At 73.0% G+C, this 42,339-nt stretch carries 45 protein-coding genes, 1 pseudogene and 1 riboswitch (1 of these 47 cut by a window edge); of the genes and pseudogenes, 22 read left to right on the forward strand and 24 right to left on the reverse strand.

The genetic code is table 11. The features are described from left to right. The 5 genes from AB0J72_RS40475 to AB0J72_RS40495 form a co-directional block, all read left to right on the forward strand. Positions 1 to 1,299: the 3' portion of a HAMP domain-containing protein gene (locus AB0J72_RS40475; RefSeq protein WP_363409151.1), read on the forward strand. The gene continues 588 nt to the left of window position 1, outside the view; 1,299 of the gene's 1,887 nt are visible here — the last part of the coding sequence; its start codon lies beyond the left edge, outside the window; its stop codon occupies positions 1,297 to 1,299. 148 nt (positions 1,300 to 1,447) lie between these two features. Then, positions 1,448 to 2,128: a hypothetical protein gene (locus AB0J72_RS40480; protein ID WP_363409154.1), complete on the forward strand. Its 681-nt coding sequence runs from the start codon at positions 1,448 to 1,450 to the stop codon at positions 2,126 to 2,128. An 11-nt stretch (positions 2,129 to 2,139) separates the two neighbouring features. Next, on the forward strand, positions 2,140 to 3,156 hold the full coding sequence (locus tag AB0J72_RS40485) for an NAD-dependent epimerase/dehydratase family protein (RefSeq protein ID WP_363409157.1): 1,017 nt from the start codon (positions 2,140 to 2,142) through the stop codon (positions 3,154 to 3,156). A gap of 31 nt (positions 3,157 to 3,187) precedes the next feature. Continuing rightward, positions 3,188 to 4,198: a glycosyltransferase family 2 protein gene (locus AB0J72_RS40490; RefSeq protein WP_363409160.1), complete on the forward strand. Its 1,011-nt coding sequence runs from the start codon at positions 3,188 to 3,190 to the stop codon at positions 4,196 to 4,198. Beyond that, entirely contained in the window at positions 4,195 to 5,448 is a 1,254-nt protein-coding gene (locus AB0J72_RS40495) for an ATP-grasp domain-containing protein (RefSeq protein ID WP_363409163.1), read from the forward strand. Before AB0J72_RS40490 ends, AB0J72_RS40495 begins: the two co-directional genes overlap by 4 nt. Here AB0J72_RS40495 and AB0J72_RS40500 read toward each other — a convergent pair. From AB0J72_RS40500 to AB0J72_RS40525, 6 genes are all read right to left on the reverse strand, one after another. Next, complete coding sequence (locus tag AB0J72_RS40500) at positions 5,409 to 6,302, reverse strand: hypothetical protein (protein WP_363409166.1); 894 nt, start codon at positions 6,300 to 6,302, stop codon at positions 5,409 to 5,411. The genes AB0J72_RS40495 and AB0J72_RS40500 overlap by 40 nt on opposite strands. Further along, entirely contained in the window at positions 6,299 to 6,886 is a 588-nt protein-coding gene (locus tag AB0J72_RS40505) for an RNA polymerase sigma factor (RefSeq protein WP_363409169.1), read from the reverse strand. Before AB0J72_RS40505 ends, AB0J72_RS40500 begins: the two co-directional genes overlap by 4 nt. Positions 6,887 to 6,936: 50 nt before the next feature. After that, positions 6,937 to 8,226, reverse strand: a complete 1,290-nt coding sequence (locus AB0J72_RS40510) for a hypothetical protein (RefSeq protein ID WP_363409172.1) — start codon at positions 8,224 to 8,226, stop codon at positions 6,937 to 6,939. Next, a complete protein-coding gene (locus tag AB0J72_RS40515; RefSeq protein ID WP_363409175.1) occupies positions 8,213 to 9,457 on the reverse strand; it encodes a hypothetical protein in 1,245 nt (414 codons plus the stop codon). The genes AB0J72_RS40510 and AB0J72_RS40515 overlap by 14 nt, the downstream gene beginning before the upstream one ends. A gap of 227 nt (positions 9,458 to 9,684) precedes the next feature. Next, positions 9,685 to 13,350: a BTAD domain-containing putative transcriptional regulator gene (locus AB0J72_RS40520; protein ID WP_363409177.1), complete on the reverse strand. Its 3,666-nt coding sequence runs from the start codon at positions 13,348 to 13,350 to the stop codon at positions 9,685 to 9,687. 159 nt (positions 13,351 to 13,509) lie between these two features. Next, a complete protein-coding gene (locus tag AB0J72_RS40525) occupies positions 13,510 to 14,115 on the reverse strand; it encodes a VOC family protein (protein ID WP_363409180.1) in 606 nt (201 codons plus the stop codon). A gap of 224 nt (positions 14,116 to 14,339) precedes the next feature. Between AB0J72_RS40525 and AB0J72_RS40530 the strand changes: the two genes are divergently transcribed. From AB0J72_RS40530 to AB0J72_RS40540, 3 genes are all read left to right on the forward strand, one after another. Then, positions 14,340 to 15,059 (forward strand): response regulator transcription factor, encoded by a 720-nt coding sequence (locus AB0J72_RS40530; RefSeq protein WP_363409183.1) that lies wholly within the window; start codon positions 14,340 to 14,342, stop codon positions 15,057 to 15,059. A 72-nt stretch (positions 15,060 to 15,131) separates the two neighbouring features. Further along, positions 15,132 to 15,482 carry a DoxX family protein gene (locus AB0J72_RS40535; protein WP_363409186.1) on the forward strand — a complete coding sequence of 117 codons (351 nt, stop codon included), beginning with the start codon at positions 15,132 to 15,134 and terminating at the stop codon, positions 15,480 to 15,482. A 129-nt stretch (positions 15,483 to 15,611) separates the two neighbouring features. Next, positions 15,612 to 16,085 carry a hypothetical protein gene (locus tag AB0J72_RS40540; RefSeq protein WP_363409189.1) on the forward strand — a complete coding sequence of 158 codons (474 nt, stop codon included), beginning with the start codon at positions 15,612 to 15,614 and terminating at the stop codon, positions 16,083 to 16,085. 20 nt (positions 16,086 to 16,105) lie between these two features. On the opposite strand, the gene AB0J72_RS40545 is transcribed toward AB0J72_RS40540, so the two are convergent. Together AB0J72_RS40545 and AB0J72_RS40550 are read right to left on the reverse strand one after the other, a co-directional pair. Further along, positions 16,106 to 16,582 carry a hypothetical protein gene (locus tag AB0J72_RS40545; protein WP_363409192.1) on the reverse strand — a complete coding sequence of 159 codons (477 nt, stop codon included), beginning with the start codon at positions 16,580 to 16,582 and terminating at the stop codon, positions 16,106 to 16,108. A gap of 119 nt (positions 16,583 to 16,701) precedes the next feature. Continuing rightward, positions 16,702 to 17,880: a cellulose binding domain-containing protein gene (locus tag AB0J72_RS40550; protein WP_363409195.1), complete on the reverse strand. Its 1,179-nt coding sequence runs from the start codon at positions 17,878 to 17,880 to the stop codon at positions 16,702 to 16,704. Positions 17,881 to 18,009: 129 nt separating this feature from the next. Here AB0J72_RS40550 and AB0J72_RS40555 point away from each other — a divergent pair, with 129 nt between their 5' ends. The 3 genes from AB0J72_RS40555 (at position 18,010) to AB0J72_RS40565 (ending at position 20,490) form a co-directional block, all read left to right on the forward strand. Then, complete coding sequence (locus tag AB0J72_RS40555; protein WP_363409198.1) at positions 18,010 to 18,663, forward strand: hypothetical protein; 654 nt, start codon at positions 18,010 to 18,012, stop codon at positions 18,661 to 18,663. Positions 18,664 to 18,745: 82 nt separating this feature from the next. Continuing rightward, positions 18,746 to 19,105, forward strand: coding sequence for a PadR family transcriptional regulator (locus tag AB0J72_RS40560; protein WP_344505121.1), 360 nt, complete (start codon positions 18,746 to 18,748; stop codon positions 19,103 to 19,105). Continuing rightward, positions 19,102 to 20,490: a permease prefix domain 1-containing protein gene (locus AB0J72_RS40565; protein ID WP_363409201.1), complete on the forward strand. Its 1,389-nt coding sequence runs from the start codon at positions 19,102 to 19,104 to the stop codon at positions 20,488 to 20,490. The genes AB0J72_RS40560 and AB0J72_RS40565 overlap by 4 nt, the downstream gene beginning before the upstream one ends. Here AB0J72_RS40565 and AB0J72_RS40570 read toward each other — a convergent pair. After that, positions 20,483 to 21,958 (reverse strand): HAMP domain-containing sensor histidine kinase, encoded by a 1,476-nt coding sequence (locus AB0J72_RS40570; protein WP_363409204.1) that lies wholly within the window; start codon positions 21,956 to 21,958, stop codon positions 20,483 to 20,485. The two genes, AB0J72_RS40565 and AB0J72_RS40570, sit on opposite strands and share 8 nt — an antisense overlap. Before the next feature lies 1 nt (position 21,959). Beyond that, positions 21,960 to 22,637 (reverse strand): response regulator transcription factor, encoded by a 678-nt coding sequence (locus AB0J72_RS40575; protein WP_363409207.1) that lies wholly within the window; start codon positions 22,635 to 22,637, stop codon positions 21,960 to 21,962. A gap of 154 nt (positions 22,638 to 22,791) precedes the next feature. On the opposite strand from AB0J72_RS40575, the gene AB0J72_RS40580 reads away from it, so the two are divergent. The 4 genes from AB0J72_RS40580 (at position 22,792) to AB0J72_RS40595 (ending at position 26,811) form a co-directional block, all read left to right on the forward strand. Beyond that, a complete protein-coding gene (locus AB0J72_RS40580) occupies positions 22,792 to 23,793 on the forward strand; it encodes an ABC transporter ATP-binding protein (protein ID WP_363409210.1) in 1,002 nt (333 codons plus the stop codon). After that, positions 23,790 to 24,767 carry an ABC transporter permease gene (locus AB0J72_RS40585; protein ID WP_363409213.1) on the forward strand — a complete coding sequence of 326 codons (978 nt, stop codon included), beginning with the start codon at positions 23,790 to 23,792 and terminating at the stop codon, positions 24,765 to 24,767. Before AB0J72_RS40580 ends, AB0J72_RS40585 begins: the two co-directional genes overlap by 4 nt. A gap of 5 nt (positions 24,768 to 24,772) precedes the next feature. Beyond that, positions 24,773 to 25,246, forward strand: a complete 474-nt coding sequence (locus tag AB0J72_RS40590; RefSeq protein ID WP_363409216.1) for a hypothetical protein — start codon at positions 24,773 to 24,775, stop codon at positions 25,244 to 25,246. A gap of 110 nt (positions 25,247 to 25,356) precedes the next feature. Next, entirely contained in the window at positions 25,357 to 26,811 is a 1,455-nt protein-coding gene (locus AB0J72_RS40595; RefSeq protein ID WP_363409219.1) for an SMI1/KNR4 family protein, read from the forward strand. Positions 26,812 to 27,645: 834 nt separating this feature from the next. On the opposite strand, the gene AB0J72_RS40600 is transcribed toward AB0J72_RS40595, so the two are convergent. From AB0J72_RS40600 to AB0J72_RS40625, 6 genes are all read right to left on the reverse strand, one after another. Then, the gene (locus AB0J72_RS40600) at positions 27,646 to 28,341 is read right to left on the reverse strand and encodes a hypothetical protein (protein WP_363409222.1); all 696 of its coding nucleotides are present in this window, start codon (positions 28,339 to 28,341) and stop codon (positions 27,646 to 27,648) included. A gap of 72 nt (positions 28,342 to 28,413) precedes the next feature. Beyond that, the gene (locus AB0J72_RS40605; protein WP_363409225.1) at positions 28,414 to 29,136 is read right to left on the reverse strand and encodes a nucleotidyltransferase domain-containing protein; all 723 of its coding nucleotides are present in this window, start codon (positions 29,134 to 29,136) and stop codon (positions 28,414 to 28,416) included. A 185-nt stretch (positions 29,137 to 29,321) separates the two neighbouring features. Further along, positions 29,322 to 29,537 (reverse strand): zinc-ribbon domain-containing protein, encoded by a 216-nt coding sequence (locus AB0J72_RS40610; RefSeq protein WP_344505105.1) that lies wholly within the window; start codon positions 29,535 to 29,537, stop codon positions 29,322 to 29,324. Continuing rightward, a complete protein-coding gene (locus AB0J72_RS40615; protein ID WP_363409228.1) occupies positions 29,531 to 30,472 on the reverse strand; it encodes a hypothetical protein in 942 nt (313 codons plus the stop codon). Before AB0J72_RS40615 ends, AB0J72_RS40610 begins: the two co-directional genes overlap by 7 nt. Next, positions 30,469 to 30,792 (reverse strand): helix-turn-helix transcriptional regulator, encoded by a 324-nt coding sequence (locus AB0J72_RS40620; RefSeq protein WP_363409231.1) that lies wholly within the window; start codon positions 30,790 to 30,792, stop codon positions 30,469 to 30,471. Before AB0J72_RS40620 ends, AB0J72_RS40615 begins: the two co-directional genes overlap by 4 nt. A 21-nt stretch (positions 30,793 to 30,813) precedes the next feature. Continuing rightward, complete coding sequence (locus AB0J72_RS40625; protein ID WP_363409234.1) at positions 30,814 to 31,671, reverse strand: hypothetical protein; 858 nt, start codon at positions 31,669 to 31,671, stop codon at positions 30,814 to 30,816. A gap of 64 nt (positions 31,672 to 31,735) precedes the next feature. On the opposite strand from AB0J72_RS40625, the gene AB0J72_RS40630 reads away from it, so the two are divergent. Beyond that, complete coding sequence (locus AB0J72_RS40630; protein ID WP_363409237.1) at positions 31,736 to 32,680, forward strand: WYL domain-containing protein; 945 nt, start codon at positions 31,736 to 31,738, stop codon at positions 32,678 to 32,680. On the opposite strand, the gene AB0J72_RS40635 is transcribed toward AB0J72_RS40630, so the two are convergent. Next, positions 32,677 to 32,982, reverse strand: a complete 306-nt coding sequence (locus tag AB0J72_RS40635; protein WP_363409240.1) for a hypothetical protein — start codon at positions 32,980 to 32,982, stop codon at positions 32,677 to 32,679. The two genes, AB0J72_RS40630 and AB0J72_RS40635, sit on opposite strands and share 4 nt — an antisense overlap. Positions 32,983 to 33,093: 111 nt before the next feature. Here AB0J72_RS40635 and AB0J72_RS40640 point away from each other — a divergent pair, with 111 nt between their 5' ends. The 3 genes and pseudogenes from AB0J72_RS40640 to AB0J72_RS40650 all read left to right on the forward strand — a co-directional run bounded on the left by AB0J72_RS40640 (position 33,094) and on the right by AB0J72_RS40650 (position 35,202). After that, on the forward strand, positions 33,094 to 33,612 hold the full coding sequence (locus tag AB0J72_RS40640) for a hypothetical protein (protein WP_363409243.1): 519 nt from the start codon (positions 33,094 to 33,096) through the stop codon (positions 33,610 to 33,612). A 771-nt stretch (positions 33,613 to 34,383) separates the two neighbouring features. Then, a pseudogene (locus AB0J72_RS40645) lies at positions 34,384 to 34,882 on the forward strand (transposase); the annotation flags it as partial. Next, positions 34,879 to 35,202, forward strand: coding sequence for a hypothetical protein (locus AB0J72_RS40650; protein ID WP_363409246.1), 324 nt, complete (start codon positions 34,879 to 34,881; stop codon positions 35,200 to 35,202). The pseudogene AB0J72_RS40645 and the gene AB0J72_RS40650, both read left to right, overlap by 4 nt. Positions 35,203 to 35,301: 99 nt before the next feature. Here AB0J72_RS40650 and AB0J72_RS40655 read toward each other — a convergent pair whose 3' ends face one another. Next, positions 35,302 to 36,702 (reverse strand): MFS transporter, encoded by a 1,401-nt coding sequence (locus AB0J72_RS40655; protein ID WP_363409249.1) that lies wholly within the window; start codon positions 36,700 to 36,702, stop codon positions 35,302 to 35,304. Positions 36,703 to 36,761: 59 nt separating this feature from the next. Here AB0J72_RS40655 and AB0J72_RS40660 point away from each other — a divergent pair, with 59 nt between their 5' ends. After that, complete coding sequence (locus tag AB0J72_RS40660) at positions 36,762 to 37,343, forward strand: XRE family transcriptional regulator (RefSeq protein WP_363409252.1); 582 nt, start codon at positions 36,762 to 36,764, stop codon at positions 37,341 to 37,343. 42 nt (positions 37,344 to 37,385) lie between these two features. On the opposite strand, the gene AB0J72_RS40665 is transcribed toward AB0J72_RS40660, so the two are convergent. The 3 genes from AB0J72_RS40665 to AB0J72_RS40675 form a co-directional block, all read right to left on the reverse strand. Beyond that, positions 37,386 to 38,117: a CbtA family protein gene (locus AB0J72_RS40665; RefSeq protein WP_363409255.1), complete on the reverse strand. Its 732-nt coding sequence runs from the start codon at positions 38,115 to 38,117 to the stop codon at positions 37,386 to 37,388. A 14-nt stretch (positions 38,118 to 38,131) separates the two neighbouring features. Continuing rightward, entirely contained in the window at positions 38,132 to 38,347 is a 216-nt protein-coding gene (locus tag AB0J72_RS40670) for a CbtB domain-containing protein (RefSeq protein ID WP_363409258.1), read from the reverse strand. Positions 38,348 to 38,383: 36 nt separating this feature from the next. Next, positions 38,384 to 38,515: riboswitch (cobalamin riboswitch) on the reverse strand. An 80-nt stretch (positions 38,516 to 38,595) separates the two neighbouring features. Next, on the reverse strand, positions 38,596 to 39,642 hold the full coding sequence (locus AB0J72_RS40675; protein WP_363409261.1) for a hypothetical protein: 1,047 nt from the start codon (positions 39,640 to 39,642) through the stop codon (positions 38,596 to 38,598). A 102-nt stretch (positions 39,643 to 39,744) separates the two neighbouring features. Between AB0J72_RS40675 and AB0J72_RS40680 the strand changes: the two genes are divergently transcribed. Next, positions 39,745 to 40,149: a hypothetical protein gene (locus tag AB0J72_RS40680; RefSeq protein ID WP_363409264.1), complete on the forward strand. Its 405-nt coding sequence runs from the start codon at positions 39,745 to 39,747 to the stop codon at positions 40,147 to 40,149. On the opposite strand, the gene AB0J72_RS40685 is transcribed toward AB0J72_RS40680, so the two are convergent. The 3 genes from AB0J72_RS40685 to AB0J72_RS40695 form a co-directional block, all read right to left on the reverse strand. After that, positions 40,128 to 40,898 (reverse strand): hypothetical protein, encoded by a 771-nt coding sequence (locus AB0J72_RS40685; RefSeq protein WP_363409267.1) that lies wholly within the window; start codon positions 40,896 to 40,898, stop codon positions 40,128 to 40,130. The genes AB0J72_RS40680 and AB0J72_RS40685 overlap by 22 nt on opposite strands. Positions 40,899 to 40,992: 94 nt before the next feature. Beyond that, positions 40,993 to 41,325, reverse strand: a complete 333-nt coding sequence (locus AB0J72_RS40690; protein ID WP_354897357.1) for a helix-turn-helix domain-containing protein — start codon at positions 41,323 to 41,325, stop codon at positions 40,993 to 40,995. Then, entirely contained in the window at positions 41,312 to 41,749 is a 438-nt protein-coding gene (locus AB0J72_RS40695) for an SRPBCC domain-containing protein (protein ID WP_363409270.1), read from the reverse strand. The genes AB0J72_RS40690 and AB0J72_RS40695 overlap by 14 nt, the downstream gene beginning before the upstream one ends. An 85-nt stretch (positions 41,750 to 41,834) precedes the next feature. Between AB0J72_RS40695 and AB0J72_RS40700 the strand changes: the two genes are divergently transcribed. After that, the coding region (locus tag AB0J72_RS40700) for a YfbM family protein (RefSeq protein WP_363409273.1) at positions 41,835 to 42,339 on the forward strand (505 nt) is incomplete at its 3' end.

Genomic DNA, 42,339 nt, shown 5'->3' on the forward strand with positions numbered 1-42,339 from the left:
CTCGCCATCGCGCTCGTCGGCGGCTACCAGACCCGCCTGCTGGTGCAGCCGATCCGCCGGGCCGCCGCGATGGCCGACCGGCTCGCCGGCGGCGCCCTGGGCACCCGCATGCCGGAGACCGGCAAGGCGGAGATCGGCCGGCTGGAGCGGTCGTTCAACGTGATGGCGGCGGCGCTGCAGCACAGCGTCGGGACGCAGTCTGCGCTGCGGCGGGTCGCCACCCTCGTCGCCCACGGCGGCACCCCGGGTGAGGTGCTGGCGGCGGTCGTGGAGGAGCTGGGGCGGCTCGTCGGCACGGGTGCGGCGCGGATCGTGCGGTTCGAGGCCGACGGCACCGCGACCGTCGTCGCGGCCTGGGGGGCTCCGGACCCGGAGATGCCGGTCGGCGCGCGCGTGTCCCTGGGCGATGACACCGCCACCGGCATCGTCCAACGCACCGGGCAGACCGCCCGGATGGGCAACTTCGACGGGGCGACAGCGCTGGTCGCCATCCACGCGCGGGAGCTCGGCGCGCACGCGTCCGTCAGCGCCCCTATCAGCGTGGCCGGCCGCCTCTGGGGCGCGGTGACGGTGTTCGCGATGGGGGATCAGCCGATGCCGCCGGACGCCGAGGAACGCCTCACGGCGGCCACCGACCTCATCGGCACCGCCGTCGCCAACGCCCAGGCCCACGACGACCTCGCCGCGTCGCGGACCCGGGTGGTGCTCGCCACCGACGAGGCCCGCCGGCGCATCGAACGCGACCTGCACGACGGTGTCCAGCAGCGGCTGCTGTCGCTCGGCCTCGACGTCCGCCGGATCCAGCACACCGTGTCGGCGCGGCAGCCGGAGCTGCGCGCGGAGCTGTCGGAGGTGGTGGACGGGATCAACGGCACCGTCGACGACGTGCGGGAGATCTCGCGGGGCGTGCACCCGGCGATCCTGACCGAGGGCGGCCTGAAGCCGGCGCTGAAGGTGCTCGCCCGGCGGTCGGCGGTCTCCGTGGACGTCCACTTCGACCTGGCGGACCGGCTGCCCGGGCCGGTCGAGGTCGCGGCGTACTACGTGGTCGCCGAGGCCCTCGCCAACGCCGCGAAGCACGCGCGCGCCACCCGTATCGAGGTGCGCGGGGCGGTGCGGGACGGCCGGCTCGACGTGTCCGTCCACGACGACGGCGTCGGCGGCGCGGACCCGGGCCGCGGATCGGGGCTCGTCGGGCTCGCCGACCGGGTCGAGGCGCTCGGCGGCACGATCCGGGTCGACAGCCCCGCGGGCCGCGGCACCCATTTGCGGGTACAGCTGCCGCTTTTGCACACCTGAACGCTTCTTAACCCCTTTCGTGCACCCCTTTCCCGCTCCCTCGATCATTGCCGACTGTCAATATCAACGCCGTGACGGCAATGACGCTCACGTATGCTTCGGGCTGTTCGGGCCACGCGTCCCTCACCCGACCGGGGAGCAACAGCCGATGAGTCAGGTCCTCCGCCGTAACGCGGCGTTTCTCGTCCTGGTGGCGCTCGCCGCCGCCAGCGCCGCCGTGGTGTGGTTCGTCCTGCCGCACGACCGCGAGGTCAAGTCCCTCGGGATCTTCCTGTTCAAGCTGCTGCCGTTCGTGTTCGCCGCGGAGGCGATCGCCCGCCTCGACGTCGAGCTGGCCCGGCGGCTGCACCTGGTGCGGATCCTGATCCCGGCCGCGTTCTGCGTGTTCTTCCTGTACTTCGTGCCGAAGATCTTCTTCTACCTGGACGATTTCCCGACCGTCTATTACCACATTCTCGTGCTGACCCCGATCGTCATCATGTCGCTCACCCTCGCGTACCGGCTCGGCGGCGGCACACCCGGCAACGTCCGCCGGATCGCCTACGCGATGCTGCTCATCATGGTCTCCGGCCTGGAGGACCTGGCGTTCCTGACGGTCAACGACCACACCGACCCGCAGTGGGCGACCATCCCCGACGTGTGGACCTGGGCGTCGCACATGACGGTGTTCCTCGGCCACCCGCCGACCAAGTACGAGGCGTACGCCTTCATCGCCGTCCACGTCGTCCTCGTCATCTTCGTGCTGACCGCGCCCGACCGGTGGTTCCGCCTCGGCCGGGCGAAGGGCGACGCGCAGGCGCCGGCGGCGACGCAGTCCACCAGCGTGTGAGGAGACGGGCCATGCCGACAGCGACGTCGCTGGTCACCGGGGGCGCCGGGTTCATCGGCGCGAACGTGGCCCGTTGCCTGCTCGCCGGTGGTCACCGCGTCGTCGTCCTCGACGACCTCAGCGGCGGATCGCCGTACAACGTCCCCGACGGCGCCGTGTTCCGGCGCGGCAGCGTCTGCGACCCGGCCGTCGTCGACGCGCTCTTCGCCGAGTTCGGGTTCGACTACGTGTTCCACTTCGCCGCGTACGCCGCCGAAGGGCTCAGCCACTTCATCAAACGGTTCAACTACACCAACAACGTCCTCGGCAGCGTCACCCTCATCAACGCCGCCGTCAACGCGGGCACCGTCCGCTGCTTCGTGTTCACCTCGTCGATCGCCGTCTACGGCAGCAACCAGGTGCCGATGAGCGAGGAGCTGGTGCCGGCGCCGGAGGACCCGTACGGCATCGCGAAGCTCGCCGTCGAGCAGGAGCTGCGGGTCACCCACGACATGTTCGGGCTGCCGTACGTCATCTTCCGGCCGCACAACGTCTACGGCGAACACCAGAACATCGGCGACCGGTACCGCAACGTCATCGGCATCTTCATGAACCAGGCGCTGCGGGGCGAGCCGTTCACCGTGTTCGGCGACGGCGAGCAGGTCCGCGCCTTCACCCATATCAGCGACGTCGCGCCGGTCGTCGCCCGGTCCGTGACCACCCCGGCCGCCTACAACGAGACGTTCAACATCGGCGGCGACAGCGTGTACTCGCTCAACGCGCTCGCCCGCGCCACCGCCGCCGCGATGGGGGTGCCGCTGCGGGTCACGCACCTGCCCGCCCGCAACGAGGTCCGGCACGCGTACGCCGACCACACCAAGGTGCGCAAGTGCTTCGGCCTGGACGAGGGTGAGGTGCCCCTCGAGGCCGGACTCGCGACCATGGCGGCCTGGGTGCGCGGGCAGGGGCCGCGCGAGCCGTCGGTGTTCGACGCGATCGAGGTGCGGCGCAACCTGCCGCCGTCATGGCGGGCCGTGCTGCGCGACTGAGGTCATTGTCCGAGGTGTACGGGGAGGTCGCATGCGTGAGATCCCACGGCAACGGGCCGGCGAGCCGGCGCCCGCTTCGCTGACCGCGTTCATCCCGTGCTTCAACGAGGAGGGGCAGGTCGACGAGGTCCACGCGACCATCGACGCCGAACTGTCCGGCTACCCCGGGCTGGAGATCCTGTTCGTCGACGACGGCTCCACCGACGGCACCCTCGCCAAGGTGAAGGCCCTCGCCGCCCGGGACCCGAGGGTGCGGTACGTGTCGTTCTCCCGCAACTTCGGCCTGGAGGCCGCGCACGGCGCCGGGTTCCGCTACGCCGGCGGTGAATGGGTCGTGCAGCTCGACGCCGACCTGCAGTCACCGCCGGCCGAGGCGCCGAAGCTCATCGCGAAGGCCCTCGAAGGCTACGACGTGGTGTACGGGATCCGCCGCGAACGCCACGACCCGCTCTTCCGCCGCCTCGGGTCCGCGGCGCAGCAGCGCCTCGCGCAGCGGCTCTTCGGCGTCGACCTCGTCTACGGCTCGTCGGTGTTCCGGGTCGTGCGCGCCGCCGTCGCCCGCCGCGCCGTCGACCTGCGGCTCGCCACCCCGTACTTCGTCGCGACGATGCCGCTGCTCGGGGCCCGCTGGGCGACCGTCGACGTCGCGCACCGGCAGCGGCAGGACGGCGGGTCGCGGTGGGCGGTGTGGCGGTTGTTCTCGCACAGCGCCGAGCTGTTCTTCGGCTTCTCGCTGCGGCCCCTGGTCTGGCTGTACGCGGCGGTCGCCTGCGCGGTGCCGGTCGTGATCGCCGCGGGGCGGCCGGGCGTGGTGGCCGGGGAGGTGGTGCTGCTCGCCGCCGTCGGGATCCTCGCCGCCTACGTGCACCGTCTCGTGCGCGGCTCGGTGCGGCCCAGGCTGTACTACGTGCGGGAGGCCAACGTTCCCATCGATCCGGGGGACATGCTGTACGCGGCACCCCCGGCGGCTGCCGTCTCCGGCCGCTTCATCGAGAGGGAGGCCGCCTCCGGCCGTCTCGCGGAGACGGAGGCCGCGCGATGATGCTCATCCTGGGGGCGAGCGAGGACCAGCTGCCCGTCTACCTCGAGGCCCGCCGCCGCGGCATCCCCACCATCGGTGTCGACATGCGCACCGACCGGCCCGCGTACCCGTACGCCGACGTGTGGCTGCCGGTCAGCATCAAGGACCACGAGGGGATCGTCGCCGCGCTCGACGGGCGCCGCCCGACCGCCGTGGTCGCCGCGGCGAGCGAGGCCGGCCTGTGGACCTGGCACGAGCTCAGCCACCGCTACCGCCTGCCGTTCCGGTTCCCCGCCGCCGCGGCCCGCGCGTCGCTGGACAAGGCCGCCTTCCATGACGTCGTGCGGGCGACCGGCGTCCCCGGGTACCACTGGCGGCGCAGCGCCGACCGGGCCGTCCTGGCCGCCGCCGCGCACGACATCGGCTTCCCTGTTGTCGTCAAGCCGCCGGACACGTCCGGCAGCAAGGGCATCACCCTCGTCTCGCAGGCTTCGGAGCTGCCCGGCGCGTTCGACTACGCCGCCCGCTTCACCACGCCCGGCGGGCCGCTGCTCGTCGAGGAGTTCGTGTCGGGCCGCAACCTCACCGTCGACGTGTTCATGCGGGCCGGACGGGTCGCGTTCGCCGGCATCACCGAGAAGCGGATGGTGCCCGGCCCGCGCTTCGTCATCGGCGGGCACGCCGCCCCCGCCACCATCGGCCTGGCCGTCCGCGGCCGGCTCGTCACCGCGGCCGGCCGGCTGTGCCGCGCGATCGACCTGTTCGACGGCCCCGCCAACTTCGATGTCATCCTCCGCGCCGACGGCTCGTTCGCCGTCCTGGAAGCCAACGCCCGCCTGTGCGGCAACGCCTTCCCGTTGCTGATGCGGCACATGTACGGCGTGGACACCGTCGCCGCTCTCGTCTCGATGGTCCTCGGCGAGCCGTTCAACCTCACCCCGACCCAGGAGCACGCGGGCATCATCCACGTGCTGGCCTCGCCGCTGCCCGGCGACGCGATCCTCACCGCGGTCGGCGGCGTCACGGAGGCCCGGCAGCTGCCCGGTGTCGTGTGCTGCGAGGTGTACGCGGAGCCGGGCGCGACCGTCCACCCGTTCGACCAGGCCGCGAACAAGATCGGCTACCTCGTCGTCACCGGCCCCGATCCGGCCACCGCCCAGGTCCGCCTGGACGCCGCCCTCGCCGTGCTCCGGCTGGAGTTCACGGCGAGGGTCCCGATCGGCCAACTGGGTCAGTCGACGAGCGTGGTCGTCCACAGCGACAGCGAGTAGGAGCTGCCGGCCACGGTCATCGCGCCGACGATCCGGGCGTACTCGCCGAGAACCAGCCGGTGCGTCTGGTCGCCCTTGACGGTGATGGAGAGGGCGCTGTGCCCGACGTCGTCGATGGTCTCCCGGCCGAGGGTGACGCCCGGCAGGCCGGTCAGGATGCGCAGCAGCGCCGACCGCAGCACCGGCGGGACGATCACGTCGGCGGTGCGGGCGAGGTCACTCACCAGGTTCCAGGCGAACCAGGCCCGCACCTCGTCGGTGCAGCCACCGGGCGGGCACGGCGCGTCCAGCAGCATCGTGCGCAGCCGGCCGGGGTCGGCGGCCAGGCCCGCCAGGTACTCGGGTGTCGGCTGGCGCAGCGACGGGCCGTCCTTGGCGAACGTGGTCCGTTGCTGCTGCACGTACTCGGCGGCGGTGGTGGTCAGGATCAGCCCCTCGGGTTCGTACAGCGACGTCTCGGTCCGGCGGATCCCGTTGTCGAACAGCCGCACCTCCGACCTGATGTGCTGCCCCGCACGGACCTCGGCCGCCGCCGGGCCGGCCATCGCCAGCCGGACCAGCGCGTCGACCGGGCGCGCCCACTCCTCGGCCGAGGCCGGCAGGCTCGGCGTGCCCGCGCCCCCGGGCCGCAGCGGAGCCGTGTCGGTGCCGCGGGCGACGAGCGCGACGGCGACGACCAGGCCCACCACGACGACGCCGGCGAGCGCGGGCGCCCACGACCGGATGGGTGAGCGTCGTGCGGCTCGTTCGCCGGTGCCGGCGAGCACCCGTGCCCGGGCGCGGGCCAGGTTGGCCGGCTGGTCGAACCGGGCCCGGAGCGCGCGGATCGCATCGATGTCACGAACGTCGTTCACGATGTGCTCCCAGAGTCAGCGTCAGAGTCGGAGTCGGGCGGTAGGTCGATCGCGGCGCGGACGCTCGCCCGGGCCCGGCTGAGCGCGGACCGCACCGAGCCGATCGGGATGTCGAGCGCCACGGCGATCTCGGCATAGGACAGCTCGGCGATCGCGAACAGCAGCAGGACGTCACGCTGGCGGCGCGGCAGCGCGGCGAGGGCGCCGGCGAGCCGGCGGCCGGTCCTGGTCGCGTCGACCCGTTCCGCGCTGCGGGTGTCGTGCGAGTCGACCACCCCCGTCGCACCGCCGAACGGGTCGACGCCGGCCCTGGCGAGGGCGCGGTAGGCCCGCACCTCGTCCCGCCGGTGCCGGCGCAGCAGGTTGGTCGCGATGCCGTACAGCCAGGCGAGGGGCTCGCCGGGCCCGGCGATACGGTCCCGGTGCCGGTGCGCGACCAGGAACACCTCGGCGACGAGGTCCTCGGCGGCGACCGGGCCGACGCGGTGGGCGCAGTACCGGTAGACACGCTCGCTGTATGCGTCGAACAAGGCCGCCACATCCGGTGGCGAGACGTCACGCGCCCCGGTCGTCAGTGCGTTCATGCCCTGTTTCTGCCCGGAGGGTCCCTGGAGGTTCCCCGGCCGCTGATCCGTCAGGCCGCGGCCGACCGGTTGACGGCGACCGCGGGCGCGTATTCGCTCTGCACGAGCTGGCCCTTGCCGCCGGCGGTGAGCGGGATCCGGTCGCTGAGCCGCATCTCCAGCGGCAGGTCGCCGCCGGCCCGTTCCCGCAGCGTCCGCTCGGTGCCGGCCAGCACGGTCTCGGCGGGCCGCGTGCCGTCCGGCACCACATGGACGCGGATCGTCCCGGCCGCGTCCTGCCGCACGAACATCTCCGCGACGCCCGGCTCGTACATCGCGACCCCCAGGAACACGTCGCCGAAAACCTTCCGGCCGTTCGGCAGGACCACGGCGTCGTTCATCCGTCCGCTGGTCAGCTTCAAGGTGCGGAACCGGCGGCCGCACGCGCACGGGTCCGGCTGGATCGCGCCGATGTCGCCGAGCGCGTAGCGGACCAGCGGCATCGCGCGCTCGCCGAACGCGGTCACCACCACCTGCCCCTCCTCGCCGTCGGGCAGCACGGTCCCGTCCTCGCCGACGATCTCGACGAGCACGCGGTCCTCGGCCAGGTGCGCCCCGCCGCGGTGGCACTCGAAGGAGATGTTCAGCGTCTCGTACGCGGAGTACTCGTCGCGGACCGGCACCCCGAGGCGCTCCTCCAGCATGGCCCGGCACGCCGGCACCAGCAGCTCCGACTCCGTCAGCACCAGCCGCAGGTCCTTGCGCAGCGCGGCCCGCTGCTCGTCGGTCATCGTCCGTACCAGCTCGCGCAGGTGCACCGGGTAGCCGATCAGCACCTTCGGGCGGTACGCCAGCAGCCCTGCGACCCAGTCGGCCGGCGGCGTCGTGGTCAGGATGACGTGCCGGCGGAACAGGCCCACCTTCTCCACCAGGCGGCCCGGCATCGGGAACGGCTTGAGGTGCGCGAGCCGGTCCCAGGGCAGATAGCGGCGGGTCGCGAAGAACCGGCGCACGCACGCGGCCATGTGGTAGTCGTGCGCGTTCATGTCGTGCCAGCCGGTGACCCGGTGCCCGGTGGTGCCGCTGCTGGAGAACTCGACGCATCCGCCCGTGTCGACGCCGTCCGCGACGAACTCCCGGTTGGGTGTGGCGCGCATGACCGCCTTGGTCAGCAGCGGCAACCGGGCCAGGTCCTCGATACCGGCAAGCCGCGGCAGCCTGCCACGGTAGTACGGCACGTGCGCGTTCGCGTGGGCGAGGAACCGGTTCAGCCGGTGCAGCTGGAACCGCCGCAGCCCCGACCGGGTGCCGTACTGCCGCAGCAGCGTCACCGGCACGTACGCCATCTCACGCAGCAACATGGACGTCCTCCTCGACGAGGGTGCGGCGGGCCGGCCGGGCGCGCTTCCCCAGCCGGACGTGGAGCGTGGCGGCCTGCGCGATCTCCGCGGCGGCGAGCGCGATCAGCAGCCCGACGCCGCCGCTGTACGGGACGGCGACGAGCCCGGTGACCGCCGCGGCGGCCAGGCCCATGGCGGCGGCCAGGCCGGTGATCCGGGGTGACCGGGCGTCGGAGTTCTCCACCAGGTAGCCGGCGAAGATGGTCGCCACCAGCATCGGGGTCCGGGCGGCGAACAGCACCGCCCACAGCACCACGCCCTGGCGGGCGTCGGTGGCGGACACCAGTACACCTGCGGCGGCGACATACGCGAGGTCCGCGGCGATCACCCAGCGCGTGATCCGCCGGGCCGCGTCCCTGCCCGCCGCGCCGTGGGCGCCGAGCAGCCGCACCGACGCCCACGGGGTGTAGACGCGCAGCAGGTACAGCAGGAAGTTGATCCCGGCGGACCAGACGACGTCGACGGCGACGAACGGTCCGACCTGGTCCTTCCACGCCGACACCGTCAGCAGCGCCACGAGAACGCCGGTGCACAGGTACATGCACACCTCGGGGCCGCCCATCAGCGCCACCGTGCACCAGATCCGCCGCAGGAACGCCGGCCGGTGCCTGATGGCGAGCGACGGCCGGCCGAGCCGCACCAGCAGCAGCAGGCACAGCACGGTCTCGGTGCCGACGAGCGCGGCGACGTACCCGAGCGGGCCGAGCCCGAGCGCGACCAGGCCGAGCAGCACCCCCTGCACGACGGTCAGCAGGAAGAACGCCCGGGCGTCGTACCACGGCCGGCCCACCGCCCGATGCAGCCCGACCAGCAGCAGCAACGTCCCGGTCATCGTGCACAGCGCCGCGACACCCAGGAACACCGCGACCGGCCCGCCCGGCGCGACCAGCGCGGCGACCACGAACGCGACGAGCGGCGGCACCGGCAGCACCCACAGCAGCGCGGCGGCGGCACGGAGGATGAGCGGCCCGGTCCGCGGCGCCCGCGGCAGCAGCTTCAGGACCGTCTTCTCCGGTCCGGAGACGAGCAACGCGACGACCCACGAACAGATGGCGACGGCGCCCGCGTAGGTCGCATACCGCTCGGTGCCCCACAGCGGCAGCAGCGCGATGGTCGCCACCAGCTGCGCGGCCCGGTACGCCCCACGGCCCGCGAGCAACGAGACGACGGTCCGCACCCCGATCCGCTCCATCCCGTCCAGTCTCCACACCCCATGGGCATCCGTCTATGCGTGCCGGGTGTCCACTCTCTCGGCGCTCGTCCCGTTGCCGCTCGTCCCGTTGCCGCTCGTCGCGCCGTGGTACGTCGGGCTCCGGTTCGTCGCGGTGTGGTCCGTCGAGCTGTGGTCCGTCGGATTCAGGTTTGTCGGTTCTGGTTTGTCGGGCCCTGGTTCTTCGGGCTCTGGTTCCTCGGGCCGCTCTATACGGCGCGCGCGGTGTTCGCCGTGCGCCTGCCGCCCTCGGCAATTTCCGGATTGTCATTACCGGCAATCGCGGTCTTCGCGTGGGCGACCCGGGCGTCGGGGTGGCCGAGCGCGTCGAGCAGCGCGGCGGCGCGCAGCCAGGCGGTGCGGGCCTCGACGGTCCGGCCGAGCGCGGCGTACGTGTCGCCCAGGTGGCCCGTCACGACCGCCTCCTGGTAGCGGTCGCCGTGCTCACGCAGCAGCGCCGCGGCGCGCCGGTAGCATTCGACCGCCTCGTCGGGCATGCCGCTGCGGTGCCGGGAGTACGCCAGAGTATCCCACGTGATGCCCTCGCCGTGCCGGTCGCCGAGCCGGCGGTGCAGCTCGATCGCCTGGGCGCAGCAGGCGAGCGCCTGCTCGTGCTCGCCGAGGTGCGCGAGGTGCCAGCCGAGCGCGTTGAGGGTCTGCGCGCGCCCGTGGTCGTGGCCTGCCGCCTCGAACATCGCCAGCGCCCGCCGGTCGTCCGCCAGCGCCCGGCCCGGCTCGCCCTGCCACGCCGACACCCGGGCCAGCCCCCGGAACGCGAACCCCTGCCCGGCCAGGTCTCCGAGCCGCCGCGACGCCTCGAGCGCCGCACGCAGCTGGTCCCGCGCCTGATCGAAGCAGCGCAGCCAGGTGTACGCCCGGGCCAGCCCTCGCAGCGAGTGCGCGATCGCGGCGTCGTCGCCGAGCCGCTGCGCCGACCGCAGCGCGGTGCGGTGCACGTCGGCCTGGGCGTGCCAGTCGCCGCGCTGGTCGAGCACGTACACCAGCGCCCACGCGAGCTGCCACGCGTGCCGGTCGAACCCGGCGCCGGCCGCGTACCGAATCGCGGATGCCAGCACCTGGTCCTCCGCCGCGAACCACGCCAGCGCGGCCCGCCGGTCCGGACACGCCTGCGCCCCGACGCCCGGCAGCGGGTCCCGCAACGGCTCCAGCCGCAGCGCCGCCGCACAGGCCTGCCGCACGTAATGGTCGAGCAGCCGCTCCACCGCCGGCCGCGCGCCGTCGGTCCCGGCGGCGAGCTCCATCCCGTACAGGCGGACCAGGTCATGCATCCGGAATCGCCCCGGCGTCTCCTCGGCCAGGAGGTTCGCGTCGAGCAGCTCCCGGACCGCGGGCCGCAGCGCCGCCGGCCCGCACCCGCTCATGCCGGCGGCCGCCTCCGCGCCGATGTCAGGCCCGGGCGCGAGGCTCAGCCGCCCGAACAGCGCGCCCGCCGCGGCCGACAGGTGCCGCACCGAACCGGCGATGGCCGCGCGCAGGCTGACGGCAAGGTCCCCGGCGTCGAGCGCGTCGAGCCGGGTCCGCCGGGCACGCAGCTCGTTCACGAGCGTGGCGAGCCGGCAGTGCGGGTCGGTGGCAGCCCGCGCCGCGACAATTCCCAATGCCAGGGGTAGCCCGCCGCACAGCGGCAGCAACGCCAGGACAGACTCCGGCTCGGCCTCCGCCCGCGCCGCCCCGAGCCGCGCCCGTAAGAGTTCGGCCGCGTCCGGATCGGTCATGCACTCGAGCGTGACCGGATGCGCGCCGTGCGCGGCGACGAGCCCGGTCAGCCGCCGCCTGCTGGTCACCAGCACCGCGACCGTCGGCGTCCCCGGCAGCAGCGGCACCACCTGCGCGCTGTCGTGAGCGTTGTCCAGCAGCACCAGCATCCGCCGGTGCGCCACCAGCCTCCGGAACAGCATCGCCTGCTCCTCCGGCCCCGCCGGCAGCGCATCCGCGGCAACCCCGAGCGCGGTCAGGAACATCCGGGTCGCGACCGACGGGCACAGCGGCTCCCCGGCCGGATCGAACCCGCGCAGGTTCACGTACAACTGCCCGTCGGGAAACATCCGCCGGTGCTCATGCGCCCACCGCAACGCCAACCACGTCTTGCCGATCCCGCCGGCCCCACCGATGACGACAATCCCGCTGGTCGCGTTCGCCGCGTCGGTACCGTCAGCGCCCGCCTCACCACCGAGGCCACCCTCTCCGCTGGCGCCCCGCAACGCCATCGTCAGCTCCGCAAGCTGCGCCTGCCGCCCACTGAACACCCCCGGCGACCCCAACACCCCCGGCACGCTCGCAACCCCGAGCCCCGCAGGCAAAACCTGAATTCCGCGCCCATCCTGCACGCTGACCGCGACCCGCGTGCTCAACGTCCCGCGACCATCGAGCTGCTCAACCGCCGCAGGCGGGTTCGACGCCCCGCGCCCACCGAGCTGCTCGACCGCCGCGGGCGGGTTCGACGCCCCGCGCCGATCGTGCGGCTCGAAGGCTGCGGGCCTGCCCGGCGCGCCAGGCACGTCCTGCGCGCCAGGCACGTCCTGCGCGCCAGGCACGTCCTGCGCGCCAGGCACGTCCTGCGCGCCAGGCACGTCCTGCACGCCGGGTTCGCCGGACGTGTTCGGTTCGCCGGACGCTCGCTGCCCACCAGCCGTGACGGACACATCCGGCAAGGCTCGCGCGCCGTGCACGGCAGCTGCGGGAAACGCATTCGCCCCACTGGCAGCGCTCGACCCGCCACCTGTGGTCGACCGGTTCGCTGCGCCCGGCCCGTCGGCGGTGGTTGATCCGTCGGCTTCGCTCGATTCGCCTGCTACCACCGACACGTTCGAGGGTTCCTGCCGGCTGGGGGTGCCGTCCACGTCCATCGGACCCTGTGCCGTCGGGCGGTCCGGCGTGTTGTCGACCGGCCGCGCCGCCGGTGTGCATGGGTTGGGCTCGTCCACCTGTATGGTCGGGGTGCCGGGTGTCTCCGTTGCGAGCGGTGTGCTCCGGGAGCTCCGCCTGACCGGCAGGTGGGCGGTGGGTCGCTGATCGCTGGTTGTGGCAATGCCGTTGGTGGCGGGTGTCTGCGGGTCATTACCGATTAGTGGATTGTCGGTAATGGCAATGCTGGAAAGCGGTGGGGACAGGGCCGGGTCGGCCTGCAGGATCTGGCGGTGCAGGCGGCGCAGCTGCTCGCCGGGCTCGATGCCGAGCTGGCCGGCCAGCTGCCGGCGCAGCCCATCGTAGCGGCCGAGCGCCTCGCCCCGGCGGCCGCAGCGGTACAGCGCCAGCATCGCCGACGCCGTGATCGCTTCGTCGAGCGGGTCGGCGTCCGCGCGGTCGAGCAGGCCGTCGACGACCGACGCGTGCCGTCCGAGCCGCAGCGCGAGATCGTCGCGGCGCTGTTCGGCGGTCCGTCGGCGCCGGTGGAGGTCGCGGCGGACCGTGTTCAGCCAGGGGGTGTCGAGGCAGCCGAAGGCGTCGCCGGTCCACAGGCGCAGCGCCTCGTCGAGCAGCGAGGCCGCCGCCGGGACGTCGCCGGTGCCTGCCGCGCGGCGGACGAGATCGTCGAACAGGTGCAGGTCCACGGCGAGCGGCTCGATCTGCACCACGTACCCGGACGGCCGGCGCACGACCGTCCACCCACCGGGCGCCAGGCTCTGCCGCAGCCGAGACACGTAGCTATACAGCGCCTCCCGCGGGTGGCGGGGGAGCCGGTCGCCCCACGCCCGGTCCAGCAGCACATCGGCGGGGACCGGGCGCCCGGGCTCGACCAGCAGCGCCGCCAGCACGCACCGCTGCCGCTCGTGCCCGATGTCGACGTCCACAGTCCCGCCGCGATCGCCCTCGGTCCACGCCCCCACGTCGCCCAGCAACCGGATTCGTATCACCGTCATTCACCTCCCGTCGCCATGACGCACGTGCATCCCGGCATTGCGGGAGCCCTGTGTCGAGAAGCCGACGGGTACATTCGGCCGCGGCCGGCGCGGCGGCGATCTCACCGCCGCGCGCCGGCGCCGCCCACGATCGCGGCGAACGCCCGGTTGCGGTCAGGCGCCGAGACCCGCGGAACGGGCCATGTGGGCGGCGTACCAGGTCGGCCAGTCGTCGTCGTGGTGGCCGAGCTCCTTCTCGTACTCGCCGTGCGCGGTGGCCGCGTCCCGCAGCGCCCGCTCGACCTCGGCGACCGACTCGTACACGACCTGGCTGACCCGCCCGGGCTGCCGGGAGGTGACCTCCTGCAGCACGAACGTGTTGCCGTCGGGGTCCTCGAAGGACAGGAACGAGCCGTACGACTGCCGCTGCGGATGCGGTCCCGCGACCCGGGCCGTCGTGCCCGCGTGATGGAACACCCCACCCGCGTCGTGGAACACCTCGCTCACCGCGACCCCGCGCGCCGCCAGGTCGTCGTGCGCGGCCACGATGTCGTCGACGACCAGGTGCACGCCCTTCGCCGACCCGGGCGCCGCGTCCGTCACGCCGGACCCGACGATGATCGACGCCGCCGAGCCGGGCGGGGTGAAGTGCACGACCCGGAACCCTTCCGGCCCGCTGAAGTCGACGTCCTCCCGGAACCCGATCCGCGTGTAGAACTCCTTCGCCCGGTCCACGTCCGAAACCGGCAGCACCACGATTTCGAGCTTGTAGTCGACCATCTGTCCGCTCCTTCTTGCCGTACCCCCGCGATGCCCCACGGCATCTGCTGAAGACTGTCGCGCGGAAGCACCCGGGGTCGCCCCAGTGGAGGCCCTGGCGGGCACCCGGGTCGGGCCCCGGTGCACACCGGCGGCGCGGGGCGGGCGGAAGTCCGGAAACGGAACTGCGACATGTCGGGCGTTCGGAGACAGGCCCGAAACAATGATGGGGGACGCTGCATGGCGTGGAGATCCTGGTGGTGACGGGTATGCAGCCGGTGGGGCGGGTGTTGCCGGCGTTGGACCTGCTGACGCACGGTCGGCGGGTCGCGGGATACGACGTGCAGGCGTGCCTCACCGGGACAGAGCCGGACGTGGTGCTGGTCGACGCGCGCCGGCAGCTGGCGGAGGCGCGGGCCTTCTGCCGGGCGGTGCGCGGTTCGGCGGTGCGGACGCCGGTCGTCGTGGTGGTCGAGGAGGCGGGGCTGGTCGCCGTCGCCGCCGACTGGGGCTTCGACGACGTGGTGCTGGCCGGCGCCGGCCCGGCCGAGATCGACGCGCGGCTGCGGCTCGTGACGCAGGCGGCGGCGGTCGCGGCGAAGGCGGCCACGAGCGTGATCACGGCGGGTGCGCTGCACATCGACCCCGACACGTACGCGGCGAAGCTGAAGGGCCGGGCGCTGGACCTCACCTACAAGGAGTTCGAGCTGCTGCGGTTCCTGGCGCGGCACCCCGGCCGGGTCTACACCCGTGACCAGTTGCTGCGGGAGGTTTGGGGGTTCGACTATTTCGGTGGCCACCGGACCGTCGACGTCCACGTGCGGCGACTGCGGGCGAAGCTCGGCAGCGAGTACGAGTCGATGATCGGGACCGTGCGCCAGGTCGGCTACACCCTGGTCCTGCCGCCCCGCCCCGAGCTCGAGCCGCTGGCCGAGGCGACGGAGCCGGTGTTACAGCGGGCGTGACCCGGTAGGAGCTGTGCGGCGGGTCACATCGGGGCGTGTCACGTTCCGCTGGAGCGGCACGTCTGACAGCGCATGTTCGCAACCTATGTCACGCTCACGATCGTCGCCGCGTTCTTCGCCGGGAGCGCCGCCGTCACGTACCTCATCGGCCACGACTACCCGAAGGCCCAGGCGGAGATGAAGCGCCTGCCGCAGTCGTGGGTGCCGCGGCTGGGAGCGACCCTCGCCGCCGGGTCGCTGGGGCTGCTCGCCGGGTTCGCGGTGCCGATCGTCGGGACTCTGGCCGCGGCCGGCCTGGTGCTGTACTTCACCGGGGCGCTGATCGCGCACCTGCGGGTAGGGTCGCGGCAGCTCGTCGGGTGGGCGGTGTTCTTCGTGACGATGGTGGCCACGCTCGTCGTGAACGTGGCCTACCACTGGTGACCGGCGGCGCCATGGTCCGCACACCATGAGCGCGCCACCCACTCTCACCACCTCCAGCGTATGGCGGCCGGCGACCACCCGGCGACCGAACGCGATACACCTTTGTCGCGGCCGGGTACGGTGCCCCGCATGGGGATGTACCTCGTCGACGTCCGGCCCGGGAACTGGGAGCACGCGACGCAGCTCGACCGGGCCCTCGCGGAGCGGGGGCTCGGTGCGTACCCGGGTCCCCGCCAGGAGACAGCGGACCGCTTCGAGGAGAAGCTGTCGCCGCCGATGGACGGCTTCGCCGAGCTGTGCGAGCGGCACGGCGCCACGGACGTGCTGGAGGCCGCCCTGTTCGTGCCGGTGCCGTTCGACGGGCTGATCACCCTGCCGGTCGGCAACGCGTACGACGACGAGCGCACGGTGGTGCTCAGCTCGCACCGGCTCCGGGACCTGGTGGCACCGCTCGTCGCCGACGTCCGGCTGCCGTCGCCCCTGCCGCGCGGCCCGCTCGCGCTCGTTACCGGCATCGACGATCCGGTTGCGTTCTATGTGGCGATGTACCGGCAGGCGGCGGAGCACTCGCTGCGGCACGGCTGCCCGCTCACCTACATCTGAGGTTCCCCGACCGGCCCAGGTCATGGGCGGGCGGCCCCGGCGGCGGGCCGTCCGTCCTGGTTGCGGGCCTCGATCGCGGCGACGGTGCTGCGCAGCGCCTTGCGCAGCTGCCCCTTGGCGACGCTGCCGAGCAGGACGCCGATGATCCGGCCCTTGAGGTTCCTGCCCTCGCGGACCACGACCGCGTCGACGGCGGTGGTGCCGTCAGGGCGCCTGGTCAGCGTGTACGTGTGGCCAGACGCGCCTCCCCACACGTTGGAGTCGGTGGTCCGCATCGTCACGCGGTGCGGGTCGGACCAGTCGTAGCGCAGGCGCTCCCACACGCCGCCCGAGCCCTCGGTGACGTCGGCGTGGTCGGGGCCCAGCTCGTGCACCTTGAGGTACTCGTCGGAGCTGGCGGGGAACAGCCGCTGGCGGGCCGGGCCGAAGTCGGTGAGCCCGGCGACGAACTGCTCCGGCGTCGCGGTGGTGGTCTCGCTGAGGTGGATGGTGGACATGTCGCGCTCCTGTTCATCGGCTGCCGACAACTGCATCGGCCACCGACAGCGTGCCCGGCCCGGGTGGTCCTTCGGACCCGTGGAACACCCGGGCCGGCACACTGGTGACACCGGACCGCTCAGGCGAACGCGCAGGTGACCGCCGGGGCGGGGTTCGTGGTGGCCCAGCTCGCGATGAACCCGAACGACGTGGACCCGCCGGCCGGCAGCGCACCGTTGTAGGCGGCGTTGCGCGCCGTGGCGACCGCGCCGGCCTGCGTGACGGTGGCGTTCCAGGCCTGGCTGACCTGCTGCCCGCCGCTGAACGTGAGCGTCGCCGTCCACGCCGAGGACGCCGCCGCCGACGCGTTCCGGACGGTGACCTCACCCTGGAACGCGCCGCTCCACTGCGAGACCAGCTTGTACTCGGCGACGCACTTCGCGCCGCCGGCGGACGGCGACCCGGACGGCGACGCGGACGGCGACCGGGACGCGGAGGCCGACGCCGAGGGCGACCGGGACGCGGAGGCGGACGCCGACGGTGACACCGACCGGGACGGTGACGGCGAGACCGAACGGGAACCGGACGGTGACGGCGTGACGCCCGAGAGGACCTGCGTCACGGCCGGGAACCAGCGGTCGGCCATCTTCTGGAAGCCGGCGTCGTTGGGGTGCACGCCGTCGCCGGTGTCCGTGGCCGCGTCGAACCCGGTCCACAGGTCCGCGACGACGATCGGCGACTGCGCGGTCGTCAGCCCCGCCGCCCACCCGGGGATCGCCGCGTTCAGCGCGACCACGTCCGCCGGGCAGGTCGCGCACGCCGACGCGCTCATCGGGATGATCTGCGCGACCACGATCCGCACCGCCGGGTTCTGCGCTCGCATCTGGCCGACCAGCTTCGTGAACGCGGCCAGCTTCGTGGCGGTCGGGATGTACCCGCCCCACATGTCGTTCGTGCCGAGATGCATGAGCACGACGTCGGGCCGGGCCGCCGCCAGCCACGGCGGCAGCTGGTTGTTGTCGGCGATCCCGGTCGCCGAGAAGCCGCCGTGACCCTCGTGGTCGAAGTCGTAGGCGTACCCGGGATTGCACCCGCCGCCGTCGGACACCCCGCCGACGAAGTCGATGTTGGTGTATCCGCTGGTCTGCAGCCGGTGCCACAGTTTGGCCCGCCAGCACCCCGGCCCGGCGGTGATCGAGTCGCCGAGCGGCATGACCCGCACGGCCGCCGCCGCCGACACGGCCGGACGGGCAACGACGAAGGACGCCACGACAAGGAACGCGGCGAGGGTGGCGTACATGATGGAACGCAGCGACATGAGAGCACACTTCCTAGGCAAGACGGACGTGCAACAGCACCTGCCCGGCTCCCATGGCATCGCGCGCCGTCGATGCTACCGCACCCCGCTCTCGCGTCGGCGTCCGCGGCGCCGGTACGGTGTGCCGCCATGGGCGCTCTCGGGCTGCACCTCGGCCTCACGATCCCGCCGGCCGCCGGCGACGTACTGCTCCGCGACGTCTGGGACGTCCTCGCCGACCGGATGGCCCGCTTCGCCGACACCGCGCCCAGCGAGGAGATCCTCGCGTACTACCTGGCGTTCCAGTCCTCGGACGGCCTCGCCGACGGCACCTGGTCCGCCACGGCCGGCGCCCTGCAGTTCGCCTTCACCGACGCCGCCGGCCTGTGCGTCGTGGAGATGTACGCCTGCCACCACTGGACGTCCCTGACCGTCCTGGACCGCTGGCCAGCCCTGACCGCCCTGGCCGCAGACCATGGCACGGACCTGGTCCCGCCGTTCGCCACGGACGCGGAGACGGTATTGCGCGAAACCCTGGCGGGCGGCGCCGACCGGGTCTTCTTCCACCACTTCACCGACGAGCACCACGAACGCCTCGGGCACGCCCTGACGACCGAAGCCCCGCAGGACGACCACGAACTGCGCTTCTACGCCCTCGACGAGGCGACCCGCGCCCTGAAGGACACCGGCGCCGACCGCCCGCGCCTCACCGACCTCATCGCCACCGGCCGGTGCGCCTGCGACGTCTGCCAGAACCTGCGCTACTTCCGCGACCTGCCCCGCGCCCGCAACCAGCACGAGTAGCGAGCCACCGTGACGCCATTGTGGACGGTCTTACCTAGCAGTACTATGCATCATACTTCTAGGGCATCCAGGGGTGGTCCTGATGAAAGTGGCGAAGGACCTGGTCGCGGCGTCGGCGACGCCGATGGTGCTCGGGATTCTCGCTGAGGGCGACAGCTACGGCTACGCCATCCTCAAGCGGATCAACGAGCTGTCCGGCGGGGAGCTGGACTGGACCGAGGGACTGCTGTATCCGTTGCTGCACCGCCTCGAACGGCTCGGGCACGTCGAGTCGAACTGGAAGGCGGTGACCGGCGAGCGGCGGCGCAAGTACTACCGGATCACCGAGCAGGGGCTCGCGGAGCTGGCGGAGCAGCGGCGGCAATGGGACACCGTCGTCGACGCGTTGCGGGAAATCTGGCGGGCCCCGCTGGCCGTCGCGCCGGTGGAGTGCCCGTCATGACCGAGTTCGAAGCGTTGGACGGGCCCGACGAGGCCCTCGAAGCGCAGATCGCGCAGTGGCGGGAGTACGTCGAGCGGCGCCGCGAACTGAAGACCGCCGACGCCGACGAGCTCGAGGACCACCTCCGCGGATCCGTCGACGAGCTGACCGAGGCCGGGCTGAGCGGCGACGAGGCGTTCCTGGTCGCGGTCAAGCGGATGGGCAGCCTCGACGAGCTGTCCCGCGAGTTCGCCCGGGAGCACTCCGAGCGGCTGTGGAAGCAGCTGGTGCTGACCGGACCGGACGACGACGCGGCCGCGGGCGACACGGGGTCGCGGAAGACGCTGTGGGTGATGGCCGGCTGCGCGGCCGGGGCCGCGGCGACGTTCAAGCTGCCGGAGCTGTTCGGGGCCGACCTCGACGAGGACGGCGTGTTCTACGCGACGAACATCAGCCTGTTCGCGCTGCCGTGGCTCGCCGGGTTCCTCGCCTGGCGGCGGCGGGCCCGGCCGGGACTGATCGCGCTGATCGCCGCGCTGTTCGTGCTCGGCGCGGCCGCCGCCAACGTCTACCCGCTGGACGAGGGGTCCCAGTCGCTGGTCATCACCGCCATCCACCTGCCCATCGCGCTCTGGCTGGTCGTCGGGCTGGCGTACGTCGCGGACGACTGGCGCTCGACCCGCCGGCACATGGACTTCATCCGGTTCACCGGCGAGGTGGTCATCTACTTCGTGCTCATCGCGCTCGGCGGCGTGGTGATGGTCGCGTTCATGGTCGGCACGTTCAAGGCGATCGGCGTGCAGCCGGAGCGGTTCGTCGTCGAGTGGATGGTCCCGTGCGGCGCGATGGCGTCGGTCGTCGTGGCCGGGTGGCTCGTCGAGGCGAAGCAGAGCGTCGTGGAGAACATCGCGCCGGTGCTGACCCGGCTGTTCACGCCGCTGTTCACGGCGGTGCTGGTCGCGTTCCTGGTCGCCGTGGGGGTGACCGCGGCCCGCATCGACGTGGAGCGTGAGGCGCTGATCCTGTTCGACCTGCTGCTGGTCGTGGTGCTGGGGCTGCTGCTGTACTCGATCTCGGCGCGGGACCCGCTCGCCCCGCCCGGACTGTTCGACAAGCTGCAGCTCGCGCTGGTCGTGAGCGCCCTGGCCATCGACGCGCTGGTGCTGATCGAGATCACCGGCCGGGTCACCGAGTTCGGCACCACGCCCAACAAGGCCGCGGCGCTCGGCGAGAACGTGATCCTGCTGGTCAACCTGGCCTGGTCGGCGATCCTGCTGCTGCGGTTCATCCGGCGGCAGGGCCGGTTCGCGGCGCTGGAGCTGTGGCAGACCCGCTTCCTGCCGGTGTACGCGGGCTGGGCGTGGGTCGTGGTCCTGATCTTCCCGCCGGCGTTCGCCTTCATGTAAGGGCGTCGGCCGCGCCCGGTTCGGGTGCCGCGGGGAGCAGCACGGTGATCGTGGTGCCGGTGCCGGGGTGGGTGCACGGGACCCCGGTGGGCTGCGGGTGATGGTGTTCCGCGGCGGAACACCAGCGCAGCCACCCGCCGTGCGCGGTGACGATGGCGTCGACGAGGGACAGGCCGAGGCCGGTGCCGGGGGTGGTGCGGGCGGCGTCGGCACGGGCGAAGCGCTCCGCGGCGTGCGGCAGGAACTCGGCCGGCATGCCCGGGCCGGCGTCGTGGACGGTCAGCCGCACCCAGCCGTCGGTCGTGGAGACGGCGACGGTGACAGGTGCGGCGCCGTGGCGCAGGGCGTTGTCGAGCAGGTTGGTGAGGATGCGGTCGACGCGGCCCGGGTCGATGCGGACCGGCGGCGCGGGGCCGAGGTCGGTACGTACGGCGTCGTCGGTGAGGCCGGCGGCGGTGCGGTGCCGCCGCACGGTCGGCGCGACCGTGCGGGCGAGGTCGGTCGGCGGGGTGCCCGCCGCGGGTGCGGGCTGCACGCCGACGTCCAGGAGGGAGTCGGCGAGGGCGATGAGCCCGGCGGTGTCCGCGGCGGCGGCGCGCAGCGCCTCCTCCAGCTCGGCGGCGGGGCGCGGACGTCGCAGGGCCAGCTCGAGCTCGGCGGCGAGCAGGGTGAGCGGGGTGCGCAGCTCGTGGCTGGCGTCGCTGACGAAGCGCCGCTCCCGCTCCAGGGCCGCGTCCAGCGCGGCGAGCATGTCGTTGAGGGTGCGACCGAGGCGGGTGAGCTCGTCGTCGCCGGCGGGGACGTCCAGGCGTACACCGGCGGCGCCGTCGGTGATGCGGGCGGCCTGGGCACGGTACCGCTCGACCGGGTCGAGCGCCGCCCGCGCGAGACGGTAACCGACGAACGAGGCGACCGCCAGGGCGGCGAGGTTCGCGAGCGCGAGCTGGGCGATGAGCTCCCGCAGGGCCTCGTCGCGCTGGTCCCGGCGCACGGCGACCACCACGACGGCCGGCCGCCCGGCCGGCGGTGCCGGGTCCGTGGACAGCGGGGTGGCCAGGACCCGCAACGGTTCGGGGCTGATCGGCAGCAGCGTGCCGTGATCGGCGCGGACCGGGCCGCGCCGCGCGGCCGCGACCTGCCCGGCGGTGAGCAGCGGCCGCCCGGCCAGGCCGGGGCTGGCCTGCAGGACGGTCCCGGCAGGGTCGAGGATCTCGTACAGGCCGCCGGAGACGACGGCAGGGTTGCGCGGGCCGAGCGTCCCGTCGTGCAGGGCGGCGGTGACCGCGGCGCTCTCGGTGGCGAGGTCGGCGTCGAGACGGCGGTCGAGGGCGTACTGCACCCGCAGGTACACGAACCCGCCCGCCCCGGTGAGCACGACCAGCATGGCCGCGGCGAACCCGGCGATGAGCCGGACCCGCAGCGGCAGCCGCCGCCACCGCACCGACCCGGGCGCCACCTCAGCCGCCACCTCAGCCGCCGTCCGGGCGTAACCGGTAACCGGCGCCGCGCAGGGTCTCGATGGCGTGCCGCCCGAACGGCTTGTCGACCTTGCCGCGCAGGGTGGCGATGTACACGTCGATGACGTTGGAACGCAGGTCGGTCTCGCCGTCCCACACCTCGTCGAGGATCTGGTACCGCGTGACGCACTGCCCGGCCCGCGCCATGAGCAGCGCGAGGATGTCGAACTCCCGGGCCGACACGTCGATCTCGGTGCCGCCGCGGGCGACCCGGCGGGTGGCGGGGTCGAGGGTGAGGTCGCCGGCCGTGAGCGTGGCCGAGGCCGCGTCGGCGCTGCGCCGGTGCAGGGCCCGCAGCCGGGCGAGGAGCTCGTCGAACGAGAACGGTTTGGTGAGGTAGTCGTCGGCGCCCGCGTCGAGGCCCGCCACCCGGTCGGGGACCTCACCGCGGGCGGTGAGCATCAGCACCGGCACCCGGTGCCCGGCCTGCCGCAGCCGCTGGCAGACGGTGACGCCGTCCAGGCCGGGCAGCATCACGTCGAGGACCACGGCGTCGAAGTGGCCACCCGCCGCGGCGAGCAGCCCGTCCGGGCCGGTGAACCGGGTCTCGGTGTCGTGGCCGGCCTCGGTCAGGCCGCGGGCGAGCAGCTGAGCGAGGCGCCGCTCGTCCTCCACCACCAGTACGCGCATGCCGCCCAGTGCACCATGCCGCCGCGGACGTTCATCCGCTTTTCATCTTCGGCGGCCTGCCGTCCGATGGCCGGGTGGTGCGCGGCCCGCATTATCTGCGGCCTGCCGTGCGGCTTCATGTCTGTTTCATGTCGCCTCCGTACCGTCGGCGGCCATGAGCGATGTGCTGGCGGTCAACGCCGTCGACCTCACCAAGACGTTCGGCCCGCTGACCGCGGTCGACCACATCAGCCTGCAGGTCGCCCAGGGCGAGGTCTACGGCGTCCTCGGCCCCAACGGCGCCGGCAAGACCACCGTGCTGCGCATGCTGTTCGGCCTCATCCGCCCCGACAGCGGCGTCCTCGAGGTGTTCGGCCGTTCCTGGCCCCGCGACGGGGTGCGGACCCTGGACGGGGTGGCCGGCTTCATCGAGAGCCCGAAGCTGTACCCCGGCCTGTCCGGACGGCGTAACCTGCAGCTCCTCGCGGGCCTCGACGGTCTGGACGGCGCGACCGCGACCCGGCGGGTCGACGAGGTCCTCGACACCGTCGACCTGCTCGGCCGGGACCGGGAGAAGGTCCGCGGCTACTCCTTCGGCATGCGCCAGCGCCTCGGCGTGGCCGCCGCCCTGCTCCGCGCGCCCCGCCTGCTGGTCCTGGACGAGCCCGCCAACGGCCTCGATCCCGCCGGCATCCGCGACATGCGTGCCCTCGTCAAACGCCTCGCCGGAAGCGGCATGACGGTCCTGCTGTCCAGCCACGACATGGCCGAGGTCGAGCAGATCTGCGACGACGTCACCATCATGCGGGCCGGCCAGGTCGTCTACCACGGCTCCATCGCCGGCCTGCGCGACCGGGCGCCGGCCCCGGCGCACCGGCTGACGACCACCGACGACGAGCGCGCCGCCGTCTTTGCGAGTGCCCGCGGCCTCGAGGCCGAGCTGGCCGTCGGCGGCCTCGCGGTCCGCGGCGACGAGAAGGCGCTCGACGCGCTCATCGCCGACCTCGTCGGCGCGGGGATCGGGCTGCGCGGCCTGGCCATGTCCGAGACGCCCCTGGAGGCGCTGTTCTTCATGCTCACCGAGCGCGCGTCCACCGAGCCCACCGCGTCCACCGATCCCTTTGCGGCCACCGCCGACCAGGGCCGTCACGCCGTCACGTCCGGAGCCCGCCGATGACCCACACCGACACCGGCCGCGACGCTGACACCGGCCGCGACGCTGACACCGGCCGCGGCGCTGACACCGGCCGCGGCGCTGACACCGGCCGCGACGCTGACACCGGCCGCGGGGCCGACGCCGTCGCGACGCACACCGCCGGCCACCACGCGCCGGCCCGCCGCCCCGGCACCCTGACCGTGCTGCGCTGGGAGGTCGCGAAGCTCGCCGCGCAGGCCCGCGCCCGCTACCTCCTGCTGGGGTGCCTGATCGTCCCGCCGGTCATCGTGGCCGTGTTCACCGGCCAGCAGCCGCCGTCGGACACCATCTACGGCCGGCACATCCACGAGAGCGGCCTCGCCGACGCGCTGCTCATCCTCGCCTTCGCCCACCAGTGGCTGCTGCCACTGCTGGCGTCGCTGGTCGCCGGGGACATCTTCGCCAACGAGGACGGCCACGGCACCTGGAAGACCATCCTGACCCGCTCGGCGAGCCGCGGCCAGATCTTCGCCGCCAAGATGCTCACCGCCGCCGGCTTCAACCTCCTCGCCCTGCTCGTCCTCGCCGCCAGCACGATCGCGGGGAGCCTGCTCATCGTCGGCACACAGCCGCTGCCCGGCCTGTCCGGCCAGCTCATTCCGGCCGGGACCGCGCTGCCCCTGGTCGCCGCCGCCTGGGCGACGGCGATCGCGCCGCTGCTCGGCTTCACCGCGCTGGCCCTGCTGCTGTCGGTACTGTCGCGCAATCCCACCGCCGGGGTCGCCACACCGGTCGTGCTCGGCTTCGCCATGCAACTGCTGTCCACGCTCGGCGGCCTCGACCTGGCCCGGCGGCTCCTGCTCACCACGGGCTTCGAGGCCTGGCACGGCCTGTTCACGCAGCAGCGGTTCACCGGCCCGATCGTGCAGGCCGGCGCCGTCGCCGCCGGCTGGGCCGCGGTGTCCCTGCTCATCGGCTACCTGGCGCTGCGCCGCCGCGACGTCATCGGAGGCTGACCGACATGCACCGCACCACGTTGCGCATCCGCAGGCTCGGCCCGGCCGCGGCGGTCCTCGCCGTCGTCGCGGCCGTGTTCGCCGCCACCGCCGGCCACGGCGGCGAGGACATCACCAAGCCCCGCCTCGAACGCGCGATCGCCCCGACGTTCGCCAACCTCTACGTCCAGCGCTCCGCGATCCTCGGCAAGACCGGCGTCACCGTCGCCTCGATCGACGCGCACGCCGCCTGCGACCGCGGCGGCCCGAAGGTGCCCGACGCCGGACCGGGCGCCAACTGGATCTGCATGATCACGTTCACCGACGACGCCGGCCAGCGGCAGGACGGCAAGTTCGAGGTCACGGCCAACGCCGACGCCACCTACGTCGCCGGCGGCCCGTCCAAACTGGTCGGCCTGGCCACCATCACCGACACCCGCGGCGTCGACGTGACCAACCCGGCGTTCGAGTTCGACGGCGCGTTCGACCCCGACAGCTGACCTGCGCCGCGGGGCACATGACGTGGCTGCGGCCGGTGAGCCGGTCCCCGGGCGCAGCCACCTTTCCCGGATTGTCGCGTTTAAGATCTCGTGCCATGGCGGCAGACGGGGTGACTGAGGCATTCGAGCGGTTCGCGCGGCACATGTACGAGCAGGCGCCCGACGGCTGGCACACGGCGGTCCTGTCGGCCGACATCGTGCGCAACGGCCACGGCGGCGAAGGGGTCCGCTACCTCCGCGAGGACGGCACCGGCATCTACCAGCCGTCGATGGACTATCGGGCGGTCGGACCGGCCCTCGTCGAACTCTTCCACGGGCTCGCCGCCGGCGAACGGTTCCGCAACGTGCTGGCGCACCTCACCCTCGACGCCGCCGGCCGGTTCGACGCGGCCGCCCGGTTCAACCTGCGCGGCTCCAACGTCGGCAACACCTACACCGCGGTGCTCCGCGACGGCATGCCCCCGGAGTCGCTCGACCCGGAGCCCGTGGTGGCGGACCCCTCGTACGCCGGCGACCCCGACCGGGCCGTGTCGCTCCTGCGCGCACTGGACCAGGCGGACCTGAACGCCCCGGCGACCGAGGAGGCCGTCGCCGCGGCGGAGGCGGCGCTCGGCTTCCCGCTACCGCCGGACCTGCGCGCGCTCTACACCGTCGCCGACGGCGGCGACGACGACATCATGGACGGCCTGCGGTGGCTGACGCTGGCGGAGCTCGGCAACGCCGACCTGACCTCGGCGCCGCAGCCGGGCGGCTGGACGACCCGCTGGGACCGGGTCGTGCTCGACGCGGAGCCGTTCGACACCGTACGCCGGGCCACCGGCTGCCCCGGATGGATCCCGTTCGCCGAGGACTCCGACGGCAACTTCCTCGCCGTCGACCTGGCGCCGGCCCGGCTGGGCCGCCCCGGCCAGGTCATCCGGATCGGCAACTCCCACGCCGACGGCCCTGAGTACGTGGCCGACTCGGTCACGTCACTGCTCGCCGGAGCCGCCGCCGCCCCCGACGCCGATGTCGAACCGGTGGTGGTCGGCCCGCTCAGCCTGCGGCCCACCGCGCAGACCGTGCGGCTGAAGGGGGCCGGCATCGACAGCGCACCGCTGGCCGGGCTGCGCCACCTGCGCCGGCTGTGGTCCAGCGGCCCGATCGACCTCACCCCCGTGCGACACCTGCCGGTGGAGTGCCTGCAGATCAACGTCGGCAGCTCCCTCGCCCCGCTGGCCGGCCACCCGACCCTGCGGACAATTACCCTGTGGCCCGGCGCCACCCCGGTCACCCTCGCCCCGCTGCGCGACGTGCCGAACCTGCACGGCCTCGCCCTGTCCGGCGCCGCCACCGTCACCGACCTGGAGACCATCGCCGAACTGACCGGCCTGTGGTACCTGGAGCTGTCATTCGACCAGTGGCAACGACTCCGCCCGGCGCTCGACCGCCTCGACAACCTGCACGCGGTGACACTCGCCGGCAACCCCACCGCCCGCCAGGCAATCGAGTGGCGGTCGTTCTTCGACGCCGGCCCGCACATCACGGCCCGCCTCTCCCGCACCGCGACTGGCCAGGCCGACTGAGTCACAGCCAGCCGATCGCGAGGTCCGGCCGGCGCAGCACCAGGTGCTCACGCAGACCGAGGCCGCCGGCGGTTTCGACTGCAACGCGCAGGCCGGCTCGCCGGTGGTGCGGCCGCATCAACATGCGGCTCGGGGCGTGGCCAGCGGCAGGTGATCAACGGAATCTGCGGGGTGAACTGGACTGGGCCGCCGTGGCGGGACATGCCGGAGCGGTACGGGCTGCGGCGGATGGCGCATCTGCAGGTATGGGCGGTGGACCGACGCCGGGACCTGGGCGCGCTTGAAGCAGCAGGTGATCGCGATGGCCGAGGCTGCCGGTGACGTGGACCGGGACGCGCAGGCCGGCTCGACAGTGGTGCGGGCGCATCAACATGCGGCTCGGGCCCGTGGGGGCCCGATGCCGCTGGTTCGCAGGCGCGGCAAGGTCTGGGTCACGTTCGCGGGGGACTGACGACCAAGGTGATCCCGCAGCCGAGGGACCAGATCGCCAACCGGGCAAGGAATGGAGGCCGGTGAGCGGGCGCCGCCGGCGCGGCCGGCGTTGGATCACGCGGCGGCCAGTCACCCGGGTTCGGCCGGCCCGGTACAAGCACCGCAACCAGGTCGAACGCAGGTTCGGCTGCCGTATGCAGTGGCGAAGACTCGCGAGCAGGTACGACAAGGTTCCGCGGGCGCGGCAGGGACCGTGTTGCCACGGGGTAACGAGGGATCGAACGCGGCGGGCGGCCTTCCGCGTTCGACCCCCGGTCTGGTGCCGGCACCGCAACCAGGTCGAACGCGGCATCGGCAGAGGTCCGCGCGCGAGCCGGCCGCCGTCGTGGGTGAACGCGTGGCCTAGCCCGTGACGGATCCTTCCGCCGCGCTGAAGGTTCGGAAGTCCTCGATGTACGCGGCGTCGACGGCGGGCAGCGGGAAGCTTTCGTTGTCGGCGAACCAGAGCTCGTTCTCCAACCAGTAGCGGCACAGGAACGCCTCGAACGACTCGCCGCAGTAGACGACCTCGTCCGGTCCGGGCTCGCCGTCCGGGTCGTCCCAGTCCTCCGGAACGTCGGGGTCGTCGTATGCGGACGGGCCGAAGTGGCTCGGCGAGCACACGACGGCGTGGTCGCTGCCGTCAGCGGCGACGTACAGGTACCAGTACAGGCATCCCTGCTGGTCGGCGAGGAACCTGACCAGATACCCGTCGGCGGCCGGCGCCGGGACAGGTGCGGCGCTGACGTCGACGAAGCACGCCGTGCACGAACGGATCCTGCGCTGTAACTCGCCGTCGCCCGCGAACTTCACGAACGACGGCGGCAGCGACAGGCCCAGCGCCGCACACGCGGACAGCAGCGCGGGAAGCTCCTTCGCCGGGGCCGAGCCGATGCCCCACGCGTCGGGTGCCGGCTGCGCGGCGAGCCACCCCAGGTCCCCGGACATCGCGAACGGCACGGGCGGCAGCTCCGCGAACTCATACCTGCCGTAGGTGCTCATCGGCGTCCTGCTGACGCCCCACCAGAACGGACGGAACGGCGAATCCTGTGCCAGCACCGAGCACCTCCGAAACACACCCCGAACCCGACGCCGTCAACATAGCGCCGGGGTACGACAAGAACCCGGCGGCTACCTGGCGGTCGCGGCCCTGCAGGTGCGGCGGGTGTCGCGCCACGCGATCCAGGCCGCCCGCAGCCGGGGCGACGTGACGGCCTCCCCGCGGCGGCGGGCGCGCAGCTGCCCGACCAGCCACGCCGGCGCGGCCGCCCGCTCGACGGCGAGAGACTTCGTCAGCAGCTCACCGGTGCGCAGCGCGTGCCGACCCCGCGCCATCGACGTGAGGCCGAGGTCGATCATGACCGGGCTCAGGAAGATCCACGGCCGCCGCGACGCCCACGCCCAGTAGCCGGTCAGCTCCGCGCGGGCCGCCTCGCGCACGTCGTCGCCGGTCACCGACGGGAACAGCGCCTGCGGCGCCCGCCCGAACACGGCATACCCGTGGTGCGCCAGCTCGGCCCTGGAGACCAGGGACAGGATTCTCAGCACCAGCAATCCGTGTGTCCACGTCGGGTGTTGTACGCCGATGTCGTCGCGCCGGCCGGCATCGACGTAGACGCAACCGAGGTCGAGGCCCGCGGCCGTCGTGGCGTCCAGACGGCGGTGCAGGGCCGCCAGCTGAGCCTGCCGGTCGTCGCCTACCGGGCCGTCGGTGACCGCGACGAGGTCGAGGTCGCTGACGCCCGGCACGTAGTCACCCGTGGCCAGCGACCCGGCCACCAGCAGGTCCGTGACCCAGCCGAGCGCCCGCAGCTCCTCGCCGAACGCCGCGAGCGCTACCGCGTGGTCGGGCATGTCCAGCGCGCCATGTCGGAAGGCCCCCTCAGCTCGTCGCCGACGCCGTCGTCGCCGGCCGTCGTCCCGTCGGCGCTCATCCCGCTGTACAGCATGAGCGCCCGCAACCGGCCGGGCAAACGGCAGCGGCGCCGGCGCGCGACCGATTACCGATTAGCGGATTGCAGGAAACCGGTAATGGCGACTCAGTGGACGTTGGCGGGGTCCACGTCGCGGGAGGTGGCGCAGGCGGTGCACTGCACAGTGTGCTTCACGCGCAGCGGGATCAGCGGGATGAAGAACAGCGACAGCTTCAGGACCCGCTTGTAGAGCGGGTGGGCGGCCGTGTTGCCGCAGTGGGGGCAGCGCAGGGTCAGGGTACGCAGGTGGGTCACGCGCCAGCCCCAGCCGAAGATCAGCACGCGGCCATCGTAGCGGCGGGGCGGCGGGTCGTGACGGCGGCGGCCGTGAGGGTGAGGGCGGACAGGCAGGCGAGGAAGAGCATCGCCACGTACGGGTCCTGGATCTCGATGCGGCTGTTCGCGAGGTCGTCCGCGGGGGAGAGGGCGGCCGGGACCAGGTCGGGGATGAGGCGCGGCGGGCCGTACACCGACAGGAGCACGACACCGCCGAACACCAGCAGCGGGGCGAGCACGCCGACGGACAGGGCCGCGAGGGCGCCGCCGCGGGCGTGCAGGGTGGCGGCGACGCCGCAGCCGATCGTGAACAGGGCACCGCCGACGTTGGTGGGCAGCGGCGGGAACGCGACCTGCAGCGCCAGCCAGACCCCGGCGGCGGCGCACGCCGCGGCGACGCCGGCGGCCAGGGCGCGGCCGGTGACGGCGGTGCGGGCGGCGGTCAGGGCGAGGAACCCGATCAGGTAGCTGGTCAGGAGCACCGCGAAGATCGGCACGGCGGTGCGGGCCTGCTCGTCGGGTGGGCCGTGGTGGCCCGCGGCGGCGGCGAACGCCGCGGTCAACGCGGCGACCAGCAGGCAGCCGCCGGCACGGACGGCGCGGGCGGTCCGGCCGGCGGCGACCGGGCCGAGCGCGCGGGCCGCCAGGGCGACCGCGAGCAGGAGCGCGATGACGCCGACGACGCCCCACCGCAGCGGCTGGTACGCGATGCCGGCCGACCACCGCAGCACCCCGGCGAGGACGGCGACCGCCGCGAGCGGGTAGGCGAGCGTCCGCAGCACGGCCGGCTGGCAGACGACCACCGCCGCGCAGCCGAGGGCGTGGCTGCGCCGGTCGCGCCCGGGCGGGATCGCGGCGGACTCGGCCAGCATCGCGCGGCCCCAGTCGCGCCGCGACGCGGGCAGCAGCCGTACGACGAAGGCGAGCAGGGTGGCGCTCACCAGGCGGCCCTCAGCTCGGTCCGAGCGGGCCGGGCGGGCGGGGCGGGCGCCGCGAGAGGCTCGAGGTCCGCCGCCGCTGTCACGCCGGCGCCGGTCAGCCGGTACAGGTGCCGCGGCGGCCTGCCGTGCGGCGGGTCGGTCTCCCAGGACGCCTCGAGCAGGCCGCGGTCGGAGAGCCTGATGAGGATCGGGTAGAGGGAGCCGGCCTTGAGCCCGACCTCCTGGCCGAGCTCATAGCCATACCGCCACTGCGCGGGGTCCACGGCCAGCGCGCGCAGCACCGCCGCGGTCTGCGGGGACGGGCGCCTGACTCGCTGCACGGGATAACTCTACCTATGTAGTCAAGCGGCCGCGCGGGCCCTCCGTTCCGCCGCGTGGATCAGGACGGAGCACCACATCCGGTACGGCCTCCACGCGTCCGTCACGCGGGCGATGTCCTCGCCGGTCGGAGCGGCCGGCAGGTCGTACCGACGCCGCATCCCGGACATGGTCATCTCGTCGCCGGGCAGGGCGTCGACGAGACCCGCGCCGCGCATCACGATCGCCGTGGCGAAGAAGTCGCCCACGCCACGCAGCCGCCGCACGTCGGCGAGGGCCTGCGGGACGGGGAGGCTGCGCAGCCTGGCCCGGTCGAGCCGCCCGTCGAGGGCCGCCTCCGCGACGCCGTGCAGCCGCCGCACCTTCTCGCCGTCGATGCCGGGGACCTCGGTGATGCGCAGCAGCCGCTGCGGCGACGGGAACGCGTGCGCGGTGACGCCGCCGATCTCGAACGCCTCGCCGTGCTCGCGGGCCATCCGCTGCCGGATCGCCCGGCCCTGCTCGATGCGCATCCGGTGGGCGACGATGAACGCGCAGGCGGCCTCGTAGGGCGAGTGGAAGAGCACGGGGCGCAGGTGGGCGTGCTGCCGCTGCAGGGCGCCGATGACCGGGTCGCGCTCGCCGACCTGCGGGTAGCCGCTGCCGTCGGCGTCCAGGGACAGCACGGCGAGCGCCTGCCGCCACGCCTCCTCCGGGCCCCGCACCTCGCCCTCGACCCGGTCGGGTGCGGTCTGGCGCAGGAGCACGGCGGCGGAGTGCGTCCAGCCCTCGACGGGGAACGCCATGACGATCGTGCGGTCGTCGCCGGCCGGCTGGATCCACCCGCCGAAGTACTCGTTCTGCCTGGCCAGGTCGTAGGGCCCGGTGATGTGTGCGTCCATGTGTGCAGCGTGCTCCGTAGAACCGGACAACCCCTGTCATGTTTCGACGGATATTCTTCGGCGTGTGCGCGCCGATCGGCTGTTGTCCCTGGTCCTGCTGCTGCAGGCCCGCCCGTCCTCCGCGGCGCCGGAGCTGGCCGCGCGGCTCGGCGTGTCCGTGCGCACCGTCCTGCGCGACGTCGCGGCGCTCAGTTCCGCGGGGATTCCGGTGTACGCCGAGCGAGGGCGGGGCGGAGGGATCCGGATGCTGCCGGCGTACCGGGCAGGCCTCGCCCACCTGAACGCCGCGGAAGGCACCGGCCTGGCCGTCGGGCAGGCACGCCTCGCGGGCGAGCTGGGCCTCGGCGACGCCCTCGACACCGCCATCGAGAAGATCATCGGCGCCGGCGGGCAGGCGCTGCGCGGCGGCCTGGCCCAGGGCCGCCGCCACGTGATCGTCGACGTCGACCCGTGGATGCGCTCCGGCGAGGCGGTGCCGCTGCTGCCCGCCGTCCACGACGGCCTGCTGCGCGGGCGCTGCCTGTCGCTGGACTACGAGGACAGCGACGGCGCCCGATCGCAGCGGACCGTCACCCCCGCCGGCCTGGTCGCGAAGGCGGGCATCTGGTATCTGGTCACGTCGGAGCCTTCGCTGGTACGCGTGTCGCGCGTCCACGGATGCACCGTGCTGCCCGCGCCGGCGGTGCTGCCCGCCGGCTTCGACCTGGACGCGGCCTGGGCCCGGCTGCGCGACCGGGTCGAGGCGCGCCCCCGCCCGCTGACCGTGCTGGTCTCGGTGTCGCCGCCCGCGGTCGCGCTGGTGCGCCGGGTGCTCGCCCGTCACCTGACCCCTGCCGACTCTCCGTCTGAGCCGTCGCACCTTGTACGGCTCGCGTTCGCCGGGGTGCCGCACGCGGTCGGCAGCCTGCTCGGCTTCGGCGCCCAGCTGACGGTCGTGGACCCGCCGGCGGTCCGCACCGCGATGCGGACCGCCGCGGAGGCCGTCGTCGCGCTGTACGCCGACCCTTAGTCCTTGAGCGGCAGCTCGCTCAGCAGCGTGAACTCGTACTCGATCTGGCCCGCGTCGGCCGGGTCGTCGGACGCGACCAGGTAGGACTCGACGCGGAAGCCGAGGTTCAGCACGTCCGCGGCCCGGACGTGCTCGACGAGGTCCTCGGCCGCCGTGAAGTACGTGGTGTAGATGACCGACGGGCCGTCGCCTGGCTCCTCGGCCGAGTCCTCGGCCAGGTCCTCGGCGGTGCCCTCGGTGACGTCGTCGGCGTCGTCGTATGCGTCGGTGGTCGCTGCTTCTGAAGTGATGTCGATGGTCACGGCGGGAGCCTACGCGCCGCTGTGGGGAGTCTCATCTCGAGCGGAAAATGTCGGTGGTCGCCTCTATGCTCTGCTCGCTTTGGTTTTCCTCACGGGGGAGCACGACCCACCATGCAGTTGCGACGCACCATCCTTGCCCTGGCCCTGTCCACGACGGTGGCCCTGACCGCGGCCTGCTCCTCCGAGAAGCCCTCGCCCGCCGCCCAGGGCTCGGCGAACGCCGCCGCCAGCGCGGCCGCCACCAGCGCCGCAGCCGCCCCGTCACAGTCCGTCGACCTGAAGGCCAACACGGAGGCCGTGTGCAAGGGGGTCGTCGCGGCGTATGACAAGGAGAAGGAAGCGGTCGTCGCCGTCCTCACCGAGCTGCTCACCGCCGCCGCCAAGGACGACACGGCCGCCATGGCCACGGCGAAGTCGAAGGGCAAGGTGGTCTTCGACCGCCTGAGCGCCTCGGTCAACACCGAGCTCGAGAAGGCCGCCGACCCGCAGGCGAAGGCCGCCCTGCAGAACTTCGTGAAGGCCTTCTCGAAGGTCCTCGAGTCCGACAGCCTGGAGAGCGACGCCTTCCAGACCGAGATGGAGAAGGCAACCGCCGAGGCCACGAAGTACTGCCCCGCCCTGGAAGCCTGACCTTCGCCCCAGCCGCCCGGCCGCTCGCTTCGGACACTCAGCCGCCCGGTTGGCCACTCGCCGTGGTCAACCGGGCGGTGCCCACTCCGCCCGGCCAGCTGAGCCGGCGCCTGCCGGCACTGCGCGGCGCTGACGGTGACGCCGCGCTTCTGGGCACCCCCGGGGTTGGCCTTGGTACGGCCGAGGTGGCGGCTCGCTCCAGACAGCTCAGTGGGCAGTGGCCGTCCCCGCCTCGGACGGCCAGCCGCAGGTCCTGAAGCCCCATCGGCGGAGCCGGTGGCGGCTTTGTTCAGGGCCAGGTCGGTGCCGAGGTTGGCCGGGGTCGGCGGTTGGTTCCGGTGCGACGGCCGCGGCCGGCACAGATGCAGCACGACGGCGTCGGCGGTGTCGGTGCCGTCGGTCATCTGTTGGCCTTCGCCGTGCTGACGGTGGCGCTGCTGCGTCGCTGGACACCCGGTGAGCGCTCCGCCCGGCTGAAGTGGCCGTTCGTTCCAGACGGCCAAGTCGGCGGTGGCCGTTCGCCCTGGTCAACGGGGGCGCTTCGCCCTGGACAGCCCAGCTGTCGGCATCTGCCGGCGGCTGTGGCGCAGACGGTGGCATTGCCGCGGTCGCCAGGCACACCGGTGGGCGATTGGTCTGGTAGGGCGGAGGCGGCCCCAAGTCGCGGTCCGCCCGACCACGTGGGCGGTTGCCGGTCCGTCCTGGACAGCCGGGCTACGGGTGACGGCACGTTCAGAAGGGTGGCAGTGGAACCCCTCGCAGGTTGGCCATGTCTACCGGTGGGCCGACGGGAACCACGTGAACGTGCGTCTCGAGGAGGACGAGCTCTGCCTGCTGGTGACCGTCGGGGTTCGTGCTGGCGACTCCAGGGCGCCAGTCGCCCTCGTCTGCGGCTACCGCGGGCCGAGCGGTTCGTGGGCGGATCTGTTGCGTGACTGCTTCCACCGGGGCATGCGCGTTGCGGCGCCCGCGGCCGGTGACGGTGCGCCGGGGTGCTGGGCAGCGCTGCGCGAGGTCTTCCCAGGCACCCGTGAGCAGCGCGAACGGGTGCACAAAAGTTTTCCCAGGGCGGTCGCGAACATCACCGACGATCTCGACGTGCTGCGGCCGTTTCCACGACTACCCGGCCGAGCATTGGGTGCACCTGTGCACCTCGAGCCCGGTCGAGTCCATGTTCGCCAACGTCCGGCACCATGGCCGTGTGACCGAGGGACCGTGTAGCCGCGCCGGGGCCGCCTTCGGCGACGGGCGAGTGGCGGCTCGACCATGACCGTCTACGACACCTACGGCGCGGACGTGCGCTCTGCCGCCGAGCTGGCTCGCATCGTCGCAGACCGGCTCGGCCTGATCTTTGTCGAGCACGAGAGCGACTACCGGGGGATCTACTACCGCGCCGAGGCTCCGCCGTACCAGATCGAGGTCCAGCCCAACGCCATCCCAGGCGACGATGGTCAGAACGATCTCTACGACCCCGATCACCCGGGCATGCGGGCGCTCCTGCTGGTGACCGGCTCCCAGCGGTCGCCAGGCTACGATGCAAGTCTCAACGCCCTCGACGCGCTCCAGCTGCTCGAACACGAGTCGAGTTGAGGTCCGCTGATCCACGACTGCTGACGATTACTCGTAGGCGATTGCCGGTAATTGGTTGCAGGTAATTGGTGGTCGGGCGTGGGGCGGTGCGGGGGTGTCCTACGCGCGGCTGGTCGCGGTGGCGGGGCGGGTTGTGGGTTGTGGGGTGGTTCGCAAGGTGGGGGAGAGCCTGGCGACGGCGAGCAGGACGGCACCGCAGGTGGCGACCAGCAGCCAGCCCGGCCGGGACGCGGCGGGCAGGTCCGCGGGGGAGGACGACGCGACCAGGCCGCCCGCAACCGCGACGCCGAGCGCCGCGCCGAACTGGCGGGCCGTGGAGGTGATGCCGCCCGCGACGCCCGAGCGGGACGGTGGGAGGGCGGCGACGGCGGTGTTCGTGATCGGGGTGTTGGCGAAGCCGATGCCGACGCCGAGCAGCAGGAACGCGAGCAGCAGCACCGGCAGGGCGGTGTGGTCGGACAGGGTGACCAGGCACAGGCCGCCGGCCAGGACGAAGGCGCCCGCGAGCAGCAGCGGCGGGCGTGGGCCCGCGCGGCCGACCAGGTAGCCGGACAGCGGCGCGCACACCGTCGCCGCCAGGGCCATCGGCAGCGTGACCAGCCCCGCGGCGGCGGGTGACAGGCCGCGGGTGTGCTGCAGGTAAAGCGTGCTCAGCAGCAGCGTCAGGTTGAGCCCGGCGAAGAGCACGACGGCGCCCAGGACGGCGGCGGTGAAGGGAGCGTGGCGGAAGAGGCGGACGTCGATCAGGGGCGACCGGCGACGCAGGGACGTGACCACGAACCCGGTGGCGGCGGCCAGGGTGACCGCGGCCAGAGCCACCGGAACCGGAGCGGTCCAGCCCGCGTGCGGCGCCTCGATGAGCAGGGCCACGGACCCGCCGACCAGCGCGACCAGCAGCGCCTGCCCGGGCACGTCCACCGGGCGGGGCTGCGGGGACCTGGACTCCGGCACGTACACGGCGGTGAGGGCCAGGACCGCGGCGATGAGCGGCACACTGACCCAGAACACCGACCGCCAGCCGAGGGCGGAGACGAGCGCGCCGCCCGCGACGGGGCCGGCGGCCATGCTGGCTCCGAAGATCGCGGCCCACACGCCGATCGCCTGGGCGCGCTCCTTCGGGTCGGTGATGACGCTGACGACGATCGCGAGGGCGACCGGGCTGAGCATCGAGCCGCCGACGCCCTGCACGACGCGGGCGGCGACGAGCCAACCGAGGGACGGCGCGGCCGCGCACGCCACCGAGGCGAGGGCGAAGACGACCAGTCCGATCTGGAAGATCCGGCGGCGGCCGAAGCGGTCGGCGAGGGCGCCGGAGGAGATGAGCAGGCTCGCCAGGACCAGGGTGTACGCGTCGACGGTCCACTCCAGGCCGCGGGTGCCGGCGTGCAGGCCGGCGCCGATCGACGGCAGCGCGACGTTGACGATCGTGGTGTCGAGCCCGACCAGGAACAGGCTCGTCGAGCAGATGGCGAGAACGGTCCAGCGCCGTGCGGTGTCCATGGCCACGATGATCGGCGCGCACCCCGTGCAGGCCGCAGAGAATTTGCGAAGATTGCAAAATGGACGCCGAGGTGGAGCGGCTCATCGACGGGATCGGGCCGAGGCTGCGGGAGCTGCGCCGCCGGCGGGGGCTGACCCTCGAGGCGCTGTCGGCGCGGACCGGCATCTCCGTCAGCGGGCTGTCGCGGCTCGAGTCCGGGAAGCGCCGCCCGACGCTGGACCTGCTGCTGCCACTGGCCCAGGCGCATCAGGTGGCCCTCGACCAGTTGGTGGGGGCACCGGCGACGGGGGATCCCCGCGTACACCTGAAGCCCCAGCGAAACCGGAGAGGCAGCGTGGTCGTCGCGCTGACGCGCTACCCGGGACCGGTAAGGGTGTTCAAGCAGGTGCTCGAACCGGGCGAACCCAGGTTGGTCACCCACGAGGGCTACGAGTGGCTGTACGTCCTCGCCGGCGAGCTGCGGCTCATCCTCGGCGATCAGGAGCTGACGCTGCGGCCGGGGGAGGTCGCCGAGTTCGAGACCCGCACGCCGCACTGGTTCGGCCCCGCCGGCGAGCAGACCGTCGAGGTCCTGCACATGTTCGGGCCCCAGGGAGAGAAGGCGCGGGTGCGCGCGAGACCCCGCGCCGGGAAACACTGAAGGCGGCGGGGCAACGCCCCACCGCCTTCAGCAACGAACAGGTCAGACCGCGACCGGGTGCGCGTCGGCCACGACCGGGCGCTGGCTGCGCTCGGTGAGGTAGCCGAACAGCAGGCCGAGCGTGGCCCAGGTGACCGCCTGGGTGCCGAGCGACGCGAGCCGGAACCGCCACAGCAACACCGGCGAGAACCCGTCGGGCACCTCGTTGACCGCCGGCAGCAGCGCGATCGCGACACCCACGACGACCGCGGCGCCGACGACCGCGAGGATCGTCGCGTTCCACGTGCCGAAGCGCGGCTGCAGCGACCGGCTCACGACGATCGCGCCGAGCACGGCGGCGACCCCGATGACGATCATCAGGAAGTACAGGCCGGTCCGCTGCTGCAGCGTGTCCGGGTTGCCGGTCGCGGGCGGGTTGGCCGGGTACTTCAGGAACGGCACGAGCGCCACCCCGACGAACCCGGCGAGAGCGACGACCGCGGCCGTGGCGCGGGCGCTGATCCGGCCGATCCGCCCGAGCGTGACCGCGACCGCGATGGCGAACAGGCCGCCGATGGCGACGCCGTACACGACCGAGGCGGTGGCCAGGCCGAGCGTGCTCTGCACGGTCCGGCTGACCGGCCCGTGCTCATGGTCGGTGGCGTGGACCTCCTCGAACGCGATCGCGTCGTTGATCGGGCCCTCACCGAACAGGTAGGCGAACAGGAACGCGGCGACACCGGCGACCAGGCCGGTGATCATGCCGCGGACCAGGAGCGTCCGGGCACTCAACATGCTGGCGCCCCGGTTCAGTGGCAGGGGAAGCCGAGCAGGTGCCGGCCGTCGTGGACGAACTCGTGCACCGTCGAACCCGAGACGACCGAGGTGATGCCCTGCTCGGCGCCGACGAAGTAGAGCAGGACGACGGCGAGGACGACGCCGAACGTGGCCCACGGCAGGATCTGCCGCAGCGGGATCGGGGCCGGTGCGGTGGCCGGGGTGGGAAGAGCCGAGATCGTTGCCATGATGCAGCCTCCTGCGGGATTTCGCGTCCCATCGAGCGTTGTCGTGACCGTGCCCGGGTCTGACTCCCACCTGCGTGGTTACAGCGGCGCGACCGTGCCGGGCTTGCACCGGCTTCCGTTCACTGTCACGTGTATGTTTCGGACGGTACGGACGCGGTTCCGGCGTGTCAATCGGACAGCGCCTCCGTCAGCCCGCCGGTGGGCGCCGCGCCGCTGGTCAGCGCGGCCGGCGCCCGGGGCCGGGGTGATCAAGTTCTCGGCGGGGTGAGGGCGACGAGGTCGGTGCCGACCTTGTGCAGTCCGTCGAGCCGCCGGTCGAGGGACGCGCCGCTGGGGCTGAGGAACTCGTCGTACTTCGCCCAGACGGACCTGCCGTTCGCCATGAACGCCCACGGGTAGTGCTTGTCGGCGGCGGCGACGACCTGCGGGCCGTGGTCCGCCCAGTGCGGGTCGGTGCCGCCGGTCAGCCGCGCGCCCACCTTGTCCTTCGGCTGCACCGACAGGCTCGGCACGTCACCCGGCAGGGCGAGCACCAGCGCGGTGTGCCGGTTGTCCTTCTCGGTGAAGTCGAACACGTAGAACGCGCGGTCGCGGTACGTGCCGCTGACGACGGCGCCCGCGGACGGCTGCGACTGCGACCAGCCGAGCCGCTGGGCGAGCGTGGGGTTGGAGTGTTCGAAGGTGTAGCCGCGCCGCTTCGCCCACCGCTTCCGGCCGATCCGCGTCCGCACCGACGACACGAACCCGGCGCCCGAGATCAGGCAGATCAGCGTGCCGCCGATACCCGCGATCCACGCGCCGGTCCCGCCGTCGGTGAAGGCCGTGCCCCACCCGAGCACAGCGGTCACGCCGGTGACGACGAAGATGAAGAAGCGGGTCTGGTACGGGGCGATCGCCGCCTGCGGCTCGTCGGCGCCGTACCGGATCACCTCGATCAGCGAGAGCACGAAGTACAGCAGCGCCAGCCCGCCGAGCAGCAGCGCCGCGGAGCCGGTTGTCCGCCACGCCCGGTCCCGGCCGGCGAGCTTCTCCGGGGAGTTCTGTCTCGTGTACCGGTCGACCATCGTCTGGTAGGAGCCGCCCTCGTCGCCGCTGCCGCCGAAGACCAGGCACGTGTCGCGCGGCCGCATCGTCTTGCCGTCGCAGGTCGGCGTGTAGTCCGAGATGCGCTGCGCCGACTCCTGCTGTCGCTGCGCGGCCGTGCTCGTGCCGGCCGCCACCATCTGCCATCCGGCCAGCAGGAAGACGCCTGCCAGGACGATCCGGACGAGTAACCCCGTGTGCCGTCGATTCACGCCGGCATGTATAGCAGCCGATGCCTGGCCGCTGCTGCCCCGGTGGCCCGGGATGCGTGCTGACCGCTGCCGGGACCGAGCCGTCACGATAGTCTCGGACCCGTGGGCGTCATGATGGACTACTTCGCCGCGACCGAGCAGGAGCTGGCCGCCCTCGACCTCGATCTGGGCCCGGCCGGCAACGACTGGCCGTATGTCGACTGCAAGGGCTGGATCCTGGAGGTCGAGGAGTTCGCCGCGGAGATCGACGGGCGGGATCCGAGCGAGTTCGGCCGGGACGAGCCGCTGCGCGGCGTCGACGACCCCGAGTTCCTCGGCCCGTGGACGGTGCGGATCAACACGGAGCTCGTCGACACCCTCACCCGGCTGGAGGAGGGGCAGATCCGCGGCTACGCGGACCGGTTCCTGCTGGAGGACTGGGAGGCCGGGCGGCTCGTCGCGCTCGCCGGGCTGGCCAGGTCCGCGGTCGCGCAGGGGCGGGCGCTCTACTCCTGGTCGTCGTTGTAGCCGGCCACGAGCCGGTCGTCCTTGTCGTTCTTGTAGCCGGACACCAGCAGGGTCCACAGCTGCTCGCGGACCTCCGGCGGGAGCCGGTTCCCGAGCTCCTGGCGCCGCAGCAGCACGAACCCGTTCGGGTCGCGCGGCCGCCCGGTGCGGGCGAACTCGATCGCCTGCACGGCGAGCGCCGGCTCCGGCCACGTGCCGTCGGGCGCCGTGTGGATGGCGTCGACGGCCGCCGCGGCCCGCGCGTCGACGTCGTCGATCAGCGCGTACTCCGCCCCGTCGGCGGGCCAGCGCTGCGCCCGCAGGTCGATGTCGCGGAAGTCCACGTCGACGAGGTCCGCGTCGGTGAAGTCATTGCCGCGCCATTCGTTGCGGGCGCGGACCGGGCTGCCGGCCGCCCCGCCGGGTGCGCCGTTGAATACGGTGTGCCACACCCGGCCGCGAAACACGCATTCCACGAACTCCGCGCATTCGGTGTCAAGCTCCCGGATCTGGGCACCGTCGAACAGGCAGCGCTCGAAGCGCGCGTCGCCGAGGTACGTGTTGCCCAGCGGGAACCTCGTGCGCCGGAACACGCAGTCGACGAATCGCGTCTGGCCCTGATGGCCGACGCTGAACTTTCCGAAAGAAGTTTCCGAGAAGTTACATCGCAGAAAGGTTCCGCCATAGGCACCGAACGTGTCGAACGAACGGCCCGAGAAGTCGACGTCGGCCAATTCTACGTGACGGTGTTCCACCCTCAGCAGATCCACGTCTGGACGTTACCAGCCACTCGCACACACGGCCGGAGTCGATTCCCGACCCCAACCGTTCGGCGCGGAATGTGGTCTTTGTCCGGCACGGCGCTCAGCCGTCGAGCCGGTCCCGCAGGGCCAGCAGCGGCCCGTCCCAGTCCCGGGCCAGGGCGGCGAGGAACTGCTGCGCCACCTTCATCGACGCCGAGTCGAGGCGGAACCGGACCCGCCGACGCTCGCCCGGCTCGGCGACCACCAGGCCGGCCTCGGCCAGCAGGCCCAGGTGCTTGGCGATCGCCTGCCGGGTGATCGGCAGCTGCCCGGCGAGCTGGGTGGCGGTGGCCGGCCCCCCGGCCGCGAGCGCGGCGAGGATCCCCCGCCGGCTCGGGTCGGCCAGGGCGGCGAAGACCTCCTGCGCCACCGCCTCCGGATCAGGCCTGCCCATCGAGATACGCGACGAGCTCGCCGAGCTCGCTGGTCCAGCCCTTGGTGTTTCCCGTGTACGCGGTGTTGTGCACGGTCTCGTCCGGCACCTGCGCGAATCCGCTCTCGATCATGGTCAATGTGGTGCCGTCGGCGGAAGGCGTGAGCGTGAACTCCACCTGGTTGCGCCGCGGGTCCTCCTGCGGCAGGCCGTAGATCGGCCAGGTGTAGGCGAAGACGTGCGGCGGCTCGACCCGCGTGATGGTGAGGGTGGCGGTGTCGCCGCTGTCCCAGATGAGCTTGGCCGTGCCGCCGACGCGCAGGTCGACCTCGGCGCGGTTGCCGAACCAGGTGCCGAGGCCCTCGGCGGTGGTCAGCGCCGCCCATACCTTCTCCGGCGAGTGGGCCAGCTGCAGGGTGCGCTCGATCCGGTCGGGGAATGTCATGTCCGCCTCCATGTAGCAACCGTTCAGTTGCATCCAACGTATAGCAATCAACTGGTTGCGTCAACCGGACCGTACGATCACCGGCATGCTGGGAGTGCACTTCGCCATCACCGAGCAGCAGGAACGCAAGCTGCTGAAGGCCGCCAAGAAGGGCGACGACGCGGTCGGGGACCTGGTCGGCGACCTGGAGGAGGAGTGGGACGACGACGCCATGAAGGTCGACTCCGACAAGGCCTGGGACGCCATCCATCGCTGCCTGGGTGACGGCACGCTGGATCCGGGCGGCGGCGAGTACCCGCTCACGCACGCGGTGCTCGGCGGGCGGGACCTGCACGAGGACTACTACGTCATCTACGTGACCGCCGGCGAGGTCCGCGACGTCGCCGCGGCCGTGCGGGGACTGGACCGGGCGTGGCTGCGCGAGCGGTTCGACGCGATCGACGACCCGGACTACCGCGGCGCCGGCGATGCCGACGACTTCGAGTACACCTGGGAGAACTTCGCCGACATCCAGGCCTTCTACGCCCGGGCGGCGGACGCGGGCAGGGCGGGGGGGGGGTGGGCGGCCGGGGGTGAAACCCCCCCCCCCC

The organism is Dactylosporangium sp. NPDC049742 (assembly GCF_040674675.1).
Taxonomy (GTDB): Bacteria; Actinomycetota; Actinomycetes; order Mycobacteriales; family Micromonosporaceae; genus Dactylosporangium; species Dactylosporangium maewongense.

Bases quoted from the DNA above. Each gene is read 5' to 3' on its own strand.
- AB0J72_RS40555 (WP_363409198.1), top strand. From the start codon at position 18,010: ATGGGCGCTCTCGGGCTGCACCTCGGCCTCACGATCCCGCCGGCCGCC.
- AB0J72_RS40510 (WP_363409172.1), bottom strand. From the start codon at position 8,226: ATGTTGCTGCGTGAGATGGCGTACGTGCCGGTGACGCTGCTGCGGCAG.
- AB0J72_RS40490 (WP_363409160.1), top strand. From the start codon at position 3,188: ATGCGTGAGATCCCACGGCAACGGGCCGGCGAGCCGGCGCCCGCTTCG.
- AB0J72_RS40625 (WP_363409234.1), bottom strand. From the start codon at position 31,671: ATGGACGCACACATCACCGGGCCCTACGACCTGGCCAGGCAGAACGAG.
- AB0J72_RS40665 (WP_363409255.1), bottom strand. From the start codon at position 38,117: ATGTTGAGTGCCCGGACGCTCCTGGTCCGCGGCATGATCACCGGCCTG.
- AB0J72_RS40535 (WP_363409186.1), top strand. From the start codon at position 15,132: ATGTTCGCAACCTATGTCACGCTCACGATCGTCGCCGCGTTCTTCGCC.
- AB0J72_RS40545 (WP_363409192.1), bottom strand. From the start codon at position 16,582: ATGTCCACCATCCACCTCAGCGAGACCACCACCGCGACGCCGGAGCAG.
- AB0J72_RS40550 (WP_363409195.1), bottom strand. From the start codon at position 17,880: ATGTCGCTGCGTTCCATCATGTACGCCACCCTCGCCGCGTTCCTTGTC.
- AB0J72_RS40670 (WP_363409258.1), bottom strand. From the start codon at position 38,347: ATGGCAACGATCTCGGCTCTTCCCACCCCGGCCACCGCACCGGCCCCG.
- AB0J72_RS40695 (WP_363409270.1), bottom strand. From the start codon at position 41,749: ATGACATTCCCCGACCGGATCGAGCGCACCCTGCAGCTGGCCCACTCG.
- AB0J72_RS40560 (WP_344505121.1), top strand. From the start codon at position 18,746: ATGAAAGTGGCGAAGGACCTGGTCGCGGCGTCGGCGACGCCGATGGTG.
- AB0J72_RS40575 (WP_363409207.1), bottom strand. From the start codon at position 22,637: ATGCGCGTACTGGTGGTGGAGGACGAGCGGCGCCTCGCTCAGCTGCTC.
- AB0J72_RS40540 (WP_363409189.1), top strand. From the start codon at position 15,612: ATGGGGATGTACCTCGTCGACGTCCGGCCCGGGAACTGGGAGCACGCG.
- AB0J72_RS40505 (WP_363409169.1), bottom strand. From the start codon at position 6,886: ATGAACGCACTGACGACCGGGGCGCGTGACGTCTCGCCACCGGATGTG.
- AB0J72_RS40580 (WP_363409210.1), top strand. From the start codon at position 22,792: ATGAGCGATGTGCTGGCGGTCAACGCCGTCGACCTCACCAAGACGTTC.
- AB0J72_RS40660 (WP_363409252.1), top strand. From the start codon at position 36,762: ATGGACGCCGAGGTGGAGCGGCTCATCGACGGGATCGGGCCGAGGCTG.
- AB0J72_RS40655 (WP_363409249.1), bottom strand. From the start codon at position 36,702: ATGGACACCGCACGGCGCTGGACCGTTCTCGCCATCTGCTCGACGAGC.
- AB0J72_RS40565 (WP_363409201.1), top strand. From the start codon at position 19,102: ATGACCGAGTTCGAAGCGTTGGACGGGCCCGACGAGGCCCTCGAAGCG.
- AB0J72_RS40605 (WP_363409225.1), bottom strand. From the start codon at position 29,136: ATGCCCGACCACGCGGTAGCGCTCGCGGCGTTCGGCGAGGAGCTGCGG.
- AB0J72_RS40525 (WP_363409180.1), bottom strand. From the start codon at position 14,115: ATGGTCGACTACAAGCTCGAAATCGTGGTGCTGCCGGTTTCGGACGTG.
- AB0J72_RS40480 (WP_363409154.1), top strand. From the start codon at position 1,448: ATGAGTCAGGTCCTCCGCCGTAACGCGGCGTTTCTCGTCCTGGTGGCG.
- AB0J72_RS40585 (WP_363409213.1), top strand. From the start codon at position 23,790: ATGACCCACACCGACACCGGCCGCGACGCTGACACCGGCCGCGACGCT.
- AB0J72_RS40640 (WP_363409243.1), top strand. From the start codon at position 33,094: ATGCAGTTGCGACGCACCATCCTTGCCCTGGCCCTGTCCACGACGGTG.
- AB0J72_RS40590 (WP_363409216.1), top strand. From the start codon at position 24,773: ATGCACCGCACCACGTTGCGCATCCGCAGGCTCGGCCCGGCCGCGGCG.
- AB0J72_RS40485 (WP_363409157.1), top strand. From the start codon at position 2,140: ATGCCGACAGCGACGTCGCTGGTCACCGGGGGCGCCGGGTTCATCGGC.
- AB0J72_RS40650 (WP_363409246.1), top strand. From the start codon at position 34,879: ATGACCGTCTACGACACCTACGGCGCGGACGTGCGCTCTGCCGCCGAG.
- AB0J72_RS40690 (WP_354897357.1), bottom strand. From the start codon at position 41,325: ATGGGCAGGCCTGATCCGGAGGCGGTGGCGCAGGAGGTCTTCGCCGCC.
- AB0J72_RS40515 (WP_363409175.1), bottom strand. From the start codon at position 9,457: ATGGAGCGGATCGGGGTGCGGACCGTCGTCTCGTTGCTCGCGGGCCGT.
- AB0J72_RS40495 (WP_363409163.1), top strand. From the start codon at position 4,195: ATGATGCTCATCCTGGGGGCGAGCGAGGACCAGCTGCCCGTCTACCTC.